Here is a 57671-nt window from a genome sequence, read left to right as displayed (position 1 = left end):
GTTGAGCGTGCGCACCATTGGTGCTAAGCACTAACACAAAAGCAAAGTAGCGTTAGAAAGCATCGAAAATAAGGTTTTATTTATACTTATAGAGCGTTAGTTCATTAGCCATGAATTATCACCAATCTATCATTATGCAAACGATTGCATATAAATTGATATAAATCATGTAAAAGGGTATTGCTTTTTCTAATTAATATTATTATCTTTGAGGCAAAATAACTACCCAACTCTATGAACATACAGTTTCACATAGACTACCAGACCTATTACGGACAAGACCTTGTCTTGAATATTATTACAGGTCAACACAATGGGGCTATAGAGGCCTCACAGTACAGAATGCGCACATCTGACGGCTACCACTGGGAGGTGGAAGTGAAGAAGGATGCAAAGCCGGGAACGCATATCGATTATTTCTACAGCATTCTCTGTGGTAATAATGAACAGCGAAAAGAATGGGGCGTAATCAATCACCGACTGGATTTTGATACAGAACGCAGTTTTAATTATCGTGTTTACGACCATTGGAGTGACATTCCGGACAATGCTTATCTCTATACTTCTGCTATCACCGATTGTGTTGCGGGTAAGAAGTTAGTGAAGGGAAAACTCAATAACTATAACAAAGCTGTCACACTGAAGGTGCGTGCGCCACAGTTAGGTGCAACGGATGAGCTTTATCTCGTAGGTGCTGAGCCTGCATTAGGTGCTTGGAACGTGAAGAAGGCACTGAAGATGGCACAGCATAATATCAACGAGTGGAGCTATACCTTAGATGCTACCAAACTTGTTGGTGACCAGATTGAAGTGAAGTTCTTCATCAAGAGCAATGATAGTAATGAGAATCTCGTTTGGGAATATAGCGACAACCGTACCTTACTATTGCCAACAATGGATGAAGGCGACGTCGTTGTCTATGAGTTGACAGAGGCTTCTTTCCCTCTCCCAGCTGTTCGTGTTGCAGGAACATTGGTACCTGTATTCTCACTTCGTTCGGAGACAAGTTTCGGTATCGGTGACTTTGGCGATTTGAAGAAGATGGTTGACTGGATAAGTAAGACCCACCAGCGTGCGCTGCAGATTCTTCCTATCAACGACACAACAATTACACACACTTGGACAGACTCTTATCCATATAGCTGTATTTCTATCTTTGCCCTCCACCCACAGTATGCTGACCTTACAGCATTACCTGCACTGAAGGACAAGAAGCAGAGTGAGAAGTTCGAGAAACTACGTAAAGAGCTTAACGCACTGCCACAGATTGACTATGAGCGTGTGAACGATGCAAAGACAGAATACCTCCGTCTGCTCTTTGAACAGGAGGGTGGAAAGGTACTCGAAAGCAGTGCTTTCAAGAGATTCTTTGCTGAGACAGAGAGTTGGCTTGTGCCTTACGCACAGTATTCTTATTTGAGAGACAAGTTCGGAACAGCCGATTTCTCTCATTGGCCAGACCATAAACAATGGGATGAGGCTGACCGCAAGGCATTGTCTAACCCTAAGAACAAGGCTTACAAAGAAGTAGCTTTCTTCTATTATGTACAGTTCGTATTGAGTAGTCAGCTGAAAGCGGTACACGAATATGCACAGGCTCATAAGATAATCCTCAAGGGTGACATCCCTATTGGTGTCAACCGCTATGGCTGTGACGTATGGACAGAACCACGTTACTTCAACCTTAACGGGCAGGCGGGTGCTCCACCTGATGACTTCTCAGTGAATGGTCAGAACTGGGGGTTCCCTACTTACAACTGGGACGAGATGATAAAGGATGGTTGTCAGTGGTGGGTAAACCGCTTCCAGAACATGGCACAGTACTTTGATGCTTATCGTATCGACCACGTACTCGGCTTCTTCCGTATCTGGGAGATTCCTATTCATTCAGTACACGGATTGCTCGGTCAGTTCGCTCCATCACTTGGTATGACTCGTGAGGAGATTGAAGGCTACGGTCTACATTGGCAGGAAGAACTCTTCACCGAGCCATTCATTGCTGATTGGGTACTCGACCGCATCTTCCGTGAGCATGCCGATGAGGTAAGACAGAAGTATGTGGAACATGTATGGGGCGACAGATACAAGATGCGTCCAGCGTATGATACACAGCGAAAGGTTGAGAAAGCCTTTGCTGGTAAGAACTCTGATGTTGACATCTGGCTGCGTGACGGACTCTATGCTTTGATTAGTGATGTACTTTTCATTCGTGACCATAAGGATCCAAACCGCTTCCATCCACGTATCTGCGTACAGTTCGACTTCATCTACGAGAGTCTCTACGATAGCGATAAGGCTATATTCAATAAGCTTTACAACGATTACTACTATCGCCGTAACAACCAGTTCTGGTATCAGGAAGCTATGAAGAAACTGCCAAAGTTGGTTAATGCAACTCGTATGCTTGTCTGTGCAGAGGACTTGGGAATGGTTCCTGATTGCGTGGCATGGGTGATGAATGAGCTACGCATCCTCAGTCTTGAGATTCAAAGTATGCCTAAGAACCCTAAAGTTCGCTTTGGTCATCTTAGTGAGAACCCTTACCGCAGCGTTAGCACCATCTCTACTCATGACATGGCTACCCTACGTCAGTGGTGGGATGAAGATTGGGAACGTACGCAAGACTACTTCAATAGCATGTTACATCGTGGTGGTCCTGCTCCTCACCCATTACCAGGTTGGTTGGCAAGAGATATCGTTAGCCGTCACCTTACATCGCCAAGTATGCTCTGTATCCTCGGTATTCAGGACTGGATGAGTATTGACGAGGAATTGCGTTTGGCTGACCCTAATGCCGAGCGCATCAATGTTCCGTCTAATCCAAAGCATTACTGGCGTTACCGTATGCACGTCAGCATTGAAGACTTGATGAAGAATGCATCTTTCAATGAGCAGATAACAGACCTTATCAATCAGGCGGGTCGATAAAAAGAATAGGTGATGATGGCTATTATAAATTATTATAACAACCCATCATCACCTAAAATTCATCACCCAACATCTAACATTCATCACCCAACCCCCAACCCCTACACCCCAATTCATCATCACCCAACATTCAACACCCATCACCCAACACCTACAACCCAATGAAATTAAAATACAACCTTGCAGCATCTGTAGCTGCTTTCATACTCTCGCAGAACGTTGTTGCACAACAGCGATTCAACGAGATGTCTTATTCTCCGAGTGAGACAACCTTCCGTCTCAACGCGCCTTCTAAGCCAACGCTTCGCCTTTATGAGGCAGGACGAGGTGGAAGAGCCTATAAGAAGGTGAAACTTGCACCGAGTGGAGACAATACATGGACGGCTACTGTGAAGGGAGACCTCAAAGGTAAGTTCTATACTTTCGATATCGGACACGGCGAGACACCGGGTGTCTTTGCCAAAGCGGTCGGCTGTAATGGCGGACGCGGTGCCGTTGTTGATATGAAAGAGACCAACCCAACAGGCTGGGAGAGTGATCGTCGTGTACCAACTAAGAGTCCGGCAGACCTCATTATCTATGAGTTGCACCACCGTGACTTCTCTATTGATCCTTCATCGGGCTTGATGCACAAGGGTAAATACCTTGCCTTAACTGAGCAGAAGGCTATTGATCACTTGAAGAAGTTGGGTATTAACGCTGTGCATATCCTCCCTTCGTTCGACTTTGCTTCGATAGATGAATCCAAACCGGACGTACCACAGTATAATTGGGGCTATGATCCATTGAACTATAACGTACCAGAAGGTAGCTACTCATACGATGCTAACCTGCCTACACGCCGTATTATGGAGTTCAAGCAGATGGTACAAGCATTGCACAAGGCGGGTATCAGAGTTATCCTCGACGTTGTTTACAACCATACTTTCGACCTTACAAATAGTAACTTTGAGCGTACTTATCCTAAGGCTTACTACCGATACAAGGCTGATGGTACACCTTCTGATGGCACTGGGTGTGGCAATGAGACGGCAAGTGAGCGCCCTTTGATGCGCGATTATATGCTGGAATCAATGAAGTATTGGGTAAATGAATATCATATTGACGGTTTCCGTGTAGACCTTATGGGTGTGCATGACATTCAAACAATGAATGATATTCGTCATGAACTCAATGCTATCGACCCAGAGATATTTGTCTATGGAGAGGGATGGAGCGCTGGTACATGTGCTTATCCACTTGAGAAGTTAGCGATGAAGGCAGCAGTTCCACAGATGCCGGGCATTGCAGCCTTCTCTGATGACATCCGTGATGCCTTGCGTGGACCCTTCTCTGACGACCATAAGCCCGGTATGCTTGGTGGCGTTACAGGCTTGGAAGAGAGCTTGAAGGCAGGTATTGCGGGTATGATTGAGCACCCACAGGTAGACTACTCAAAGGTAAACTATTCTAAGAAACCTTATGCCATTGAGCCTACTCAGATGATTTCTTATGTCAGTTGTCACGACGACTTGTGCCTTGTTGACCGTCTGAAGGCTTCTATTCCAGAGGCTGAATATGACGAGAATGAACTGATTCGTCTGAATGAACTTGCCCAAACGGCTATCTTCACATCACAGGGTGTACCTTTCATGCTCTCTGGTGAGGAGATGCTTCGCAACAAGAAAGGGGTGCATAACTCGTATAATTCACCTGATAGTATCAATCACCTCGACTGGAATAACCTCAAGACTTATCCGCAGATATTCAACTATTACAGTGGACTCATCAACCTTCGCAAGGCACACCCAGCCTTCCGATTGGGCAAAGCCGACCTCGTTCGCAAGCATCTTGAGTTCCTTCCTGTACAGGACTGCTTGGTTGCTTTCCGCCTAAAAGACCATGCTGGTGGTGATAAGTGGAAGAACATCTACGTCATCCTCAATGCTAACAAGGAACTTCGCACCGTCAACATCCCTAAGGGTCAGTATACGATTGTATGTGCTAATGGTGAAATTAACGAAGCTGGATTAGGCAAAATGGAAGGTGGTGAGGTGATGGTTGACGCCCAGTCAGCCCTTATCTTGCATGATTAAAGTGCTATGCCCTTCCCCACTTTCCTCTTAAGAGGAGGATTGCTGACCATTCAGCAGATTATTAATAGCTGTTAAGGATATTGGGCTTATTGGCCCTATTAGGATAATTAGGCTAATAAGCCCAATACCACAGCAAAACAAATTACCTAAAATGAACCGCAGACAACTAACGAACGAACCTAATCTTTCCCTCTTTCAAAAGACTTGGAAGATTCTTTTATTCTTACTTCTTTTATCATCTCCTATGACCGCTCAGAACAGTACGGCAGCTCAAAAGAAAGCCAATAATCGAACAGCTACACCAAACGTTACCCGCATTGACCCTACCAACTGGTTTGCTGACATGCAGGACCCAACGTTACAGCTGATGGTATATGGCAAGGATATCAAGTTTGCAGACGTTACAACGGACTACCCTAATGTAAAGATTGACTCGCTCGTACGCCTCGACTCACCTAATTATCTCCTTGTTTATCTTAACTTAAAAGGTGCGAAACCGGGTGAGGTGACCCTTACCTTCTCTAATAAGAACGGTAAAAAGACAACTAAGAAGTTCCAACTAAAGGCACGCGAGATGGCAGGAGCAGACCGCAAAGGCTTCGATATCTCGGATGTTCTGTATATGTTGATGCCCGATCGTTTCGCTAATGGTAATCCAAAGAACGATGTAATCAAAGGGATGGAAGACCAACTATGCAACCGCAATGAGCCAAGTCTTCGACACGGTGGCGACCTTGAAGGACTCCGCCAACACCTCGATTACTTCACTGACCTTGGTGTTACTGCCCTCTGGTTGACGCCAGTATTGGAGAATGATCGCCCTGCCGATGGTGGCAAACACAGTACTTATCACGGCTATGCCACAACCGACTACTATCGTGTTGACCCTCGCTTCGGTACAAATGAGGAGTATAAAGCCCTCGTTGACGAATGTCATAAGAAGGGATTAAAGGTGGTTATGGATATGATTTTCAACCATTGCGGAGACTATCATCCATGGGCTAAGCATACACGCATTGATGAAAACGGCAAGACAATCAAAGACTATCCATCAAAGGATTGGTTTAACAGTCCTAACTATGGGCTGCAAACAAGCTACAAGCTTACTCCAGTCCTCGACCCATACGCCAGCAAAGTGGATATGAAAGAGACTGTTGACGGATGGTTTGTACCCTCTATGCCTGACCTCAACCAGCGCAATCCACACGTTATTAAGTATCTGATTCAGAATTCTATTTGGTGGATTGAAACCGTAGGTATCGATGGAATCCGTATGGATACTTATCCCTACGCAGACCGACAAGCCATGGCTGATTGGATGAAAGTCCTCAACAAGGAATATCCTAACTTCAACACCGTTGGCGAAACATGGGTAACAGAACCAGCTTATACGGCAGCTTGGCAGAAAGACAGCAAACTCTCTGACATTAACAGCAATCTAAAAACGGTGATGGACTTCGCCTTCTTCGATCGTCTTTCGCAGGCAAAGAACGAGGAAACAGATGATTGGTGGAAGGGATGGAACCGCATTTACAACTCTCTCTGCTATGATTACCTCTATACTGACCCATCTTCTGTGATGGCATTCATTGAGAATCACGATACTGACCGCTACCTTGGCAATGGTAAGGACTCAACGGCTTTAAAGCAGGCCTACGCTCTCTTGCTGACAATGAAGCGTATTCCACAGCTTTACTATGGTACGGAGATTCTGATGAACGGTACGAAAACGGAAACAGATGGCAATGTGCGACAAGACTTCCCTGGTGGTTTCCCTGGCGATAAGGTCAACAAGTTCACACATGAAGGTCGTACTAAAGCCGAGAATGCTATGTTTGATTGGACCAGCCGCCTACTCCATTGGCGACAGAACAACGATGTAATCATCAACGGTTCTCAGACACAATTCATTCCTCAGCATGGCGTTTATGTACTCGCTCGTCAACATAATGGCAAGACGGTCCTCACCATCCTCAATGGTAAGAAAGCTGACAACCAAGTCGATGTAGCCCGCTATGCCGAAGTAATTGGTTCACATACCACTGCAACCGATGTCCTTACAGGTGCTACTGTAGACCTCACAAAGAACATTCCTTTGGTACAACGACAAGCAATGGTGCTCAGTTTCTAACTTTAAAACGTCGAATAAAAGACAAAACGAATATAAACTTCACACTAAACAACAAAGACTATCGGAGTTCCCGATAGTCTTTGTTGTTTCTATTCACTAAATCAGAACGTAACAGTCAGCCCCACAGAGAGAGCTGTTTTGCCTTGATAGACGCGCCCATGTTCCACATCATCGCCAAAAGTCTTGAAGAGATTCTGTCGCACCTGCCCATAAAGTCCGAATGTCTCACTAAAGTTATAGCGTACACCTGCCTGCAAACCAGCTGTTCGCAAGCCGACGGAAACACCACTATAAATATCCAGTACGGATGGTAGTTTCAGTACTTCAGCCCAATGATAGTTACCCGTCAAGCTGAAATCATACCCCATAAAGGCTCTATCACGTCCTTCGTCATAGTCCTTCACGTTGACATAAGTTAGCTGTCCGCCTACTGAAACGTAGTCGCTAAGCGCATAATCGCTGCCCAACTCTATACCAGACCTCCCTCCAACATTGGCATAACCTGCATAAACTTTAATATCTCCTTCTCCGTCCCACGCCTGTGCCTGTGCACTATGCGGAACACAAAGCAGACAACCAAGCAGTAAAAGCCATTGAAAGAGGCGGAATTTATCTACATTTCTCATCATCTTCATAGCTCAATTATTTTATAGTGTACTTTGTAACAGCAAACACTTTACGGCGTTCACCAGTCTTAGTATTCTTCACCACCTGCGTTCCATAGACGAGGAAGTTATCTCCATACCAGTGCTGAGAGTTAGAATAACGCATCTTCTTAACATCTTCGTCTTCATTATCCGTTTCTATAATCTCCGACGTACGGTCTTGAATCACATTTCCATCCGCATTTCTAAAGAGTTTAGATACCAGTCTGTTCTTATCTGTAAAGAGAAGATTCACATTATTACCCTTCATACTTGCAGAAACAAAACGCTTCACATACATCGGCATGAGGCGTGGCTCCATAGGGAAGCATTCGTCCCAAAGCAGATTACCTGTAACATCAAACTTTGCAAGAACAGCGTGTGTATAGTTATAACCAGCGAAGGTTGTAATCATTGTATTACCAATCCAGGTTGTACGATAAACAGGATAGTAAGCCTCACCAAGATAGAAGTAATCCTTACCATCCGTCATAATACGATGAGAAGCCATCAAATACTTCAGTGAATACTCCTTACCAGCCTTCTCTGCCTTTTCCTTTCTTCGTTCAATCTTTGCTTGCTTACGGTCGCTCATATACTCCGTAAAGTTCTTCAACTTTAAGAAGTTATAGAACTTGATATTATTAAACCTATCGTCTTTCAGCTCTGAGAAGAAAATACCTTCCGCCCCACCTTTCTTCGACTTAGAGTAAGTTCCTGTAACAAAGAACTTATTTCCTGCCTTTGAGACTGATGCCGAGATGATTCGTTCAGCAAGATCAGCCGTAAGATTGTTTGCTCCTAACTGATTACCCTGCATATCCAGACGAAGCAGATAGACGTCGGTCTCTACTCCTACCAACGCATAGATAGTATTGTCTATCACGGTATTTTCAAGCACAAAGATATTCTTATCCTTTACTTTTGGGAAGTGAATATCAGTAAATCGGCAGTTACCTGTCTTCAAATCAATGATACCAATGCGGTCTAATTTCTTCTGTGTAGAACTGAAAACGACTGATCCATTCGCAATAACGAGATTTCTCATCGACCCTTTACGGGTGTATTCACCATCCGTTGTGGTTATTTTATGAGTTACAGGATTGAAAGCAACAATCATAAACGAACCATCCTTCTGACGCAAAACAGTATAAAGCACACCACTCTCAACCACATCTGAATAGAAATACATACCCTTATCAATCAATATTGAATCGGTACTTATCAGCTTCATTGCAGTTGAATAAAATTCTGTCTTGAAGTAACGCTTACCCTCCTTGCTGTCCTTGGCAAACGACTGAATGACCAGTCCCTTGTCATCCACAGGCAACACAACCTGATCTTCATAGTCAGCACGGTGAGGATACTCTATTCTTCCTGTCACCTGAGCAGTCATACTCATCACCTGAGAGCACAACGCAATAACACATAATAGCAGAGTTCTCATAATTACTTTATCGTTAATAGTTAATGATTAAGATTGTCTTTATATTTTAAAAAGCGATCTAAAAGTTCGTTACACTATATAATTTTAGGCTCTCTTCATCCTCCTTTTAGAGTTTTAACTTACTGAACACAAAAGTACATTTTTTATCGGATAATCACAAATAATTCAAAGAAACTTTCACAGCCTACTATTATTTTTATCCAAATTAACCTAATCTATTGAGCATAAAGAGGATGCATAACTCGTATATAGACACAACAATGAGAAAGACCTAACGCTCTTCTCGCTGCTTTTATATATCTTTCTCCCTATTCAGCATCATGCACTTTTAATAGATTCATAAGTTCATTGAACTCGGAAGAGTATTTTACACCTGTTTGTCCCCAGTTATATTCATATCGAACGGTCTTTCCTGGATAGTAAATATAGATGTATAGACCACCCATATCACTGCAATGTTCGTTACCTTTTACCGCCACAATGTCCTTTACAGTACCCTTAACAAACATATCATCAACAAGTTCTTGTACACGACGAGCACTATCATCTTTAAAACGAACAGTTCTGACAGTGTCTTTACCATCGTCAGATACAAATAATGGCCGTGTACATTTCGTTACACTTCCATTCTTATATAACATCCAATAAACCTCCATACGACCGCAACTATAGCCGGGATCACGTCCAATAAGAACGGAGTCATACGCACTGAGTGTATCCTTTTTCTTGATACTACCTCGATTACCTTCTGTACAACTGACGACTGCGAAGGCAATTATACCACATAACCATAAAAACTTATTCATCCTTCTAAAAAATTAAAAAGTCAACCGCTATCAATCTATCCTACTAACTATATCGGAACGTAAGACACTATAAAACAGTGCAACTATCAACTATAACCTTTCCTTTATGTACTTTTCACAAAAGTAAGCATTAATATTCTTGTCTCCAAACATTGGTCAATAAAAGTTCGTCTTACTCATCTCTTCTATACGTGTTAGTGCTTAGCACATAGTGTGCGGAGGGTAAGCACCAATGGTGCGGAGTACTAACACGATAAAAGATGAGGATGAAGTAGAATCAAAAAGAGCTTTTTTCAAGAACTAAGAAAGCACAAGGCTGCCCTCGTTAGGACAGCCTTGTACATCTTATTTAGAACTTAATTGTTGTCCAATCCGTCTATTACTGGAAGACAATATTTACTATTGTCTTGCTCTTTACAGGGCGATCATTCTGCATAGCAGGGTTCCACTTAGGCATATTGTTCGTAAGACGAACTGCCTGCTCTTTGTAATATTCAACACAGTTTTCCAACACACGCTTCTGTTTCTCAGCATCCATCTTCATGAAGTGCTTGCTTGTACCCTTCACGTTCTTTACATCAACGACACGAGCACCAGTAACAGTGCCATCCATCTCGACGTTGAAAACGACAGTCATCTCGGCATGCACCTTTGAACGGAATGACTGAATGCTGCGACGTTGATTCTGTGCAAAATAGTTGTCAATAGCTTCCTGACCGCCTTCAAAGGTTGGGAGAACCTCTGTCTTGCTCACCTGCGGAGTGAGTGGAAGAGACTCTAACTTCGCTTTCAGCTTATTAATCTCCACCGTTCCCATGACAATCTTGCCCTCTGGGTCAACGAGATACATTGAAGGAATCCAATCAATCTTATACAACTTGTCGATAACAGTATTCTTTCTGAACTTCTTTAGTTCGCTCACCTGTGTCCAGTGCATCTGATACTTGCCCCAATAAGTCTGTGCCCAAACCTCGCGATCGGTATCGAAAGAGATACCAACAAACTGCACTCCATAATCGCGGAACTGCTCGTAAAGCGCCTTCATGGCAGGAATGTCACGACGACAGTCTGGACACCAGCTTGCCCAGAAATCCAATACCACGTAACTACCACGATACTGACTCAACTTTATTTCCTTAGCATCGTATGTCTTCAACTTAAACTCAGGCGCACGAGTACCCGGCTTGAGCATGTTCGTGGCATACTTAGCATCTAAATCCTTAGTTGGTTCAACGTTTGTTGTCTGTGCAAAAGCCACTGATGCGGACATAAGAAATACACTGACAACAGCTAAAAGAATTCTTTTCATATCTAATTTTATTCTATATTCTTTATCTTTCTTCCACTAATAAGATTGGAATTTGCAGTTTTTAGCTCTCCTTTCAGTTTTCAGTCATGTTGCAAATATACGACCTTATTTTGAATAACGCAAATACATTATTGTATTTTTTCTATGGTCAACGTCTGGTCGCAATAGTCAACAACAGCTGGACGATGGGTGATAAAAATCACCGTTTTATCGTGATTGGAGAGTATATTCTTCAAGAGGTCGCGCTCTGTCTGTGGGTCAAGGGCTGACGTTGCCTCATCAAATATCATGATACTACGGTCACGCAGTAACGAACGAGCTATGGCAATGCGTTGTGCCTGTCCTTCACTGAGTCCTCCTCCCTGCTCTGAACAGAGCGTATCGAGTCCTAAAGGAAGATGGAAAACAAAGTCAGCACAGCTCTTCTTAAGTACTGCAATCATCTCTTCTTCCGTTGCATCGACCTTACCGAGTAGTAGGTTCTCACGGATTGTACCACTAAGAAGTGTATTACCTTGAGGGACATAGACAAAATTGGTACGCATGAGCGGTGTCAACTCTCTGCTTTCTTTTTCGTTATAAATCTCTACAGAGCCCTTATTAGGCTTCATCAAGGCAAGGAGCATACGTACAAGCGTTGTCTTTCCAGCACCTGTCTCACCAAGAATAGCCGTACAAGAGCCTGGGTAGAAATCGAAGTCAAGATCCTTCAATATCTCTCGTTCGGCATCATCATAACGGTAGTCGACATGATTCAAACGAATACCACAAGGTCCAGCCACCTCTATCGGTTCGCCTTGTTCCTCTAAAGGATTCTCCTCTAACTCCATTAGTCGCTCGGCAGCAGTGAATACTGAGACAAAAGCAGGTACTAATTTCGTTAATTGACGAGCAGGATTCTGAATCTTATTTACCAACTGTAAGAAGGCTGTCATACCGCCAAAAGTCAGCGAATGAGCCGACATGCGGAGGGCTGCCCACGTGAAAGCAACAAGATAACCAAAGGCAAACCCAAAGTTCAAAACAAGGTTTGAGAATACAGAAAACTTCGTTCTTCGCACTACCTTACGACGCAACTCGTGTTGTGTTCCCTCTAACTTTCCAACAATCATCTCGTCACTTTCAAGTGTCTTGATGAGCATTCTGTGCTGAATCGTTTCTTGCAAAACACTCTGAACCTTTGAGTCTGAGTCGCGAACTTCACGTGTCAGTCGTCTCATCTGGCGTACATACACCTTGCTGATGAGGACAAATAGTGGAATCATAACGACAATGATAATGGCAAGACGCCAGTCCATCGACATCAAATAGAAGAAAGCACCGAGGAACATAGCCAATGTTGAGACTGAACTTGGTATCGTCTCGGTGAGGAAACTTACCACATTGGCAACATCAAATTCCAATCGATTAAGTACGTCACCACTGTGATGACGCTCTTTTCCGTGCCACTCCGAACGTAGAATACGGTCGAGCATGCGCTGTTGCATACGGTTCTGCGCCTTGATACCTAACAGGTTCTTTACCCACACAGAGGCTATACTCAACGCGAAATCACAGAGTATCAACGCTCCCATGATGCTCACTGCGGTATAAATACTGCCCTCTATGACATGAGAAGCCACATCAATGGCATGTTGAACAGCCCATACTGTTGCCAAAGAAACGACTACGCTGAGAATACCTATCAAAGCATTCAGTATCGCCTGCTTGCGATTACCACGCCAAGCATTCCACAACCAGCGGAATATCTCCTTGCTTGTGTAACGCGTTTCAGGGATTTGAAAGAGTTTCTTTATCTTGCTTAGCATTATTACCTTTTATTTTTAATTTTATTGAAGGCGTGGGAATGATAGACTTTTCAGCTGGGTTAGCATAGCCAATAAGGATAGTTTGAATAGGAAAACTAAACTGTATGGTAAGCTATTCACTGCCTTTCTCACCAACAATCAGCCTTCCTAAAACTGGCGTGTATCAGCTCCCCACATCAACTTCTCACGTAGTGTTGAGAAGAAACGCTGCCCATAGACCTTCACGATACGCACCTTATGCGGTGCCTTCTTTATCGTTAGCGTTACTCCCTCACTGAGTTTCTCTGACCTTCCGTCCACAGCTGCAAGGAAGTTGTGGCTTCGACTCTTTACTTCCAACTTTATCTCAGCCTCATCACTGATAACGATTGGACGAATATTCAGACTATGTGGTGCTACAGGAGTCATACTTAAAATGCCTGATTGAGGTACGATAATCGGACCACCAACCGACAAAGAGTAAGCTGTTGAGCCTGTTGGCGTACTGATAACAAGTCCGTCTGCCAAATAAGTTACCAAAAATTCGCCATTAACACTTGCCTTTATTGATATCATCGCAGCATTATCACGTTTCAAAATCGCAATATCGTTCAAGGCAAAAGGGCAGTTCTCAAGAGCTTTCCCGTCTGCTTCAAGTTGGATAACAGCACGCTCCTCGATCTCATATCTTCCTTCAAAGACATTATTAAGTACGTCTTTAATTTCTTCTGGAGCAACATTTGCGAGGAAACCTAACCGTCCCATATTCACGCCAATGATAGGTATTTGCTTGGGACCAACCTTACTTGCTGCCTTTAGAAAAGTACCATCGCCACCTAAGGAGATGACATAATCGACATCAAAGTTTACCCCCTCGAATACACCCGCTATAGAAATCGACTTCTTAAGTTCTTTTTGTAGGCTATTATAAAAGTTCTGTTCAATATATACATCAGCTTCATGCTCCCTCAGATAGTCTAAGATTTCTGTTATCTGAAGCGAGTCAAAAGCTTTAGAAGCATTGCCGAAGATAGCAAAACTAAGTTTCTTTTCTGCCATAAAAACATGCCTTTTTTAATTCTTTTAGTCTTACAAGCCACACAATACCATGAATATTTAGTATATTTGCAGACACTATTCATTTGCAAAAGTAAAGATTTTAATTGGATTTATTACGTAAAAATAAAATAATTATGGCTAAGGTATATGAGTTTCTCGCTAATGGCTTTGAAGAAGTTGAGGCTTTGGCGCCTGTTGATATCCTACGACGTGGAGGCGTAGAGGTGAAGATGGTTAGTATTACAGGTAGTAATCTCGTTGAATCATCACATGGTGTAGTGGTTAAAGCCGACCTCCTTTTTGAGAACATAACCGACTTCTCGGACGCAGACTTACTGATGTTGCCTGGCGGTATGCCCGGTTCAAAAAACTTGAACGAGCACGAAGGCGTTCGCAAAGCCCTCAAAGAGCAGTTTGAAAAGGGTAAACGCATTGCTGCTATCTGTGCTGCTCCATTGGTATTGGCATCTGTTGGCTTGTTGAAAGGGAAGAAAGCTACAATCTATCCAGGTATGGAAAGCTACTTAGGTGAGGATGCTGAATACACAGGAGCACTTATTCAGGAAGACGGAAACGTAACAACTGGTGCCGGTCCTGCTGCTTCTTTCCCATACGGATATCAGCTTCTAAGCTATTTCCTACCTGCTGAGAAGGTGGAAGAGATAAAGAAGGGTATGATTTACGACCGTCTTCTCAATTCATAAACCATATTCATAGCATAGAATTGTGACGTCTAAAACATCAAAATATGCCATCATCGTCGCTGGCGGAAAGGGATTGCGAATGGGAGCAGACATACCCAAACAGTTTCTTCCTGTCGGTGGGAAACCTGTCCTCATGCACACGATCAGTCGCTTTCATGCCTACGATAAGGATTTGGAAGTTATCCTCGTCTTACCGAAAGAGCAACAAACATATTGGAAGGAACTATGTGAGCAGTATCATTTCGATGAAGAGTACCAGTTAGCTGATGGTGGTGCAAGTCGCTTTCAGTCATGTAAGAATGGCATTTCGATGATTCCTACAGATGATGTTGGACTTGTTGGTATCCATGATGGGGTGCGTCCTTTCGTCTCTTGTGAGACCATTGCGCGTTGTTTTGATACTGCTCAGACGTCAAAAGCGGTCATTCCTGTATTACCAGTCACTGACACTCTGCGTTTTATCGGTGACTCTCCAAGCGGAAGAAACGTACAGCGTAGCAACTACAAAGCCGTACAAACGCCACAGGTTTTCGACATTCAGCTTATCAAACAGGCATACGAACAAGAAGAAAGTACCGATTTTACCGATGATGCGAGCGTTGTTGAACGACTCGGACAAGTGGTAACAATGGTGGAAGGAAATCGCGAGAACATTAAGATTACAACCCCATTCGACTTGAAAGTGGCTGAAGTTCTTTTATTTCATGAATCATAATTCACAATTCATAATTATGATTACTATTATTAATTCAAAATTCAGAATTCATAATTCATAATTATGATTACTGAGTTTGATGGAGTTATTGAATAAGTTTGATGGAGTTATTGGATAAGAAAGACGAAAGAGTGGAAACGTAAAGATGATGTTTAAGACTGATAAACAGCACAACCAAGATGTGTAAAGCATAGAGATGAAGAATATAAAGGGCGTTATTTCGGAATTATTTTCACGAAAAGAAGAATTTATTTTCATGAAAAAAAATATTTCTTTTCATGAAGAAAAATGTTTCTTTTCATGAGAAAAAATCCTTTAACATTATATAAGTTAGAACGCTATAAGGCCCTTATAATAAGCCCCAAAGCCAAATAAAAGAGCAATAATAAGCAACAAAAAAACAACAGCTAACGTCTTAATGAAAGTTAAATAACAGCATTTTTCACCCCATGCTTGTAACTTTTCCCCATAGATAAGCGTCATTTAAACAGAGAGAAGATGAAAAAAGTCAGTTTCCGTAACGATGTGTTGCCGTTGAAGAATGAACTCTTCCGGCTTGCACTCCGTATCACGCTCAACAGAGCTGAGGCTGAGGACATCGTTCAGGACACACTGATAAAGGTCTGGAACCGCCGATACGAGTGGGAAAACATCGATTCTATCGAAGCATTTAGCCTCACCGTATGTCGAAACCTTTCGCTCGACCGCATCAAAAAGAAGGAAAACAACAATGATTCTTTGGAAGATGTGAAAGTAACTGAGCCTCTCGCTTCATCTAATCCTCAAGACCGAATGATTGAAGAGGACAAAATCAGTCTCGTTAAACAGATTGTAGACGCTCTCCCAGAGAAACAACGAAGCTGCATACAGCTAAGAGATTTTGAAGGAAAGTCATACAAAGAGATTGCAGAAATACTCGAAATCAGCGAAGAGCAAGTGAAGGTAAACATCTTTAGAGCTCGCCAAACGGTCAAACAAAAATACTTGAAATTAGACAATTATGGATTATAAGTACATCGAACAATTACTGGAACGCTACTGGCGTTGCGAGACTTCTCTCCAAGAAGAGGAAATCTTGCGTATGTTCTTCTCGCAGGAGGACATTCCAGCTGCGTTGCTGCCTTATCGTTCTCTGTTCGTTTACGAGCAGAATGAGAAGGAGATGGACGTCTTGGGCGATGACTTTGACCAGAGAGTCCTCGGACTAATACAGGAAGACGAGCCAGTAAAGGCACGTGTAATAACAATGCGCCACCGTCTTATGCCACTCTTCAAGGCAGCTGCTGTGGTAGCAATCTTCCTTACCTTAGGTAATGCAATGCAGGTTGCTTTCTCTGATGCTGATGTACATCAGGTAAGTCCAAACACTGCAGCTGTTAACAAACCTCAGGAGGGTCCATCTGTTGCTAAGGCCGACTCGGTAGTGAGCGACACCTTACAACATAAGATACAGTCACCTGTATCAACCATCACAAAGTAAGACAATTTCTATGCTTTCTCTATAAAATAATCATTTTAAGTAAAACAACTCGAGGCTGTGAAGTCTCAATTCTCTCAAATTTTTCATAACATACTAACGTAGAAGAGCCGATACTCCTAATGAGTGTCGGCTCTTCTTATGCTGGAAAACGAGGAGAATTAATTCAGAATTCATAATTCAAAATTCATAATTATGATTACCGATGACGCGTAAAGACAAAGTTCAAAACTCAAAGTTCAATGTTCAAAGGTTCATAATTATGATTACCGATGACGCGTAAAGACAAAGTTCAAAACTCAAAGTTCAATGTTCAAAGGGTAAAGTTCAATGTTCAAAGGGCTTAATTATGATTACTGATGATGCCTAAAGACAAAGTTCAAAGCTCAAAGTTCAATGTTCAAAGGGTAAAGTTCAATGTCCAAAGGGTAAAGTTCAATGTTCAAAGGGCAAAGTTTAAAGAAGAAAAACGCCGAGACTCTCAACGAGCTTCGGCGTTATTAGTATGTTTAACTAAGAAATCTTTTCAAATGAAAGGGAACCTCACGGTCACCTTTGTCATCCTTGATCAATCGTTAAACTTTTACCTTAATAAAATAACTAAAAACCTAAATCTATTACTACTAACCTAAACAATCTATTAACCTTTTGACAATGCAAAGTTAGAATGTTTTCAAGTATTGTGCAACATTTACATTGACTTTTATATTGAAAACTATCTTTTCTTGATACATATCAACCCTTTGTGTGCGCAAACAATCAATATTTAGTCACTTTTCTTGGCTTTTTATCTGTTTTCTTGTAACTTTGCTGCAAATGATATATCAATGAGAATACTGATTGTAAATACCAGTGAGAAAACAGGTGGTGCTGCTGTTGCAGCCAACCGACTCAAAGATGCTCTGAATAACAATGGAGTGAAGGCAAAGATGTTAGTACGAGATAAACTGACAGATGACATCACTGTGGTCAGTCTTGGGCACGAATGGCGTAACCAATGGAACTTGTTATGGGAGCGTTTCTGCGTATATTGGAACCTTCATTTCTCTCGAAACCATCTCTTTGAGATAGACTTAGCAAACACAGGAACGGACATTACGAAGCTACGCGAGTTCAAAGAGGCTGATATCATACACTTGTCTTGGATTAATCAGGGTATGCTCTCGCTGAAAGGTATCCGTAAGATTCTTGACAGTGGGAAGCCTGTCGTGTGGACAATGCATGATATTTGGCCCGCAACAGGCATTTGTCATATTACATTAAACTGTCTACGCTATCAGTCGGCATGTGGTAATTGCCGCTTGCTACCCAATGGTGGATCTACAAACGACCTATCTCATCGGGTCTTAGAACGTAAGAAGAAGATGCTTGAAGGGCGTAACGTCATGTTTGTTACATGTAGTAAGTGGCTTGAAAAAGAGGCTCACAAGAGTGCTATCCTCACTGGTCAACAGGTGCGTTCTATCCCTAATCCCATTGATACACACGTTTTCCATCCTGCCGACAGCAAGCAGGCACGTATAAAGATAGGACTCCCTTTAAATAAAAAGATAATTCTTTTCGCCTCACAACGAGTAACAAATGTAAATAAGGGTATTTCTTATCTTGTCGAAGCATGCCACCAATTGGCTACGAAATACCCAGAGATGGTGGACAACACTGCCGTGGCTATACTCGGAGGACATGCAGAAGATCTTAGGGAGGAGTTCGATTTTGAAGTCTGTGAGTTAGGTTATGTTAATGACACCCAACAGATAGTTGATGTCTATAATGCTTGTGACGTGTTTGTCTTACCATCCTTGTCAGAGAACCTCCCTAATACTATTATGGAGGCAATGGCATGTGGTGTACCTCCGATAGGCTTTAAGGTTGGAGGAATACCTGAAATGATTGACCATTATAAGAATGGCTATGTAGCGGCAGAACGCAATGCAGACGACCTTGCAAAGGGCATACACTGGGTGCTTGATGAGTCCGACTACACAGCCCTCTCAGAAGCAGCTGTGGGGAAAGTACTACGCTGTTATTCACAACGTAGCGTCGCAATGCAATATCTTGAAGTATATAATGAGGCACTCGCCTATAAGAATTTCCGATTATGATCACATTTTCAGTAGTCACTATAACCTATAATGCAGCTTCGGTTCTGCAACCGACACTTGACAGTGTGCTCATGCAGGACTATCCTCATGTGGAGCATATCATCATTGATGGAGCTTCAACAGACAACACTTTAGAGATTGCTAAAGCCTATCAGCAGCAGTCTGACGAGGCTGAGAATGAGCATATCGTACGTATTCAAAGCGAGCCAGACGAAGGACTTTATGACGCAATGAATAAAGGCTTACAGCAAGCTACTGGCGATTATATTGTCTTCCTGAATGCAGGTGACCGCTTCCCTAATCCCGATACCTTAGACAAGGTGGTACTTGCTGCTGTTGTTGGAGATGGCGAGGAACTCCCTGCCGTCCTCTTTGGTGACACAGACATCATTGATGAAAAGGGCAACTTTATTAGCCACCGCAGGCTAAGTCCTTCAGAACGACTCACATGGCGTTCTTTCCGTTATGGTATGTTGGTATGCCATCAAGCATTTTATGCTCGCTTAGACATCGCTCGCTCACTATTATATGATACGACTTATCGCTATTCAGCAGATGTAGATTGGTGTATACGTGTCATGAAAGAGGGCGAACGTCAGCAACTCCTTTTGCGCAATATCCATGCTGTAGTAGCAAATTATGTACGTGAAGGACAGACAACCCTTCATCACAAAGAGTCACTCCGTGAGCGTTTTGACGTGATGTGTAAGCACTATGGACTGATTCAAACAGTCCTCCTTCATGCATGGTTTGCTGTGCGTAGTTTGATAAAATAGCGCAGTTACCTTTAGTTTAAATGCCCTTAATACGTCCTATTGATTGTTAAGGGCGGCAATTTCTGCGCTATAAAATCGTTTTATTCAGTAAGTTGTATTATTATGGGGATGTTTAGAGCACGTTCATGCTCTGTCCTCTTCACCTAATAAAACGTACGAAAATGGAAAGAATGAGAATTAAAATGTTAGTAGCTTTGTTGTTGCTGTGCCTCTCGGTATCAGCGCAAACAGAGTATAGTGGTATTGCTGGAGCATCACCAGGCATGGTAAGAGCAAATAAGCAGGCTGCAGCGAAGCAAGCCAATCGCAATTCTAAGGCTTCAAATTCTTCTAATGTATCAAAGCCTAAGCCTTCCAACAATGGCAATGCAAATAGTAATAACTCAACCTATGCACCGCTACCAGACAACAATGAATCTGGCGAAACGGAGGTTAGAGACGGCTTTAAGACTTTCTCACGTGGCATGGGTAAGGTGATTAAACGTGAAACCAAGACTATGGGTGAGGTAACCCGTAAGATTGGTGCCGATGGCAAGAAGTTCTTTAAGAAATTAGGTAAAGGAATCTCAGACTCCTTTAAACCAGACACGACAACCTCTAAGTAAGATTTCGTTTCACACTATATATGGCGTGTTCCAAGGCTAAACCCTTTTGCGGTCAATAGTCTTGGAACATTTTTTTTATTTTCTCTTATTCCGTAAACAAGTCCTTCTATCAGTTAGTTCTATTACCATCACGACATATTATGACATGCTGAATGAAGTTTTCTTTCCGCTTTTTATTACTGCGTAATTGCTCCGCACATGATGTGCGGATGCTTCGCACATATCGTGTTAAGGCTTAGCACGTGTGGTGCGGTTGGTAAACACCATTGGTATTAGCCCCTAAATACCCTGCAAAATACGACTATACGAAGTCATATCTACCTACTCTGAAAAGAGAGTTCATGAGTCAATGACTGGCAAGGGCTTAATAAGTCATCTGGAATGTTTTGCCATTAGTAAATAATTGACTACCTTTGCCACTCGAAACAAGATTATTATGAATACCATTGTTCCCTTTAGTCATCCCATGTATATCATGCTGAAGCCAGCTGGTTCACTTTGTAACCTGCGGTGTAAGTATTGTTATTACTTGGAGAAGAGTAAGCTATATGACGATAATAAGAATCATGTTATTACCGATGCGTTACTTGAGAAATTCATCAAGGAGTACATCGAGGCACAGACAACACCACAAGTCCTCTTCACATGGCATGGCGGTGAGACACTGATGCGTCCTATCTCGTTCTATCGTCGTGCGTTGGAACTGCAGCGTTATTACGCTCGTGGCCGTCAGATAGACAATAGTATTCAGACAAACGGTATTCTACTAAACGATGAGTGGTGTCGTTTCTTCAAGGAAAATAACTTCCTTGTGGGTGTCTCTATTGACGGTCCACAAGAGTTCCATGACGAGTATCGCCGCAACGCAATGGGTAAGCCTTCCTTCCATCAGGTGATGAAAGGCATAGACTTATTGAATAAGCATGGGGTTGAATGGAATGCACTCGCCGTTGTCAACGACTTTAATGCAGACTATCCGTTAGACTTTTATCACTTCTTCAAGGAGATTGGCTGCCGTTATATACAGTTTACACCTATCGTGGAGCGTATTGTTAAGCGTACAGATGGGCTGACCTTAGCACCAGGAATGCAGGAAGGTGGTGAGCTAACCGACTTCTCTGTCACGGCTGAACAATGGGGTAATTTCCTCTGTACTATCTTCGATGAGTGGGTACACCATGATGTAGGCGAATATTATATACAGCTCTTTGATGCCACTTTGGCGAATTGGGTTGGCGTTGCACCAGGTATTTGTACCATGGCTAAAGAGTGTGGTCATGCCGGCGTTATGGAGTATAATGGTGACGTCTATTCATGTGATCACTTTGTTTATCCAGAACATAAACTTGGCAACTTGTCGCAGCATACCATCTATGAGATGATGAATAGCGACCGACAGAAGGACTTTTCCAAGATAAAGTATAGACTTCTTCCACAACAGTGTAAGGAGTGCAAGTATCAGTTTGCTTGCCATGGAGAGTGCCCGAAGAATCGTTTTATTCGCGATTGTTACGGCAATCCTGGCCTTAACTATCTCTGTAAGGGGTATCATCAGTTCTTCCAGCATGTAGCGCCTTATATGGACTTTATGAAGAACGAGCTGGAAAATCAGCGCCCACCTGCTAATGTAATGAATCAAGTGTTCGGGAAGTAAGCTCGCTTTGAGTTTACTCCATATCCGACTTAATTCTCTTTCCCTTTGTTCCTATAAACGGAAAAGACTATAAACGAAAACAGCTCCGATAGACTATGTCCATCGGAGCTGTTTGTATGGTGGGTTAAATCTTTACTTCGTAATCGAGAGTAGCTGTCCTTCTGATACTCGCGTCAATCTGCCTATGCGGTTCTGACGGCACAACTGTTCGATACTGATGCCATGTTGTTTGGCTATCGTTTCTAAGGTTTCACCATTAGCAACCTTGTGATAGAAAATCTTTCCATTATCAGCACTTGCCTCATTACGTGGAGTATGACTTGAGAAATCAGTGTTGTAGTTTCTTTCCTGACGTGAACTATGACTTTGGTTGCCTTTGCCCTGAATGTTCTCACGAGAGTAACCAAGGCTTGAAGAAGTACCACGAGCAGCTGTTGCACGCTCTGACTCTTGCGCTACAGTGTTGCGACGGAATACATAGTAGTCGCCAGTAACATCTTGGTTAGCAAAGTCGAAGAAGAGTGCTGGATTCAAAGCCACACCTGCCAAACGAGTTTCGAAGTGAAGGTGAGAACCTGTAGAACGACCAGTATTACCACCTAATCCGATAGGCTGCCCAGCACGAACTGTCTGGTTTGGACTTACTATTTGCTTTGAAAGGTGACCATAAATGGTTTCAAGTCCATTATTATGTCGGATAACAATATACTTACCATATCCGTTTCCATCGTATTTTACTACACGAACCTTACCAGAGAAGGCTGCACGAATAGTATCGCCAATATACACTTTAATATCCAATCCTTGGTGACGACGACCCCAACGGCGTCCGAAGTTACTTGTAATCACACGGCTTGGTGTTGGCATATGGAAGCCACGAAGATCAATCTTGTATACATCCGGGAGGTTACCTCCACGGTGTGCATAATTGTTATCCCAATCATTATAGAGTTCAGATGAAGGCTCTTCGATTTCCTCAGCTTCGCGAAGACGATTAATAACCATTGTGTCTAATGCTTTAGCACGGCGGTCGATTGGTGCTTGACGGGCAAGCAAGTCTTGGGCATTTGCTGAATGGGCTGTCAAAGTTAAGAGAGATGTTAGAGCAAAAGTCCTAACTATTTTCTTAAAAGTCATAATCAAGTTATTTTATTTCGACACTTGGATGCCTTGCGGCACGGGACAGATTTTCATATCCCTTTCTATCGGTTAAGTCGTTGATAAACTTCATAAAAGTACGAAACTTTTTACCGAAAGACTTCGCAAAGATAACGAAAAAATATAGAATAAATTGCACCTTAGCTATTTTTTTAGCCTGTTTAACAAAGGAATAATACGTATTTTTGCCCCCACATGATTTATGTCAAGTCGCTAAAACAGGGCGTTTGAAGCCAATTTTGTGGTGTTATTTTCTATGAAATAGCAGCCCAGTTTATATTAGTCTTTCTTAACGCTTTAAGTCTCTCCCAGAGCATGTTATATTCTATTTTTTGACATGTTGGATCGTCGTCGATAATCTTTTGTGCCTCTTCTCGTGCCATCTGAACAATCTGTCCATCACGAGCTATATCGGCAATTTTAAGGTCGAAGGCTATACCACTTTGCTGCGTACCTTCCAGATCACCAGGTCCACGCAACTTAAGGTCGGCTTCTGCAATTTCAAAACCATCATTTGTATCGCACATAATATCAATACGTTTTCTGGTTTCCTTGGTTAGTTTGTGGTTGGTAACAAGGATACAATAACTCTGTTCAGCACCACGACCAACACGACCACGCAGCTGATGGAGTTGAGAAAGCCCAAAGCGCTGGGCATCGAGAATAACCATTACGCTTGCATTAGGCACGTTTACACCTACCTCTATCACTGTTGTGGCAACGAGTATCTGTGTTTGTCCACTGACAAACTTCTGCATCTCGGCTTCTTTTTCCTTATCCTTCATCTTTCCATGAATCTTACTTAGCTGGAATTCAGGGAAGATATCTTGCATAGCCTCAAAGCCATCCTCAAGGTTTTTGAGGTCCATACGCTCGCTTTCCTTGATAAGTGGATAGACGATATACACTTGGCGTCCTAAGTTGATCTGCTGTCTTATACCACTATAAAGGCTCGCCATTTGGTCATCATACTTGTGAATCGTCTGTATTGGCTTACGTCCTGGTGGCAACTCGTCGATGATAGAGACATCAAGGTCGCCATAGATGGTCATCGCAAGCGTACGTGGTATAGGCGTAGCTGTCATCACCAATACGTGTGGGGGATTCTCACTCTTACTCCATAGCTTAGCGCGTTGCTCCACACCGAAGCGGTGTTGCTCGTCGACAACAGCCATACCGAGGTGCTGGAACTGCACTTTATCCTCTATAATGGCGTGCGTTCCTACAACAATATTAATAGAACCGTCGATGAGTCCATCTAATACTTCTTGTCGTTTCTTACCCTTCACGATACCCGTCAACAGTTCTACACGCAAGTTCATTCCCTTGAGAAATTCCTTAATCGTCTGGAGATGTTGCTCTGCAAGTATCTCCGTAGGTGCCATCATACAAGCCTGATAGCCGTTGTCGATAGCAATAAGCATAGACATCAGAGCTACAAGGGTCTTTCCTGAGCCTACATCGCCCTGTAACAAACGGTTCATCTGTCGTCCGCTTGCCATGTCTGCACGTATCTCATGCATCACTCTTTTCTGCGCCCCAGTAAGTTCAAAAGGCAGGTTATGGGAGTAGAACCAATTAAACTGTGCTCCAATCCTATTGAATATATAGCCTCGGTATTTGCGACGATGGTCGCTGGCATAGCGAAGAATGTTAAGTTGTACGTAGAAGAGTTCTTCAAACTTCAGACGTACACGGGCGCGCTGGGTGTCATCAACCGACTTTGGATAATGAATCTTGCGCATAGCAGCATCCCGTGAGATGAGATGCAAATGGGTTGTAATGAAGGGTGGGAGTGTCTCTTCTAAAGGTTCAGTAAGCTTACTAATCAACATCTTTGTCAGTTTCTCCACGGCACGTGAAGTGATACCAGCCTTCTTCATCTTCTCTGTTGTGACATAGAAGGGTTGCATACCCATGTCATTGAGCTGCAACTGAGAAGCATCATCAATGTCAGGATGCGTAAACTGAAACCTACCATTAAAGAAGGTAGGCTTGCCAAAGATAATATATTCCTTGTTTACTTGATAGTTCTGATAGATATACTTCGTACCATTAAACCATACAATATCACAGATGCCATGTCCATCGGTGAAGTGTGCAACGATACGTTTCTTACGTTTTCCCATCTCAGTTTCCTCAAAGCTGAGGATTCTTCCTTTGATTTGCACAAACGGCATATCTTGCGAAAGCTCTGAAATAAGATATAACTTTGTACGGTCAACATATTTGTAAGGGAAGTATTCCAGTAGGTCACGATAAGTATGGATTCCAAGTTCTTTGCCCAGAATCTCCTTACGATGTGCCCCCACACCTGGTAAATACATTATGTCTTGCGATAGTATATCCATTCGTTTAACTCATAATACATAACTCCAGACTCGTAATTGTGTTTACTTCCTTAACCTACCATTATTCGAAAGGCGTTCTCATCTCTACGTTAGAATTATGATTATTGATTGTTATTGACCTTTACTGCTCTATAAACACTTAACTGATAAGCCCTTAATTCGGCTATTCTTCAACTCTCACAACCCTCTTTAAGGATACTATCATGTGTAAATAAAGCCATTATTTAGTATTCTTTCTCACGTTGAAATCCACTTACTCTGAATTATTTTCATGAAAAGAATTATTTATTATCATGAAGAAAAATATTTATTTTCGTGAAGAAAAATATTTATTTTCATGAAAATAATTCGCTAAAAGCACGCTTCTTTTAGAAAGAACGAGGATAAACAGCAGGGTAGACATACCTTATAACCTACTTAAACACCATATTATGACGCTCTGTATTAATAAACGTAGGGACGCACAGTACATGCGTCCGAAACGAAATGTTCATGGTTGACGCACGAGCTATGCGCCCCTACAGATTGTCAATGATAATTCTATGATATAACTACAGCTACCCTACTCTTCTAAGAGATTTTTAGTTTACTCCAAATAGGTATAACCGTAGAGTCCACTGCGGTAGTTACTGAGGAATTCTTTACCCTCCTCAAGTGAAATCTTACCCTGCTTTACGCTCTTTGTCACCCATATTTCGAGTTGACGAACGAGCTTCTTTGGATTGTACTGAACATACTCCAATACCTCTTCTACCGTCTCACCATCAAAGATCTGATCGATATGATAGCTGCCATCCTTTACTGAAACATGTACGGCATTGGTATCACCAAAGAGGTTGTGCATATCACCTAAAATCTCTTGATAAGCTCCAACAAGGAAGACTCCAAGGTAATAAGGCTCATTCTTCTTCAATGCGTGGATAGGAAGAACGTGACTACTGCGACCCATTGCAACGAAGTTTGAAATCTTACCGTCGCTATCACAGGTGATATCCTGCAATGTAGCGTTACGTGATGGACGCTCATTGAGTCGTTGGATCGGCATTACAGGGAAGAGTTGATCAATCGCCCAACTGTCTGGAAGAGACTGGAAAAGAGAGAAGTTACAGAAATATTTATCTGCAAGAAGCTTATCCATATTGCGCAACTCATCAGGCACATGCTTCATATTCTTTGCCAAATTATTGATTTCATGGCATACACTCCAATACATTGCCTCAATCTCAGCACGTGTCTTTAGGTCTACTAAGCCATGAGAGAACAACTCTAATGCCTCCTCACGAATCTGCTCAGCATCGTGCCAGTCCTCTAACATGTTACGAGAATCAAGATTATCCCAGATATCGTAGAGGTCTTTTACCAACTGATGGTCGGTATCCTTTGCCTCGAAATCCTCTGACATCTCTGGCAGAGAGGCAGTTTCAAGCACATCAATCACGAGGACAGAGTGATGAGCAGAAAGACTTCTACCGCTCTCAGTAATGATGTTTGGATGTGGAATATCATTCTTATTGGCTGCATCAACAAAGGTATAGACGCAGTCGTTGACATATTCTTGAATGCTATAGTTGACAGAACTCTCGCTACTTGCAGAACGAGTACCATCATAGTCGACACCTAAACCACCGCCACAGTCAACGAAATCAACGTTATAACCCATCTTTCTGAGGTTCACATAATACTGTGCAGCCTCGTTGAGAGCTGTCTGAATACGACGAATCTTCGTAATCTGTGAACCGATATGGAAGTGGATAAGATGCAAGCAATCGTGCAATCCCTTGTTGTCGAGAGTCTCTAAAGCCTGCAAGAGTTCAGAAGAAGTAAGACCAAACTTAGAAGCGTCGCCACCACTATCAGCCCACTTACCAGAACCACTTGAAGCAAGTTTGATGCGAATACCAAGGTTTGGCTTTACATTCAACTTCTTTGCAGCACGTGCAATAAGGTCGATTTCATTGAGTTTCTCCACTACAATGAAGATACGCTTACCCATCTTCTGTGCTAACAGAGCCAGTTCAATATAGCTCTGATCCTTATATCCGTTACAGATAATGAGCGAATCGCTCTGACACTGTACGGCAATCACAGCGTGCAACTCAGGCTTTGAGCCTGCTTCCAAGCCCAAGTTGAACTTACGTCCATGGGAGATAATCTCCTCAACTACCGGCTGCATCTGGTTTACCTTAATAGGATAGATGATGAAGTTCTCTGCTTTGAAGTCATATTCCTTCCTTGCTTTCTCAAAGCAAGAGGATGTTTTCTCGATGCGGTTATCGAGAATATCTGGGAAACGGAGCAACACTGGAGGTGTCACATCACGCAGGGCGAGTTCGTCCATAACGTCACGTAAGTCAACTTGTGTATTGTCCTTACAAGGTGTTACATACACATCACCCGATTCGTTAATACCAAAGTAAGATGTACCCCACCCTGAGATGTTGTACAACTCTTGAGAATCTTCAATCGTCCACTTTTTCATTTCTGTTCTTCTGTCCCTATATATAATCTTGAATTAATCAATTATTTGCTTTGAGCATTTGGTTTCTAACTATCTATTAATAGCTATTTTATTTCAGACTGTTGGCTTTATTCAACTTTAATAGTTGGCAAAGTTGATTAACCGAAATCTGTATCTTGTCGTAACTATCCATAAGACTCACGTCAAGAACGTGCTTAGCCTTTGTGTAAAAAGGTTCGCGATGCTTCAATTGTTCACGAATAAACAGGTTTACTTCATCAGCTGTCTTATTGAGTAAGAGGGGGCGTACAGACTTCCCCATCAGCAGATGCTTGTACAGAACATCAGTCTCTGCTTTCAAATAGACCGTCTCAGCCTGTCCATTCATATACTCCATATTATCAAAGAAACATGGAGTTCCACCCCCACAAGAGATAATGACATTCTCAAATTCAGCCACTTCGTGAAGCATTGATTGCTCTATCATACGGAAGCCTTCCTCTCCCCTTTCATCGAAGATTTGCTTCACCGTCTTACGCATTCGGCTCTCTATGTACCAATCTAAGTCGTAGAACGGAATGTTCAACTCCTTTGACAAGGCTCTGCCTACGGTCGTCTTGCCCGCACCCATATAACCAATGAGAATAATGCGAAGCGGTTTATATTCTTCTGTATGCTCTGTCATACTCACGATATATTTATCATCCACCCTATAGTCTGTTATCATCAGACTACGTGGTGGATGTCTTCCTTTCCCTTATAGGTGAGTCTATATTCACTTACTTCTTACGCTTTGGTTCCGGAGCATTCTTTACAATGTCCATACACTGCTCATAAGTAAGCTCGGCAGCCTTATCATGAAGGTTTTTGGGCATACGATAATTCTTACCATCATAAGCGATATAAGGACCGTAACGACCATTCATCACCTCCATCTTAGCATCTTCCTCGAAGGTCTTTAAGTGACGCTGTGCATCCTGTAGACGCTTCTTTTGAATAAGATTGATAGCCGCATCAAGACTGATCGTGAGTGGATCTTCCTCCTTTGGCAGCGATGTATACTTCTTATCATGAAGCACATAAGGACCAAATCGACCAGCTCCAATTACGACATCTGTACCCTCAAACTGTCCAAGGTTACGTGGTAACTTAAACAATTCCAAAGCCTCATCAAGGGTAATGGCTTCCATACTCTTATCAGATGGGAGCTGTGAGAAGCGTGGTTTGTCCTCATCGTCAGCACTACCAATCTGTACCACAGGACCGAAACGACCAATCTTTACGAACACTGGTTTGCCTGTAGCAGGGTCAAGACCAAGTTCGCGTTCACCAGCCTTATGCTCAGAACGAGCATTCATCACCTTCTCCACCTCTGGTTCAAAGCTCTGGTAGAAGGTCTTCATCTCCTTATTCCACTCTGCTTTTCCCTCTGCAATCTTATCAAACTCCTGCTCAATCTTAGCCGTGAAGTTGTAATCCATGATGTCAGGGAAGTTACCCATAAGGAAGTCGTTTACAACAATACCGATATCGGTTGGGATAAGTTTACCCTTATCAGCACCTGCCATCTCCTTCTTTGTCTTAGAGGTAATCTTCAAACCAAGCAATGAGTCAACAGCATACTTACGTTCTTCACCCTTGCGATCTCCCTTCTGCACGTATTCACGCTGCTGAATCGTTGAGATTGTTGGGGCGTAAGTTGAAGGGCGACCAATACCAAGTTCTTCAAGTTTACGCACAAGACTTGCTTCCGTATAGCGGTTTGGTCCCTGTGAATAACGCTCTGTTGACACGATTTCACGACGTTCCAACTCTTCGCCTTCATGCATTACTGGAAGTGCATGTGAGAACTCCTCACTGTTTTCGTCATCGTCAGTTGACTCGTGATATACCTTCAAGAAACCTTCGAAAGCTACTACCTCACCATTCGCAATAAACTGTAAATCGGTGGTATTCTTGCCTTCTTCTGACTCAAGTGATATATTCACTGTGGTCTTTTCTATCTTTGCATCCGCCATCTGTGATGCGATTGTACGTTTCCAAATAAGGTCATACAGACGCTTTTCCTGGCTTGTTCCTTCGATAGAAACATTATCGATATAAGTTGGACGGATAGCCTCGTGTGCTTCTTGAGCACCCTTACTATGCGTCTGATACTTTCTTACTTTACCATAATCTTCGCCATAGAGTCGCTCTATCTCTGTCTTACAGCCCTCGATAGCCAATGCTGAAAGATTCACACTATCAGTACGCATGTAAGTTATACGACCCGCCTCGTACAATCTTTGGGCAACCATCATCGTCTGACTTACGGTAAATCCGAGCTTTCTTGCAGCTTCCTGCTGGAGGGTTGAGGTGGTAAATGGAGGAGCTGGAGTACGCTTCAAAGGCTTCTTAGCTATCGATGAAACCTTGAATTTTGAAGTCTTACACAGTTCAAGGAACGCTAATGCTTCCTCATGTGTCTTAAAACGCTTGCTCAACTCTGCCTTCACTTCATTCTTTGAACCGTCCTCACTGGTCACAGCGAAGACTGCATTCAAGCGGTAGTAAGGCTCTGAATTGAAGTTTTGTATCTCGCGTTCACGCTCAACAATCAATCTAACAGCTACGCTCTGCACACGTCCTGCACTCAAAGCAGGCTTTACTTTGCGCCACAACACTGGTGAAAGACGGAAGCCAACCAAGCGGTCAAGTACACGACGAGCCTGCTGTGCGTTCACAAGATTCATATCCAAACGACGTGGTGACTCGATAGCTTTCAATATAGCTGGCTTGGTAATCTCATGGAAAACAATACGATTCGTTTTATCCTCATCCAATCCCAGCACCTCGCAAAGGTGCCAGCTGATAGCCTCTCCCTCGCGGTCCTCATCGGAAGCTAACCAAACCTTATCGGCAGCTTTTGCACTCTTCTTCAGTTCACTGACTACTTTCTTCTTCTCATCAGGGATTTCGTAGTCAGGATTTAACGTGTCGAGGTCAATGCTAAGTTCCTTTTTCTTCAAGTCACGGATATGTCCATAAGATGACATCACCTTATAATCCTTACCGAGAAACTTCTCTATGGTCTTAGCCTTTGCCGGGCTCTCTACTATTACCAAGTTTTCTTGCATAATCAATCTTGTACATTTTTTCAAGGACGCAAAAGTACTTAAACTTTTTGCTTACACCTTATATAATAGGCAAAATTTCTACTTTTTTAAGTTTTTCGACTCCATTTGCAGGAAATCGTATAGTGCCTGACGAATAGAACGGAGCCCAAACTGCTCTGTGTGAACCTCTGACAAAGGAAGCCACATTGCCTCTTCTACATCGTCAGCAGCCTTTAATACAGTCTCATCTTCTACCTTACAAACAAAAAAGGCATCAAGTGTTGGAACATCAAAATCACTATACCGATACTTATTCGGAAGCGAACAGAAGTAATGTTTTTCCTTGACTGTCAGGTTAGTTTCCTCTCTCACCTCACGTATCAGTGCCTCGCCAATCGTCTCCCCAATATCACAAAAACCACCAGGAAGGTCCAATGTTCCACGTCCGGGCTCAAACTTCCTACGTGTAACAAGCAGTTCTCCTTGCTCATTCAGAATAAATGCTGCGACTGCAGAACTTGGATTTAAGAAATACTCAAAGCCACAGCTCTCGCAGCGTTTGCTTTTTTCATTCTGTTCAACAAAGTGTTTACTTCCACATACGGGGCAATACCGAAATTTATCTAATACATGCATCTTGAGATTGTATATTGTTCTTGAACATTGATGTAACCATTTAAAAAGCTAACTAAAAGGTAGTTGTTAACAGTCATACGAAATTATTAAAATTCGTTTATACTCTATACCTTTTATTATTTCTGCTTGCAAATATACTAAAAACTCTAAACATCTACTATTGAAATCGTATCTTTTTGTTAACTTTGCAACTACATGTTCAAAATCACACGATTTATTCCTCTTCTTGTTACAGTAACGTGTTGTTTTCTGTAAATCAATTATCTACCCAAATATCGTAGAAAAAGAGAGGGGATAAACGAACAAAACAAATAAACTGAGAATAGAATGAATTTTAAAAAACTTTTCCTCGTAATGGGGTTGGCCACTGCCACTATGACAATGTCGGCTCAAAGTGTCTTCGACATTAAACTTTATAATGGACGTCCACCTTACGATAATGGTGATCCAAACGACTCTGCCAAGGTTCGCGTATTCCTTCCTATGGAGAAACAAGCTACTGGTCGTGCCGTAGTTATCTGTCCGGGTGGTGCATACGAGACGCTTTCTATGGAGAAAGAGGGCTACGATTGGGGAGAATTCTTCCAGAACCAAGGTATTGCAGCTATCGTTTTGAAGTATCGTATGCCACATGGTCAGCCAGAAGTTCCAGTGTCTGACGCTGAACAGGCGATGAAACTTGTACGCTTGAATGCAACAAGCTGGAAGATTAATCGTAATGATGTTGGTATCATGGGATTCTCTGCTGGTGGCCACCTCGCTGCAACTATCGCAACAAGAAGTCAGGGTGAGGCAAAGCCTAACTTCCAAATTCTCTTCTATCCAGTTATCTCAATGATGGAAGGTTACGGACACGACAGAAGTCGTCAGAACTTCCTTGGTAAAAATCCAAGCAAGCGTGACGAGAAGAAATACAGTGCTGACATGAACGTAAGCCGTGTGACTCCACGCACTTTCATTGCACTCAGCGACGACGACGATACTGTTCCACCAGCTAATGGTGTAAACTTCTATACCGAGTTGTACCGCAATGACGTTCGTGGTTCGCTCCACGTTTATCCTGGTGGCGGCCACGGTTGGGGCAGCAAGATTGGCTTCCGCTACCATGAGGAAATGATGATGGACTTGAAGGCATGGTTGAAGAGTTTCTAAACCTATTCTAACCTTATCCTTCAATGGGATAACCCCAATTTGATTTATTAGAATTTGATTGAATTATACACAATATAACAAAGGGATACACAGGCTGTGTATCCCTTTTTCTTGTCTTGTCTTTCCTTTCTAAAGGTGATAGATACTCGCTATACTAATGCTCCGCACCATTCGTGTTAGCCCTCCGCACCATTGGTGTTAAGCCTCCGCACCAGTGGTGCGGAGCATTCTCCTCCCCATAATTCACGGCTAAAAAGAAGACTTCCACAGGATAAATACACCTTTATTGTTATAATACAGCAATAAAGACGTTTGCATTTTCTCCTCCAATAGCAACAAATCAAAAAGAGAGTCAAGTCAATCTTTTCCTAAAATCACACTAAGGAAAGAATTGACTTGACCCTCTATCATGCCATTAACACTTATAAGTTCTAAACGAACCAAGCAAAAGGTTATTTAGTATTCATCTATTTTCAGTTCTTTACGATAATCGTTCAAACGCTTCATCAGCAGCTTTGTTACCTTCTCCGTACCCTTCTTTCCGTAGATATTATTCAACTCGTCAGGGTCATTCTGCAGGTCATAAAGCTCGTAATAGCTTACATCAGCATCATCGTTGAAGTAGTGTGTAGCATTCAAATACTTCAGACAGTTATACTCACTCGTACCCGGAATCTTCTGATACTTATTCTCCTCCACGGCACGCATACCGCCCTTACCATAGAAATAGATAAGTTTGTAGCGATCATTACGTACACCATCGTGCTTACGAACAAGGTGATAAGTAGGATAATCGTAGTAGTGATAATATAAATCCTTACGCCAGTTCTTTGGCTTATTACCTGCAAGCAGCGGCTGCAGTGGCTTACCCGTCATCTCCTTTGGCTGTTGTACACCGGCATAAGCAAGGAAAGTCGGTGCAAAGTCGATATTCTGTACCATATCAGTATTCTCTACTCCTTCTTTGATATGACCTGGGTAGCTAATGATAAGTGGGGTATGTAAAGACTCCTCATACATGAATCGCTTATCAAACCATCCATGCTCGCCCATATAGAAACCTTGATCAGAGGTATAGATAACCACGGTATTCTTATCTAAGTCATGTGCTTTAAGATAATCTAACAGCTGACCGACACTCTCATCTACCGAAGCAATGACAGACATATAATCACGAATATAATTCTGATACTTCCACACTGCGAGGTCTTTTCCTGAGAGTTTCGCTTCGATGAAACGGCGGTTTCTTGGCATATAATACTTATCCCATGCCATTCTTTGTGCTGCTGTCATACGACCAAGTTCGCCCATCAAACCTGCATAAGAAGCCATACTCTCCACGTCTGATGTATCAAGAAGCTCTGGAATCTTGAAGTCTAAGATTAACTCCATATCTTTCTCAATATTCATCTTCTGTGTTTTAGCTGCCGAACCGCGATTCTCATAGTTATCCCAGAAGGTTTTTGGCAATGGGAAGTCTACCCCATCATACATTCCGATATGCTTTGGCTCGGCAAACCAACTGCGATGTGGTGCCTTATGATGCACATACAAGCAGAAGGGCTTGTCCTTCTGTCGATGGTCAAGAAACTCTATCGCATGCTGTGTGGTCAGTGTTGTTGCATACCCCATCTCCTGTTTATACTTGCCGTAGTTGCCTGTTGTGCAGAAATTTGGATTATAGTACTTTCCCTGACCATCGAGGATATAATAGTAATCGAAGCCCTTCGGGCGACACATCATGTGCCATTTACCTACGATTCCAGTTTCGTAACCAGCCTTCTGCATCAGCTCTGGGACGAAAGTCTTTGTTGTATCGATACCCTCAGCCAACTGTCTTTGGCCATTCTGGTGGCTGTAGAGTCCTGTCATCAAGCAAGCACGACTTGGCGTTGACAATGAGTTTTCCACGAAACAGTTGCGAAAGAGCATTCCTCGTTGTGCCAAACGATCGATGTTTGGTGTAGGAGCTAACTTCGAGATAGGACTACCATATGCACTAATTGCCTGCATAGCGTGGTCGTCACACATGATGTAAAGGATGTTAGGACGTGCCACATCCTGCGCAAGCATCTTACCGTGGACACACGACAGTGCTGCCAACGGCAAGATTGCCTTTGTAATGTTTTGATTCATATAGAATAGTTTTTAGTTGTTTAAGCCTTATTTTCCCCTTTCCATCGGCATTGTAATCGGGAATAACGGATTGTCAACATGCTCTTGATAGATAATCTTTACCATCTGATCAACAAGCTCTGGATGTTCCTGTGCTACGTCCTTATCTTCGTGAAGGTCTGTTGCAAGGTTGTAAAGATGTGGTACACCACGGATAACAATGAGCTTCCAATCTCCCATACGGACACCAATCTGATTGGTCTCAGCAAACTCCCAATAAAGGTGTGGGTGGCATTTTTGTGCCTTTTCATCGCTCATCAAGGTTGGGAAAATAGAGATTCCATCGAAATAATCGATAGTCTTTTTCTTATTAACATAGCGTTTTGGGAAGTTGCGTACACCTGCCACATCACAGAAAGTTGGCATCAAGTCGTAGAATGCAAACGGCAAGTCATTGGTCACTCCTTCCTTAACACGTCCCTTCCAACGGGCAATAAACGGAATACGAATTCCTCCTTCGTAACACTGGCGTTTAAGTCCTCGCAACTTACCATCACGATTGAAGAAGGTTGGGTCGGCTCCACCCTCCTCATGAGGACCATTGTCACTGGTGAAGATGACGAGTGTATTTTCTGCAAGTCCTTGCTCATCTAAGGTACGAAGGATCTCTCCAACATACGCATCAAGGCGAGTTATCATCGCAGCAAACTGTGCGTGGGTATGCTCTACGGCGTTATAACGTGAACCTTCCTGCCCTCCCCAAGTCTTATCTTCAAAGAACTTCTTTTTATAGAAAGCCACGAGGGAGTCGTTGGGTTGTGTTAGCTCTGCATGAGGAAGCGTATAAGTGAAGATACCAAAGAATGGTTTTTCCTTATTCTGACGCTTCAGCCAACTCAAAGCGTGCTGATGTATGAGGTCGGCTGAGTAGTCTTTACGTTGCGCATACTGCTCACCAAACATCGGATAGTCAATATTGTTCTGCATCACAACACGCTTTACCGCACTGTCTCCACGCTCTCTGCTATATTCATTGAGGAAGTTTGGGTAATAAAGATGTGCTTGGAACTGACAGATATAACCATAAAACTCATCCACCCCACGCTTATCTGGAGTTGACTTAGAGCCTTCATAACCACCAGCCCACTTACCGAACATACCCGTACGGTAGCCATTGTCTTTCATAATTTCAGGTAGGATAACATGTTCTGGGTCGTAAGGATGTTGTCCAACAACGCTGAAATCACGGTTTTTTCCATAATAGATAGGCTTACTTGGTGCCCAATATTCCTTGTTTCCTCTTACTTCCGTATGTCCAGAATGTTGTCCTGTCATAAAACAGGCACGCGATGGAGCACTCACTGGTGCACCCGCATAAGCTTGTGTAAAACGCATACCTTCCTTTGCCATGCGGTCAATATTCGGTGTAAGGATGTACTGCTGACCATAGCATCCAAGGTCGCCATAGCCCATATCATCACACATGATATATATAATGTTAGGCTTTTGTTGTTTTTTAGGAGTCGCAGCATTGCCTTGTACACATCCAAAAGCAGTGAGTGGCAAGAGCGTTTTTACAAATGTTGAAGTCATATTTATAGGTTTTAGGTTTTCGTTATTTTAGGCTAAAAGATACAAAAGTCCAACCTTAGCTGTACTTCTGTATAGTCTTTATTGCGCTATTTTAATCAACTGACAATCTAATGCAGTTTCTATCTTAGCGATAGTTTGCATTGTAAAGTTATGCCTTCCCGTAAGCCATTTAGATATTTCTGACTCACGTTTATGTAGTTGTTTTGCAAGGTCCTTTTGTGTTAATCCTTTCTTAGATAACACTTCATGGATACGTTCTGCAATCCCAAAAGAAAGTTCAAATTGGGCTTTTTGTTCTGCAGGTACTGCTGCAAGACACTGTCTGAATAGCTCATTCTTTACCATAACGACTCTTTATGATCTATTAGAAAAAAAATTTAGCACTCTCCAGAATTGTATTTACTCATAATAGAAAGCCATACAAAGGTAGGTGTTAATAGTTAGATTTTTCACTTTTGAGTAAACTTTTAATAAATTTTTACGCTCTATTTAAACTCTATCGGTTCATTCAAGAACATCTTTTGACGTCATTTCTCTGCTTACGGATTCTATGTAGACTGCGGAAAGATTAGTATTCAGAATTAGAATAAAGGCTTATACAATGTTTTAAGACCATATCACTAATCCCATTTTACCTGATATTTGTAAACTATTTTCACTTAACTCAAAATCAACACATGCTCTTTTGGCTTCCAATTAACGCCCAATTGACTTGCAAAAGGTGCCCTTTAAGACCCTTACTAACGCCCTTTCGAAGTCCAATTAAGCACCTTTTGCGTTACTGTTTTATAACTAACTGATATCCTGTTGATTACAAACCTACCTTTTTCATGTGCTTTCAACTTTATTTATGGGTGTTTTATCAAAAATTATGTAATGAATTTTCAAAGTGTCGTCGTTAATTTATCGAGTATTAAAAAGAAAAAGGTTCCAGGGGAGGAGGATTATTAAAACAAAGCAATGGAAGAAACAGAGGTATCGTCGGTGAGTAGAGCCACGGAGTTTGTTTGCCAAATCTATTAGCAATTTATATACAAAGCATTTACCCAAAAATAGTTTTCAAGTATCTACACTCTATACCTCCGTCGCTCTTTGTGCCGTCGGCATCTCCGTGATATTGCATTACCTCCGTCCCCTCCGTGACTCCGTGTGCCTATTATATAAGCGTTTTAGTTTATCAGTCCATATTTCGGAAGAACCTAAAAAAATCCAAGACAAGCACACAAAAAAGCCCGAATTAATCGAGAAAAGTTATCCTTCACTCAATCAATTCGGACCATGTACTTTATCTAAATGCCACTTATCCCTTGCCTGTTAAGATACGTACGATAAACAAATATTTCCCACACGGAAACAATATCACGTATCAGAGAAAGGAATAAATTACTTAATTCTGTCTAATAGTTCCTTAGGGAGTTTTGGCATAGCACCATTCTGCGTGCAGACATACGCACTAACTTCCACTGCTAACTTATGAGCATCGGTGATTGGCATGCCTGCAAGGATGGCTGAAGTGAAAGCACCCGTAAAGGAATCACCTGCCCCCACGGTATCAGCAACCTCAACCGCTGGCGTTTTTTGGAACGACTTGAGGTTTGGCGCAAAGACATACGAACCGTTGACACCACAAGTCAGCACGAGCATATCAAGGTGATACTTTCCTAAAAGCAGCCAACACTTATTCTCTATATCAAGACCTGGATAACCGAAAAGACGACCAATCAACACAAGTTCCTCATCATTAATCTTGAGGATATTGGCATGCTGAAGCGAATTAGTGATAATCTCCTTTGTATAGAAGTTCTGACGAAGATTGATATCGAATATCTTGAGACAATCCTTTGGCGTTGCTTCGAGGAATTTCTGTATTGTCTGGCGGCTTACACTACTACGCTGTGCAAGTGAGCCAAAGCATACAGCACGACAGTTCTTGGCTGCTTCTTCAACCTCGGGAGTAAACGGTATGTTATCCCAAGCTACTCCCTCCTTGATGTCATAGGTAGGTATACCTTCACTGTCGAGTTCTACCTGCACCGTTCCCGTCTGATAATCCACCTCTGGCATCAAGTACTTTACACCTTTTTTACCGAATTCATCGAGGGTTTCCTTACCCAAGACGTCATTTCCGACAGCACTAATAGCCAACGAATCATACCCAAACTGTCCTGTATGATAAGCAAAGTTTGCAGGTGCGCCACCCAGCTTTCTACCCTCAGGAAGACAATCCCACAATGCCTCTCCGAGGCCAACGATCAACTGTTTCATATCTGTTTTATTTATTATTCATTTTTGGAATATACGAAAAAAGGTAGAGTACACCTATCGCCATTACAATAACTGCTCCCACTTGACCGAACCCATCGCTGGCAAATCCCATCAAGAGAGGGAAGATAGTACCACCGAAAAGTCCCATAATCATCAATCCACTCACTTCGTTCTGCTTATCTGGAACACTCTGTAAAGCACGTGCAAAGACCATTGAGAATACATTACTGTTACCATAACCAACAAGAGCAATCGCCACAAACAGTACAGTCTTTGACGTTCCCACAGCCATTCCACACATAGCAAGTGCCATCATCGTAACCGAAATAATAAAGAAAAACTTATTATTCATCACACGAAGGAAGAACGAACCTGTAAGACATCCAATAGTACGGAAGATAAAGTAGAGAGAAGTTGCAAAGGCTGCATCATTCAATGACATACCTAAACGCTCCATCAGAATCTTTGGCGCCGTGGTATTTGTTCCTACATCAATACCTACGTGGCACATAATACCCAAGAAACTAAGCAACACAATAGGTTTACCCAATAGGCTGAAACATTCTGCAAAAGAGCTTGCTTTGCCTTCAATAGGTTCTTCTTCTATAGGCGTTGAGAAGAGTAACAGCGTAGCAATTGTACCAATTATCAGATAAATTGGGAAGAGAACGCGCCATCCGAGACCAAAGGCTGGAATGCTTGCCTGCGCTCCCCATATAGCAAGATAAGGTGCCATAAAGGATGCGATAGCCTTAACAAACTGTCCGAAAGTAAGTGTTGAAGCTAAATTTCCACCTTTCATCACCGTTGACACCAGTGGATTCAACGATGTTTGCATCAACGCATTGCCTATTCCAAGCAATGAAAACGATACGAGCATTAAGCCGTATGACTCGCCGAAAATTGGCAGGAGAAGAGAGAATAAGGTAACAACAAGGCTGATAAGCACTGTCTTTTTACGTCCAATCTTATTCATCAACATACCTGTTGGTACGGAAAAGATAAGGAACCAGAAGAAAACAAGGGACGGAAAGACATTCGCTGTAGAATCCGACAGCTGCAAGTCGTTCTTTACGTAGTTGGAGGCAATACCTACCAAGTCAACGAAACCCATCGCAAAAAAACAAAGCATTACGGGCAAGAGAGCGAGCTTATTGGTTTTCGACATAATCTTTAAATTTTTAGTTTTGTGTAAAGTGATTGTCTTAATATCGATTACAAAGTTAAGTTTTTACGCAAGAAACACGTTTTAAATTCCGTTCATTGACCGCAACAAATGTTACTATAAGAGTTTATTTTGCGGTAAATGAACGAAATCTTAAATCTTAACTCGTGCTATTATTTATTTCTTCAAGTTATATACCTTTACCTTACAGCCCTTAGCAAGGATCTTTTCATAAGGCTTGTTAGGGAACACAAGATTGGTCATTGACATCTTTCCGTCAGCATCAAAAGCTTCGATGCTACTATTGTCTACGAAAATCTGAAGTTTCTTTATAGTTCCATAGGTAGGTGCTGTGGTTTTTGCTTTGAAGTCATTGCTGAAGTCTGTCAAACCACTTTCTGTTCGATCCATAGAGAACGTTCTGTTCTTTTCATCATAAACCATCGCTACCTTCTCGCCTTTATCATTGCTGAGTACGATAGAAGCATTACTCTTTATATTTGTAACTTCAAGATAAGCAGCAGACTGAAGACTTCCTGTAGGTTTCTGCTCAAAGGCTGCAAATACCTCAGGAGATGGCTTTACGCAAACATAGTCTTCTCCCTCATAAGTGAAGAGACTAAGTTCTCGTGGCAAACCATTGGCAGAACGATACTGTTGTGTAGGCACCTGATTAGCATACTGCCAGTTACTCATCCAAGGAAGAAAAACGATTCTACCGTCTGGAGCATTGCTGAAAGAAACTGTTGCATAATGGTCTTTTCCGTAATCCATCCACTTTGTCACCTCAGGTTTTGATTCGCAAGTAAACTTATGACCATCAAATGAACCAACAAAGTATTGAGTTGCACTTCCACCAAAGGGACCTCCGGGGTTAATGTTACAGATAAGCACCCACTTATCACCCATCTTTAATAGATCAGGACATTCCCACACGCCGCCGTGATTACCATATCCTTCTCCAAAAGAACTCTCATACTTCCAGTCTTTTAAGTTCTTTGAACTATATATATTCATCTGCTGTCCAGCTGCAAGAATAAGATTCCAGTGAGAAGCCTCATCATTCCAAAGAACCTTTGGGTCACGGAAATCAGGAATATTACTTGTCAATATAGGATTATCAGAATACTTCTTGAAAGTCATACCATTGTCGGTACTATATGCCATACTCTGAGTCTGTGATTGACCTGCAGAGGTGTAATAAGAGATGATGGCCCCTTCTCCAAATCCGGCAGTGTTTTTATAATCAACTACAGAAGAACCAGAAAATATTGTACCTAAGGCATCAGGCTCTATTACATCGCCCTGATATGTCCAGTTCACAAGGTCAGTAGACGTGGAATGTCCCCATGTCATATTCTCCCATGTTGAGCCATAAGGGTTATATTGGAAGTAGAGATTCCACACGCCATCCTTATAAAACATACCATTAGGGTCGTTCATCCATCCGTATGTAGGGGTATGATGATATATAGGACGCCAGCGTGTCTCACGATTGGCCGTATCTATCTTATCTGTATAATCAATCTTTGTCCAGCATACATAGTTCTTTATATCACTATGTCTTCTGTTGCGGCCATCCCCAAAGTCTACGTCAATGAGTGCATTCTTACCATTAATTACTGAAATGTCAACAGGCACATAATAGTCCACCTTGTTGACAGCAAGACGAACATTGAATTCCTTGACAATTTTGTTATCATAAATTATCTTTACATGTGCCCCTTCTTCGGCCTCTTCGACAGGCAACATAAGATAATTCTTCTGCCCAGAGATACGCTGCATAGCATGGCGCTCACTAAGAACTTGTACCTGACTCTGGGCTACCGACGAGACGCATCCCATGAGTATAAGCAAAGTTGTTATAAGTATTTGCTTCATAACTTTTGATATAGAATGTTTTGTTAGCGAGTTTTGAGATATTCGATACTATTCTTAGCCAACTTGAGGATTGACTCCTGGTTGACGTTGTTCTTTGGATGGGCACTTACATCTGCAGAGCCATCAGCATTACGCATAGAGAATTCGCAACCACCATTACCGATACAGATTGCTGTACCCTTGAAGTCGCTGTTGCCCTGACGGCATTCCCATACATTGAGTTGTGAAACTGACCTTATTTGCGAATCCCATACGCCAAGAGGATATATGCCGTAAGTCTCTGTTATTGTAGTATAGGCAGAGAGTTTGTCATTAGCTATGCCAGATAGTACAGAAGGGATGTTGAAGTATAGACAGTTATGATCCTCGGTCCATCCAGGTCCCTTCATATCAATGAGTTTGATGCCGTTAGAAATACGTACTGGGATCCCCTTATAGATAGGATGAGTAGTGAAGTCTATGAGACTTCCTTCGATGTTCAAACATGCACCCATACTCCAGTTATCATTATTGATACCACCACGTCCAATACCGATAGTATGGTCATTTCCTCGGAATAGACTTTGCTCAAAGCGACCAAGGTTAGTGAGGTAAGCTGTTGCATGCTGCCAGAGCAGTATATTTCCACCATTTTTATACCATTCTGAGATGTAAGGTGTTGCAGAATTCACAACCGCTGGAAGACTCCATACATCATCCTCTGCACCTTGCTCAAGGTCACGCAACCAAAATGCCACACGATAAGGCTCCATGTCGGTAGCCGACTTAATATTACCGAAATAAACGAACTGTGCGTTAGGATATGTTTTATGAAGCCACAGCCATGCAGACGCTTCGTCATCGTCACCATTAGCAATGAGTTCCTCTGGCGTAGCATATATGCTGAGGAATGCGATAGCCGTCTTACCGATCTTCAGGCTTGACGTTGTTGCCATTGAGGTTCCTTTATCGTTGATAGCACGCAGAGTAACGTTCCATGTGTCGCCATATACTACGTTAGGAATTGTATAGCTATAAACAGAACCTGAGAGGGTCTCATGAATAGTCCGTGTGCCATTGGTAGCTATTAAGTCGATGGATGTGGCATCAGTAGTTTTATTCCATGTGATGGCAGCGTCATATCCACGTCCCTTCTCAACCTGTGACATAGAAAGACCTGTAATCTGTGTTGCACCCTCACGTGTATAATTCTTTACTACACCAGAAGAGACATTCTCACCGTCGCTGACTTTGAAGACATAAACAAAAGGAACGTTGGTCTGAACACTCTTGTGCGTAAAACTGTTGCCTGTCACAGTCTCCGAAGAAAGCAATGTACTTCCTTCATAAACCATAACATACATTGACTGGCCTGGTGTTAGCTGTGGCCATGTCCATGTGTAGTCATCACCTTTAAGATTACCTGTTATCTCTTCAGCATTGATAGCCTGAAGACGCATTGGAGCTCTTTCGATATCCTTGTCCTGACAAGCAGTAAAGATAAGCGCAACCAATACCGTTAATATGATTGATATCTTTTTCATAATTTTTGTCTATTTTACTTCTTTTCTCTAACTTAGTATCCTCTGTTCTGAGAGTAAAGTCCTGGGATGTAATACAACTGTGGATAAGGTACAGGGAAGTACTCGTTCTTGCCTGGCGTGAAATGTGCACCCTTATAATACTGCGCATACTTCTGTCCATTGTATTCATCGTTCTGCTCTTTCTTAAAGTAATTGTTGAGAGTTGTTGAGAGAAGCCCCCAGCGGCGGAGATCAAAGAAACGTTCATGCTCCATACCCATCTCCAGACGACGCTCCCAGCGCAGACACAAACGTGCCTTCTCCTTATTCTGGAAGTATGTATCAGGATAGAGACTTATCTCACACTGATTAGCGGCATAAGAGATATGCTTATTGATGGAGTTGGCTGCACGTTGACGGATATCGTTGATAATCTGGCGTGCCTCAACAAAACGGTCCAATTCGATAAGAGCCTCAGCGCGGTCGAGCATTGACTGGGTATAGCGAATTACATAGTCATTCATTGCGAAAGACTGCCATGGGCTGTTGTATGTCTCTCCCTTTGAACGCTGCGGAACCTCTTTCATTGAGCAATAATAACCATAGGTGTTAGGCGTACGTGAGTTCGCAGTTGTCAGAGTGTAGGCTCCCTCGTACTTATAAGGGAATGAAGGCATACCCACTGTGTGGAACAATCTTGGATCCCATTTTTGAGATGATGGTGCTCCATTTACTGGGTGGGCATTTTCATCCGCATAGTCATTAAACTGTGGAAGTCCGTTGTGAGTTTTGAAAGCATTTACAAAGTTCTGTGATGGCTTATGGAAATCCCATCCGCATGACCAAATACCCCATACACCATTAAGAACATTTGACCAGTTGCCACGTCCGTAAGTTGTGTGGTCATCCTCGTAATTAGAATGTTGTACTGCAAATATACTTTCCTTACTGTTGTGATGCTCTGGAAGGAATATGTCACCATAGTCCTCAAGATAGCCATATTGTGAGCTCTTCACTACATCAGTGTATTCAACAACCTTCTTCATATCCTCCTTATTGACAAAGTTGGCACCAGTGCTACCCTCGTAGCCGTCACCCCATCCTTTCTCAAGATAACATTTTGCAAGATAAGCGGCGGCAGCAATTTTATTGACACGTCCGCCCTGAGACTGCGTTGCTGGAAGAACATCATAAGCCTCCTTAAAGTCAGCAATGATTTTATCCCATAGCTGTTCTGCTGTGTACTCATCATTCTTAATTTGCTCCTGACTGTTATTACGATAAGCATCCTCGTCAATCCAAGGCACTTTATTGAACACCATCTTAAGTTTGAAATAGAAATGAGCACGAAGAAACTTTACCTCAGCAATACGCTGTTTTGTTGTCTCAGCGCCGAGTTTCGCCTCACCATTATCCTGCAGTGCCACGAGAGCACGATTACAACGGCTGACAGCAATATAGAGATGATACCACAACTCGTCAAGATGTCCTAATGTAGGGGTAAGAGTTGTGAACACTTCCACCTGATGATAATCTGTATCTGTGGTTCCTGAACCACCCTTAAGAGCATCATCAGACGCCACATCACCATATGTCCAGAGATTGAAAGGGTATCCATACCAGTCATCACCCAGCATGGCATAGGCACTATTCACCATCTCGTCTGGGTTTTGGAATGCCTGCTGCTCATCGACAACTGCTGTTGGCTTATACTCCAGATAATCGTTACAGCTTGCCAAGGAACCTACCAGGCAAAGAGTCATACAAGCCTTTTTGATATTATTATATATGATTGTTTTCATTGTTATAATCTTTTATGATGAACATATCGTTTTATCTTTAGAATCCTACCTGCAGACCAAATGAAATAGATGTGGCCAATGGATAAGCCCAGCTAGGATTCTCTGGATCTGAACATGTCAGACTGGAACTCTTGAGTGTCAGAAGATTCTGACCTGAGATATATGCTCTGAGGCTGGACATCTTGAGCTTTGAGATAAACTTCTCAGGAACGTTATACCCAAGCTGCAGTGTGCGGAGCTTCAGGTAAGAACCGTTCTCAACATAATACGTAGAAACACGACCTTCGTCAGCAGTATTGTTAGTTGTCAGAGCTGGAATTGAAGAATCAGTATTATCGGATGTCCATGCATTAAGCATACGGTTTCCCTTGTTTGAACCTGCATCAGTTATGCTCCAGAAATCTGTCTGGAATTTCTGATTGTTGTAGATATCCTGATCGGCTACACCTTGCCAAAACATACTGAGATCAAAGTTCTTGTAACTCACCGCAACATTCAGACCATAAGAGAATGCAGGTACGGGATTCATAATCCATGTCTGGTCATCCTGATTGATACGTCCATCCCCATTCAGGTCAGCATATTTCAGACCACCTACACGAGCGTTAGGCTGACCTGACGCATAAACCTCCATATGGTTTTGGAAGAGTCCGTCAACAACATATCCTACAATACTACCATAAGGTTTTTTTGCCTCAACAATATTCTGCTTTGAGGTGTGTGCATAAGCACCTGTTGTTGTCTTTGGAAGAGATGTAACACGATTACGGAAGAGATCAATGTTACTATTAATATCGATGCCTAAGCCATTAGAAAAGTTCTTACGGTAACCTAAGGTAAGTTCCATACCCCAGTCGCGAAGCGATGGGCCGTTCTGCCACTGACTTCCACCCTCTCCCTTTGCTGCAAGGTATCCTGGGTTGATAAGCATGTCTGTAATGTTCTTGATATAGAAATCGGCTGTTCCATAAAGACTGCTGCGGAACAGACTATAGTCAATACCTATATTATATTGTGTGGTTGTCTCCCACTTCAAGTTCTCATTAGCTGTCTGTATAGCACGATAGCCTGATGGGAAGGTGCCACTACCTGCAAGATTGAGGTCGTAGGCTGTTGATGTAGTACGCTCAAGACCATAGTCGGCAACATACAAGCCATAGTGTGCATTATTGTCAATGCCTTGATTGCCGGTCTTACCCCAAGAAAGACGAAGCTTCAGATCGTCAAGCCAGTCTTTTTTAAGTAGCTGTGAGATACGGAAACCCAGTGATGCTGCAGGGAAATTACCCCAACGGTTGTTCTTTCCAAAACGGCTTGAACCATCATGACGTAGTGTGAAAGATGCAAGAAGCAAGTCGTTGTAGTTATAGTCAACCTTACCAAAGAATGAAGCCAGACGGTATCCAACCATTGCACCAGTGTTACGAGCTGTACCAGTTGCTGCATTTGGGTACATATATTCCACTGACTCCAGAGCATATCCCTCAGAAATAGCATGGAAATCAAGATAAGTTTGCTTATTGATTTCTGAACCAAGAAGTACATTGAAATGATGAGCATTCTTTATATCAAAGAGATAGTTCAGAGTGTTAGACCATGTGTAATTAGTATTGTTGGTCTGACCAAGGTCGGTTCTTGCTGTATTGTTATTCACGACATCTGATGCAAAGGTATGAGTCAGTGCATTAATGAATGATGTAGTATAGTCGACTCCGAAATTTGAGCGAAACAACAGCCCCTTGACAGGGGTAATGTCAACATACATATTTCCGAATACATGCCAATAGTCAAGATGATTATCCTTATTATGATACAGTTCGCGCATAGGATTCTGTCGGTCGCTCATACCACCAACAGGACCACCAAATGTAACACCGTTCTTTTCATAGACAGGTACTATTGGGCTTATCTTCAGAGCATTCTCCATAGGAGCACCATCAACCTGTTTGTTGTAGCTTATAGTGAAGTTCTCACCAACTTTGAGGATGTTATTGAGTCTGTACGAGTTATTCAAACGAGCTTGAATACTTGAGAAGTTTGTATACTTCAGGATACCATCATTTTTCTTATAACCCAAAGAGAGCATCGATGTTAACTTATCTGTAGCAGAAGAGATAGATACGCTGTAATTACGGGAGAAACCTGTGCGTGAAATTTCTCTGACCCAATCTGTATCTGAGAACATCATGGTACGCTTAGCATTGATAAAACCGTCATAGAGACCATTTATAGTATAGTTTACATACTGATTTGTTGTAGGATTCCATACCCTGATTCCCACACCTTCTGCAGCATTGAGGTTCAAGCCATAGTTGCTTGCGTACGCTACAGGATCGATACCATCATTAAGTGCAGCTTGAGCCATTGCGGTAGCATAACCCTTAGTATCAAGAAGTTTCATCTTTGACTGCTTTGTATAGAACTGAGCAGTAAGATTAGCTGTAAAGTCTACTTTTATTTTGTCAGCCTTCTTTCCCTGTTTGGTTGTAATGATAATAACGCCATTAGCAGCACGTGAACCATAGATACTTGCAGAAGCAGCATCCTTCAGAACCTGCATGCTCTCGATATCGTTAGAGTTAAGTGTATTGATACCGTTTGTCATTGGCACACCATCTACAATAAAAAGAGGATCCTGAGAAGAGTTGAATGACCCGATGCCACGGATACGAATTGTTGCAGTACTTGACGGCGAACCGGTGTCTGTGATAGTCATACCAGCCACACGTCCTTGAAGTGCCTTCATTGGATCAGCATCTGGAGATGTCTTGACAGCATCAGTCTTCACAACTGATACGGCACCAGTAAGGTCTGCCTTACGCTGAGTTGTATAACCTGTTACGATGACTTCGTTCAATTCATTGGCTTCTTGCTTCAGCTGTATATTCATCTTAGCTGCAGCCTTGGCTTCAATAGTAGAATAACCAATGTAAGAGATTGTGAGAGGTGCACCCTCATTTGTACTTAAACTAAAGTTACCGTCAATGTCACTTACCGTTCCATTGGCTGTACCTTTCTCCATTATTGTGGCACCAACGACAGGAGAACCAGTCTCGTCAACAATTGTACCACTGGCAGTTACCTTGTTCTGAGCATATATAAGCGAACAGAACATAAGCAATACTGCACTCGAAATAATTTTCCTTAGGCTTTCCATTTAGAAAATGATTGATGTTAGTAATTCTGGATTTATAAAAATTCTGCCACAAAATTACTATCAACAAGGAGAAAGCTTATAAAATAATCGTTCCTTACATACAACAAATGTTACCTAAACGAAATCCTTATAGCAAATGAACGATTTACAAGAAAAGGGCCTTTTTTATTCTCTTCAAAGAGAAACTGCACACAAATCACTTCTTGGGACTCTCCCCGAACTCGTCTTTATAGCACTTTGAAAAATAGCTGGGCGTAGAGAAACCAACAGCATAAGCCACCTCTGACACCGTCTTTTCCGTTGTTCGAAGCAAATGGCGGGCACGAGTGAGACGGGCTTTACGAAGCATTTCTACAGGAGAATATCCAGTAAGAGCCTTCACTTTCCGATAAAGCTGCACACGAGAAAGGCCGATTTCATCGCCTATTCGCTCTACATTAAACTCATTATCACTAAGGTGGTCTTGAATTATCTTGCGCAATTGTGCTGCAAAAGTCTTATCTGTTTCATTGGACAACTTTTCAAAAGCATCGTTTTCATCACTATTTGAGAATAACTTACTAAGTTTCTTCCTACTTTGAATAAGATTATCAATACGCGAAAAAAGTAGACGAAGTGAGAATGGTTTGGACAAATAAGCATCCGCACCATGCTCATACCCCTCAGCACGTTGCTCATCAAGACTACGTGCTGTCAGTAAAATGACAGGTATATGACTGATAGCTTTATCCGTTTTCAGCTGTTGACAAAACGCTAATCCGTCCATCACAGGCATCATAATGTCCGACAACACTATATCTGGAACTATTTTCCGTGCAAGTTCCAAACCAACTTTTCCATTAGCGGCTTCACTCACATTATACTTTTCGGATAGTACCGACCTTAAATAAGTGCGAATATCGATATTATCATCAATGATTAATACCTCTGGTTTATCTGTTTGATAAGGCTGTATAAGTTCGTCTATATGACGAGCTTGATTCGGAACTTCTTCTGCGGATGATGGCTCAACCAATTGTTCTATTTTCTCTGTAGGCTGGTTAGTTACCTCTCCTTTCTGTCTAACAGGAATATGAATAGTAAAGGTACTTCCTTTTCCCTCGACACTTGTAGCACTTACTTCTCCGTGATGCAATTCTGTGAAAGCTTTCACAATAGCCAAGCCAATACCCGTACCACGTCCAGCATTCTTTGCTTGATAGAAACGATCAAAAATATAAGGAAGCTCATCACTTGAAATACCACAACCATTATCTGCCACACTAATCATAACACGTCCATTCTCTTCTTTAGCTGTCAGAGTGATTTCTCCACCTTCAGACGTATATTTTAGGGCATTACTAAGAAGATTATAACAGATTCGCTCTATCTTATCTTGATCTGCTCTGAGCATAACCGCATCAGGAGCATTCATACTAATGGCAATATGCTTCTTCTGTGCAGAGGCACTGAAAAGCATAATCCATTGTTTCATACTTTCCGAAAGATTAAAGTCGGAGAGGCGTAGTTCCATCTTACCATTCTGCACCTTACGGAAGTCAAGAATCTCACTGACCAATTGTGTCAGGACAAGCACATTACGTTGTACTATCTGAAGCATACTTCGTTGTTGTGAATTAAGGTTATCATCATGCATGATATAGTTCACAGGATCAGCTATCAACGTAAGTGGTGTACGCAATTCATGACTTATATTTGTGAAAAACTGAAGTTTTGCTTTGTTGGCATCTTCTTCTATTCTTCGCTTCATAAGGATAGTTCGATAGATATAAACCATAATACCTATCAGCAAGAAAAGGATTATACTAAAAAGCACAATATACATCTTTTGATGATTATATTGCACCAAATAAGTATCCACTTTCCCATGAAGTGCATTGAGACGAGCTGTTTGCTTATTCATCTCTTCATTCTGCATAAGTAGAACATTAGCGTTTGCCTTTGTTACCAATGCACCTTTTAGATAGTTGTCACGCTTATAAGGCTTCTTCTCAAGGATATTCAACGCGAGTTGCATAACAGAATCGCCTCGGGTAGGATAGATATAAGAAGCTTCTAAATTACCATCACGAACATTCTCCATACCTCCTCCTGGTACAGGAAGAGCATCTATTCCAACTATTCTTATTCCCTTAACCTTATGCTTCTTTATAGATTGCAAAGCACCTAAAGCCATACGGTCATTTTGTGCAAAGACGTATTGGATAGGCTCTTTTGCTTGTGAGAGTACACTGTCCATAGCCATTACACCACTCTCTTTCACCCAATCTCCATGCTTACGAGCAATCACTTTTATCCCAGAATAATCCTTTAGTGCATCCATAAAACCACGATTGCGTTCTATGGCGGGCGACGATGCTTGTAATCCACAAATCTCAGCTATATTCCCTTTACCATCTAACTGCTGCCCGATGAAATTGCCTATTTCGTATCCAGCCTCATAGTTATCAGCCCCTATAAAGGCTGTGTACTTTTTTGAATCGGTCTTACGATCGAAGAGGATAACAGGGATTCCGGCATCGTATGCTTTATCAATGACCGATGAAATCGTATGAATTTGATTGGGAGAAACAATAAGAAGGTTGACTCCTTCCTTTATAAACTGTTCAATCTGTTGTTTCTGTAACCTGTCATTATCATTAGCTGAAGCAAATTTTAGTGTTACATTATCATGCTGATAGGTACTCATCACAAGTTCGTTGTTGAGCTTATCACGCCAAATATCTTCAGAACACTGAGATACTCCTATAACATATTTTTTTACGTTGTTATCCGAACAAGCTGAAAACAACAAAGTGAAAATTAGTATGTATAACCATTGCTTCATCTGCATAAATATCAAAAAAGATTATGTATAATACAGGTTTATTGCAGCAAAGATACATTCTTTTTTTTGTATTTGCAAGGAATCAAGACGTTATTATGCGAGCAAATAAATAACGACAGATAGTCCTGAAACGTCTTTGTATCTTCCTATGAGATTTTCCGTTAAATGCGTAGACTTTTTACGTATAGCTTTAACGGAAGAACAGCAATGATTCATTAAATAAAAACATAGCCAAGACTATCAAACTATCTATTTTATAATCATTATCTGACATAGGCAACTGTTTCGTTTTACCCCAAATCGCTCATTAGAGCCTAAACATATTTTATTTTATTATCGAGCTGATTGTTTGTTTCTGGAACATAAGCGCAGTGGGTTACATCAAGTTACAAAGACAGACAAGATGCCAATAAGAACATAAAAGATGTTAGGAAACAATACCATAATAATAAGAAATATACATTTTGTGGTCTAATGACCGACTTGGGGTTAATACGATGAAAATTCAGACAACAGCCCGAAAAATCATCACATAATTTCGAATAAAACATCTATAAATAAGGATAAAAACACGCATAAAAAGCAAGTTTGTAACCAACAGAGAATCAAATGATTATAAAGTACCAAGATAAAAGATGCTTACTTGGACTTCAAAAGGGCGTTAGTAAGCCCTCAAAAGAGCATCTTTTGCAACTCAATTAGCCGTCTTTTAGAAGCCAAAAAAGCATTTATTGATTTCAATCTGCTTGAAAATAGTTTACAAACCTCAATCAATAAGGGAATAAACAGTTTGTAGGCAATGGATAGATATAGTATCAATTTGAATTTAACCTTATAGCCTATCCCCTTTATAAAACCATCTAATTTGGGATAGTCATACTAAGGAAGTGTATAAGTCTTATTCTATTTCCAATCTATGCTTTTAACAGAAGAACCTAAAAAAAAAATGTATAAAAAGAAATTTGTTTAAATAAAATTTGTATATTTGAATATCTTTTATTAATTTTGCACCCGCTTTCAGGGTAATAATGCGATATTACCAACAAATCTTTAAATTACAGATTTTAAACACCTTATAAGCTATAACCACCCAAATAATTATAGACACAAAAAATAATTTTATATATATTAAATAAAAATGAAACAAGACAAAGAGAAGAAGGCCTATATAGAGCCTCAAATTTTGACGTTTAGCTTGGCTGGGGATTGCCCAATCTTGGCTGGTAGCCCTCCTGTTAATACAACTCCTGAAGTGATTCCCCCTGTGGAGGATAATACAGACACAGAATTGGTGGGCGAGTAAGTTTTAAATCTTTTTATTATTTGTGATAAAAAAGACATTAACTATAATGAAGATTAATAATTTCAGAAATTGCTTTACGCATAAGTCGGGCGTAAAAACGCTCACATTTGTTTGTCTCAGCGGTTTGACCGCTCTGGGACTTACCGGCTGTTCAGACAACGATTTTGATTCGGTAGTAAATAATCAGGAGAACGGCACAGCTGTTGCTTTCAATGTAGGTGTGGCAGGTGACAATACACAGACTACACGTGCCTTGACCCGTGCTGCCTATGCTGATCAGTTGAGCGATTTTGGCTTGAAGCCAGAGGATCTCGTTGACCAGAAGCTTGCTGTTGAGGGCAATAGCGACTACTGTCTTGTTGAGACAACCTTGCCAGGTATTTACAATGAAGACTTTAAGTCAAATCCTGCAACCCGTGCTGACATCATTACCACTGCAACACTTGGCAAGTTCTCTGCCATTGGTTCTCGTGGTGCATCAGCCTCTGCCCTTAGCTCTTGGTTCCACAATGAGGAGGTAGGTGCTAACGGTACTTTCAAGAACACGTTCTATTGGGCAATGAGCCAGCCTTATGCTAAGTTCTATGCTGTCTATCCACAGATTACAGATGCTTATGACAAGCTGGCTCTTTCTTCACAGGGTACTTCAGTTCCTTACGTGAACGTACAGGTAGAGACTGATGCTACTAATCAGAAGGACCTTATGACAGCTTGCTCTGGTGAGACTCCTGTACAGTACGTAACACAGGGTACAGCACCAGTTGTTCCTATTAAGTTCCAGCACGCAATGACAGCTATCCGCTTCAAGCTCGGCGAGAATGTTGCAGCTGGTCACAATATTACCAAGATTGAGATTGTAGATGCTTTGAGCAAGGGTAAGTTTACATTGCCTTCAGGTGTGCTCCTAACATCTACTGGCGATCTTGACCGTGCGTGGACAGATGTGAAGGATAAGGCAACCTTCAAAGTTGACGGCTTGAACGTAAGCACATCGGGTACGAATAAGATTATCACCGGTAGAGATAATAATGACAACTACACCTTCTATATGATTCCACAAAGTCTTGCTGGTGTGAGAGTTAATATCTACTTTGACAACGCTGGTACTCCAGCTATCACTGCTGCGCTCAGGGGCTCTTGGAAGGCCGGTACAACAAAGACCTATGAGCTTTCTCAGAAAGCTGGTAGCTTTGAGTATGTGCTGAACCCATCATCGCCTGGTATTGCTGCTAAGGATGCTACAACAACAAGTACATATATGGTTCAGTCATACATTACAGAGAATGGTGTGAAGAAGCCTCTGAAGTGGAAGGTTGTTGATTACAAGGTTAATGGTGCTTCTGTAGCGAAGCCTGAATGGCTGACAAACCTTACTCTGGAAGGTGGTAATGGTAGTACAACTTCTGCTGGTGAGACTGGTACAGCAACTATCACACAGAACGTTAAGGACCTTCTCAAGGAGCGTAATGAGGGCTTGCAGAAAGCAACAGCTGTAACAAACTATAACCTCTCTAACAAGACTGGTGCTGACGCAATTGAGAATACCGCTAACAGCTACGTAATCTCTGCGCCAGGTACTTACCGTATTCCTTTGGTATATGGTAATGCTATCAAGGGCGGATCAACTAACGAGTCAGCTTATATCAGTAAAGCTTCAAGTGTATACTTGCCGAAAGATGGCGGTGGTTTTTATGACGAGGACCTTGTTCTGCATAAGTTTGTTGATCATTTGGACAGAGAAATCACAAGTCCTTACATCAATGTGCAGAATCGTTCTTATGCTGCAAAACTTGCAGAGGTTGTATGGACTGATGTGCCAGGTGTTGTAAGCAATCTTGAAGTTAAGCAGAATGGTGGAGATAAGGACTTCCTTACATTCACTGTTAACGAAAATCAGCTTGCTAATGGTAATACCATTGTTGCCGTTACAGATGATTCAGGTAAGGTTCTTTGGTCTTGGCATTTATGGTTTGCTCCTAAGACTGCGCTCGATCCAATCAAGTTTACAAGTGCAGGTACTACTTATAACTTTACAAACGAGACGCTGGGTTGGAAGTACACAAAGTGGATGGCAAAGACGGAAGCACGCAAGGTAACTGTTGTTATCGAGCAGGAAGGCTCAGGAAAGAAGGGTGAGATTGAAATCGAGCAGGCTGGTGATGATGCTGTCCGTGAGGGATACTGCACACTCTACCAGTGGGGTCGTAAGGATGCACTCCCAGGAGTAGATAACATTAGCGGTTACTCTTATGAAAGCAGTTATCAAAAGATTCCAGACCAAGCTGAGCATAATGAGCCATACAGAACTATTATGTTAGGTCGTACAATTGGACGTGGTATTTGCAATCCAGGTGTAATGCTTCCAGAGGTAGGTGCAGGTAAGTTGGGTTGGCAGTACAAGCAGTACATTAACCTGTGGTCAATTAATAGTAATACAATTGATGGTTTGAATTCTGTTGTTGTTAAGACTATTTACGACCCATCTCCAGTAGGTTATCAGATGCCTAATGCATACGTTTTCAAGGACTTCAATACTACGGATGCAACATGGGATAATGGATACACTCTTCGTGCTGATAATAATAAGGAAATCTACTTCCCAGCGTGTGGTGCACGTAGTGCTGGAAAATTAGTTCAGAAGAATGTGGCTGGTTTCTATTGGACTGGTGTTGCAGTAGAGGTTGGCGGTCAGTTAGGTTATGCATGGCGTGCCAAGATGGCAAATGGCTCTTTGTCATTGCCAGTTAAAAATAGTGATGCACGAAATGCTTACAGCTATGCATTCGGCGTTCGCCCAGTAGCAAGTCCTACGAATTAATTCTCAGTCACTTTAAATATTAAGGGCTGCATTAAAATGGTTTCATTTTGATGCAGCCTTTTTGTAAATTAGAATTAAGTGTAGACTTCTTATACTCTGTGAGAAAATAATATATTGGTGTCCGATAAAACTTTTTTAGAGTTATCTGTGTTAGATAAAATAGGCTAAAAATTATGATTTCATTAATTTATCTGGTTGTTATAGGTCTTGCCTTGTCAAAATAAGCACATTTTATAACACTTACAGTTTGAAACTAAAAACCAAGCCCCTGGATAATTAAAACGGCTGCAACACCGATAGATAAAGAGATACAGAGCTTTCAGTTTATTTTTACCAGACAGCAATAAAAATAATAAAAGAGTGAGAGGATTGAAAGGAATAGTAGCAACGTCTTAACTCCATTTCACTCCTTAACTCCTTTAACTCCTAAAAACAGCAAAGGAGCGAAAGAAAAAAGACTAATGTCTTAACTCCATTTCACTCCTTAACTCCTTAACTCCTAAAAACAGCAAAAGAGCGAAAGGAAAAAGACTAATGTCTTAACTCCCTTCAACTCCTTAACTCCTTTAACTCCTCTTGAAATCTCCTTAACTCCCAAAAGAGCCTTATTCCGGATAGAACTTCACGCAAACAGGGTGGCTGAGGACAATATCCTGATGAGTATTCTTAAGCAAGCCCGTATCCTTATCACGTGAGTAAACCTGTATAGAGTTATCATCACGACAAGCAACGAGCAGGAAGTTGCCATTTGGGGTGATAGCAAAGTTGCGTGGATGTTTACCAGTAAGTTGCGCACCCACACGAGTCAAGGTACCCTTATTGCCTACACGGAAGATAGTGATACCATCACCCTTCAGACGTGTGCTTGTATAAACAAACATACCATCAGGACTGACATGGATATCAGCACCCCCACGTGCGTTAGCGTTATCAGCAGCGATAGACTGAAGTTCCTTTAACTTACCGTCACTATAACTATAAACAATCACCTTACCAGACAACTCGTTCATAAGGTAAGCATATCTACCATTAGGAGAGAAAACAAGATGACGTGGACCAGAACCTGGTTTTACATTAGCCGCAATACCATGATCCTCTAACTTCTTATCACGCTTGTTATAAGAGAAACAAAGAATACGGTCGCCACTAAAGTCGGTTGTAAGGATATAACCATCAGGCGCAAAGATAGCACAATGTGCATGAGGTGTGTTCTGACGTGAACGGTTAGGACCACTCTTCACACTACCCAACTGCAACAAAGACTTATCGAGTGTTCCATTCTTAAGAATTGGGAAGACAGAGATAGTACCCCCAGAGTAGTTAGCAGTAAGTGCAATCTTGCCATCTGTAGACACATAACAAGGATCGCCACCATGCGTTAGCTGTGAGTTTTTAAAAGCGAAAGTACCGTTTACAGGGTCGTAACCAATGCTATTAAGAACAGCTGTCGCATTATTCTTCTCGCTAACAGCATAGATATTACGACCATCCTTGCTGAAAGTAAAATAAGAAGGATTGTCAACCTTTAACGAAGTGATACCCGATGCCTTACCAGTAGACTGGTCGAAAGAGAATGAATACAACCCCTGACTGCCAGCATCAGTATAGGTTCCGACAACCATCTTGATATTACTGTCGGCAAAACCGAACACAGGACTAACGGCCAAAGCCGCACCTAATAAAATAGATTTAAAATTCATCTTTGTTTAATCTGCTATATTTGTTTATATTTTATGTTTCACCTATTATAATATAATAAGCCCCTCACTTATTCCCTTCTTTCAAGATATAAGAAGTAGCTTTATAGCGCTACAAAAATAAATAAAACTATGATAAACCTCTATCTTTTTTACCATTTTTGACTTCCCCGCTTTGTTTTTAAGTTTTTAAAAACATTCGCAGAGAGATAAGACTAATATTTTGACTGTTTAGTAAGGCAGAAGTTCAAACATCAAAGACAACGAATATTATAAGGTAAGATGTAAGAACAACATTAAACAAAACCTTGGAGAAACACAATAACAGACTCAAACGAGCGAACATTTTAGTTAAATAATCATAAACTACATATAATCTTACTATCCAAAACAATTATATAAGGTTGAAAATAAGTACCTTTGCAGTCCGATTATTAAGGGGGATTTTCTTAGAACCCCATACGATACGTGTTAATA

The 57671-nt window shown here is 41.9% G+C and carries 37 protein-coding genes; 14 read left to right on the top strand and 23 right to left on the bottom strand.

Annotation, left to right across the window (positions count from 1 at the left end; translation table 11 throughout):
• Positions 1-234: 234 nt before the first annotated feature.
• The 3 genes from HMPREF0659_RS00790 to HMPREF0659_RS00780 all read left to right on the top strand — a co-directional run bounded on the left by HMPREF0659_RS00790 (position 235) and on the right by HMPREF0659_RS00780 (position 7134).
• Positions 235-2928: a 4-alpha-glucanotransferase gene (locus HMPREF0659_RS00790; protein WP_013264365.1), complete on the top strand. Its 2694-nt coding sequence runs from the start codon at positions 235-237 to the stop codon at positions 2926-2928.
• A gap of 161 nt (positions 2929-3089) precedes the next feature.
• Positions 3090-5003: a type I pullulanase gene (gene pulA, locus HMPREF0659_RS00785; RefSeq protein ID WP_013264044.1), complete on the top strand. Its 1914-nt coding sequence runs from the start codon at positions 3090-3092 to the stop codon at positions 5001-5003.
• 151 nt (positions 5004-5154) lie between these two features.
• Positions 5155-7134 carry a glycoside hydrolase family 13 protein gene (locus HMPREF0659_RS00780; RefSeq protein ID WP_013264641.1) on the top strand — a complete coding sequence of 660 codons (1980 nt, stop codon included), beginning with the start codon at positions 5155-5157 and terminating at the stop codon, positions 7132-7134.
• Between the two features lie 101 nt (positions 7135-7235).
• Here HMPREF0659_RS00780 and HMPREF0659_RS00775 read toward each other — a convergent pair whose 3' ends face one another.
• The 6 genes from HMPREF0659_RS00775 to HMPREF0659_RS00750 form a co-directional block, all read right to left on the bottom strand.
• Positions 7236-7769 carry a DUF6646 family protein gene (locus tag HMPREF0659_RS00775; RefSeq protein ID WP_174254471.1) on the bottom strand — a complete coding sequence of 178 codons (534 nt, stop codon included), beginning with the start codon at positions 7767-7769 and terminating at the stop codon, positions 7236-7238.
• A gap of 7 nt (positions 7770-7776) precedes the next feature.
• Complete coding sequence (locus HMPREF0659_RS00770) at positions 7777-9225, bottom strand: hypothetical protein (protein ID WP_013264711.1); 1449 nt, start codon at positions 9223-9225, stop codon at positions 7777-7779.
• A gap of 308 nt (positions 9226-9533) precedes the next feature.
• On the bottom strand, positions 9534-10031 hold the full coding sequence (locus HMPREF0659_RS00765) for a hypothetical protein (protein WP_013264157.1): 498 nt from the start codon (positions 10029-10031) through the stop codon (positions 9534-9536).
• A gap of 379 nt (positions 10032-10410) precedes the next feature.
• A complete protein-coding gene (locus HMPREF0659_RS00760) occupies positions 10411-11340 on the bottom strand; it encodes a redoxin domain-containing protein (protein ID WP_013264193.1) in 930 nt (309 codons plus the stop codon).
• A 128-nt stretch (positions 11341-11468) separates the two neighbouring features.
• A complete protein-coding gene (locus HMPREF0659_RS00755; RefSeq protein ID WP_013264892.1) occupies positions 11469-13148 on the bottom strand; it encodes an ABC transporter ATP-binding protein in 1680 nt (559 codons plus the stop codon).
• A gap of 147 nt (positions 13149-13295) precedes the next feature.
• Complete coding sequence (locus tag HMPREF0659_RS00750; RefSeq protein WP_013264842.1) at positions 13296-14186, bottom strand: NAD kinase; 891 nt, start codon at positions 14184-14186, stop codon at positions 13296-13298.
• Positions 14187-14320: 134 nt separating this feature from the next.
• On the opposite strand from HMPREF0659_RS00750, the gene HMPREF0659_RS00745 reads away from it, so the two are divergent.
• The 8 genes from HMPREF0659_RS00745 to HMPREF0659_RS00705 all read left to right on the top strand — a co-directional run bounded on the left by HMPREF0659_RS00745 (position 14321) and on the right by HMPREF0659_RS00705 (position 22219).
• Positions 14321-14890: a DJ-1 family glyoxalase III gene (locus HMPREF0659_RS00745; protein ID WP_044045798.1), complete on the top strand. Its 570-nt coding sequence runs from the start codon at positions 14321-14323 to the stop codon at positions 14888-14890.
• Between the two features lie 22 nt (positions 14891-14912).
• Positions 14913-15605 carry a 2-C-methyl-D-erythritol 4-phosphate cytidylyltransferase gene (locus HMPREF0659_RS00740; protein ID WP_013263954.1) on the top strand — a complete coding sequence of 231 codons (693 nt, stop codon included), beginning with the start codon at positions 14913-14915 and terminating at the stop codon, positions 15603-15605.
• 498 nt (positions 15606-16103) lie between these two features.
• On the top strand, positions 16104-16616 hold the full coding sequence (locus HMPREF0659_RS00735) for an RNA polymerase sigma factor (protein WP_013264916.1): 513 nt from the start codon (positions 16104-16106) through the stop codon (positions 16614-16616).
• Positions 16606-17085: a hypothetical protein gene (locus HMPREF0659_RS00730; RefSeq protein WP_013264247.1), complete on the top strand. Its 480-nt coding sequence runs from the start codon at positions 16606-16608 to the stop codon at positions 17083-17085. The genes HMPREF0659_RS00735 and HMPREF0659_RS00730 overlap by 11 nt, the downstream gene beginning before the upstream one ends.
• Positions 17086-17909: 824 nt before the next feature.
• The gene (locus tag HMPREF0659_RS00720) at positions 17910-19184 is read left to right on the top strand and encodes a glycosyltransferase family 4 protein (RefSeq protein ID WP_013264974.1); all 1275 of its coding nucleotides are present in this window, start codon (positions 17910-17912) and stop codon (positions 19182-19184) included.
• Positions 19181-19960, top strand: coding sequence for a glycosyltransferase family 2 protein (locus tag HMPREF0659_RS00715; protein WP_013264546.1), 780 nt, complete (start codon positions 19181-19183; stop codon positions 19958-19960). The genes HMPREF0659_RS00720 and HMPREF0659_RS00715 overlap by 4 nt, the downstream gene beginning before the upstream one ends.
• A gap of 161 nt (positions 19961-20121) precedes the next feature.
• Positions 20122-20565 carry a hypothetical protein gene (locus tag HMPREF0659_RS00710; protein ID WP_044045796.1) on the top strand — a complete coding sequence of 148 codons (444 nt, stop codon included), beginning with the start codon at positions 20122-20124 and terminating at the stop codon, positions 20563-20565.
• A 436-nt stretch (positions 20566-21001) separates the two neighbouring features.
• Positions 21002-22219 carry an anaerobic sulfatase-maturation protein gene (locus tag HMPREF0659_RS00705; RefSeq protein ID WP_013263972.1) on the top strand — a complete coding sequence of 406 codons (1218 nt, stop codon included), beginning with the start codon at positions 21002-21004 and terminating at the stop codon, positions 22217-22219.
• 132 nt (positions 22220-22351) lie between these two features.
• Here HMPREF0659_RS00705 and HMPREF0659_RS00700 read toward each other — a convergent pair whose 3' ends face one another.
• From HMPREF0659_RS00700 to HMPREF0659_RS00675, 6 genes are all read right to left on the bottom strand, one after another.
• The gene (locus HMPREF0659_RS00700; RefSeq protein WP_013264851.1) at positions 22352-23356 is read right to left on the bottom strand and encodes a peptidoglycan DD-metalloendopeptidase family protein; all 1005 of its coding nucleotides are present in this window, start codon (positions 23354-23356) and stop codon (positions 22352-22354) included.
• A 275-nt stretch (positions 23357-23631) separates the two neighbouring features.
• The gene (recG, locus tag HMPREF0659_RS00695) at positions 23632-25728 is read right to left on the bottom strand and encodes an ATP-dependent DNA helicase RecG (RefSeq protein WP_013264541.1); all 2097 of its coding nucleotides are present in this window, start codon (positions 25726-25728) and stop codon (positions 23632-23634) included.
• Between the two features lie 586 nt (positions 25729-26314).
• Entirely contained in the window at positions 26315-28207 is a 1893-nt protein-coding gene (gene speA, locus HMPREF0659_RS00690; protein WP_004358770.1) for a biosynthetic arginine decarboxylase, read from the bottom strand.
• Between the two features lie 88 nt (positions 28208-28295).
• Complete coding sequence (locus tag HMPREF0659_RS00685) at positions 28296-28871, bottom strand: shikimate kinase (RefSeq protein WP_036921970.1); 576 nt, start codon at positions 28869-28871, stop codon at positions 28296-28298.
• A 94-nt stretch (positions 28872-28965) separates the two neighbouring features.
• A complete protein-coding gene (gene topA / locus HMPREF0659_RS00680; RefSeq protein WP_013264520.1) occupies positions 28966-31302 on the bottom strand; it encodes a type I DNA topoisomerase in 2337 nt (778 codons plus the stop codon).
• A 78-nt stretch (positions 31303-31380) separates the two neighbouring features.
• The gene (locus HMPREF0659_RS00675) at positions 31381-31917 is read right to left on the bottom strand and encodes an NUDIX domain-containing protein (protein WP_013265001.1); all 537 of its coding nucleotides are present in this window, start codon (positions 31915-31917) and stop codon (positions 31381-31383) included.
• A 327-nt stretch (positions 31918-32244) separates the two neighbouring features.
• Here HMPREF0659_RS00675 and HMPREF0659_RS00670 point away from each other — a divergent pair, with 327 nt between their 5' ends.
• The gene (locus HMPREF0659_RS00670) at positions 32245-33069 is read left to right on the top strand and encodes an alpha/beta hydrolase (protein WP_036921713.1); all 825 of its coding nucleotides are present in this window, start codon (positions 32245-32247) and stop codon (positions 33067-33069) included.
• A gap of 456 nt (positions 33070-33525) precedes the next feature.
• Here the strand turns inward: HMPREF0659_RS00670 and HMPREF0659_RS00665 are convergent, their stop codons facing one another.
• From HMPREF0659_RS00665 to HMPREF0659_RS00620, 10 genes are all read right to left on the bottom strand, one after another.
• Positions 33526-35205, bottom strand: a complete 1680-nt coding sequence (locus tag HMPREF0659_RS00665; RefSeq protein WP_013263887.1) for a sulfatase family protein — start codon at positions 35203-35205, stop codon at positions 33526-33528.
• Between the two features lie 27 nt (positions 35206-35232).
• On the bottom strand, positions 35233-36777 hold the full coding sequence (locus HMPREF0659_RS00660) for an arylsulfatase (protein WP_013264941.1): 1545 nt from the start codon (positions 36775-36777) through the stop codon (positions 35233-35235).
• A 78-nt stretch (positions 36778-36855) separates the two neighbouring features.
• Entirely contained in the window at positions 36856-37122 is a 267-nt protein-coding gene (locus tag HMPREF0659_RS00655) for a helix-turn-helix domain-containing protein (RefSeq protein ID WP_013264739.1), read from the bottom strand.
• Positions 37123-38160: 1038 nt separating this feature from the next.
• Complete coding sequence (locus HMPREF0659_RS00650) at positions 38161-39042, bottom strand: carbohydrate kinase family protein (RefSeq protein WP_013264463.1); 882 nt, start codon at positions 39040-39042, stop codon at positions 38161-38163.
• Between the two features lie 7 nt (positions 39043-39049).
• Positions 39050-40210 carry an MFS transporter gene (locus tag HMPREF0659_RS00645; RefSeq protein ID WP_013264424.1) on the bottom strand — a complete coding sequence of 387 codons (1161 nt, stop codon included), beginning with the start codon at positions 40208-40210 and terminating at the stop codon, positions 39050-39052.
• A gap of 174 nt (positions 40211-40384) precedes the next feature.
• Entirely contained in the window at positions 40385-42088 is a 1704-nt protein-coding gene (locus tag HMPREF0659_RS00640) for a DUF4980 domain-containing protein (RefSeq protein WP_052299122.1), read from the bottom strand.
• A 23-nt stretch (positions 42089-42111) separates the two neighbouring features.
• The gene (locus HMPREF0659_RS00635; RefSeq protein ID WP_013264300.1) at positions 42112-43611 is read right to left on the bottom strand and encodes a DUF4960 domain-containing protein; all 1500 of its coding nucleotides are present in this window, start codon (positions 43609-43611) and stop codon (positions 42112-42114) included.
• Positions 43612-43643: 32 nt separating this feature from the next.
• Positions 43644-45392, bottom strand: coding sequence for a RagB/SusD family nutrient uptake outer membrane protein (locus tag HMPREF0659_RS00630; protein ID WP_013264274.1), 1749 nt, complete (start codon positions 45390-45392; stop codon positions 43644-43646).
• Positions 45393-45429: 37 nt separating this feature from the next.
• On the bottom strand, positions 45430-48549 hold the full coding sequence (locus tag HMPREF0659_RS00625) for a SusC/RagA family TonB-linked outer membrane protein (RefSeq protein ID WP_044045795.1): 3120 nt from the start codon (positions 48547-48549) through the stop codon (positions 45430-45432).
• Positions 48550-48745: 196 nt separating this feature from the next.
• Positions 48746-51382 (bottom strand): substrate-binding domain-containing protein, encoded by a 2637-nt coding sequence (locus HMPREF0659_RS00620; RefSeq protein WP_013264569.1) that lies wholly within the window; start codon positions 51380-51382, stop codon positions 48746-48748.
• Between the two features lie 1132 nt (positions 51383-52514).
• On the opposite strand from HMPREF0659_RS00620, the gene HMPREF0659_RS12705 reads away from it, so the two are divergent.
• Positions 52515-52679: a hypothetical protein gene (locus HMPREF0659_RS12705; RefSeq protein ID WP_013264437.1), complete on the top strand. Its 165-nt coding sequence runs from the start codon at positions 52515-52517 to the stop codon at positions 52677-52679.
• Positions 52680-52725: 46 nt separating this feature from the next.
• Complete coding sequence (locus tag HMPREF0659_RS00615; protein WP_013264933.1) at positions 52726-55497, top strand: fimbrillin family protein; 2772 nt, start codon at positions 52726-52728, stop codon at positions 55495-55497.
• Positions 55498-56102: 605 nt separating this feature from the next.
• On the opposite strand, the gene HMPREF0659_RS00610 is transcribed toward HMPREF0659_RS00615, so the two are convergent.
• A complete protein-coding gene (locus HMPREF0659_RS00610; RefSeq protein ID WP_013264143.1) occupies positions 56103-57197 on the bottom strand; it encodes a lactonase family protein in 1095 nt (364 codons plus the stop codon).
• Positions 57198-57671: the final 474 nt, after the last annotated feature.

The sequence above is a fragment of the Prevotella melaninogenica ATCC 25845 genome (assembly GCF_000144405.1).
Taxonomy (GTDB): Bacteria; Bacteroidota; Bacteroidia; order Bacteroidales; family Bacteroidaceae; genus Prevotella; species Prevotella melaninogenica.
This window is presented reverse-complemented; position numbering and strand designations above follow the sequence as displayed.

Bases quoted from the DNA above. Each gene is read 5' to 3' on its own strand.
- HMPREF0659_RS00620 (WP_013264569.1), bottom strand. From the start codon at position 51,382: ATGCAGATGAAGCAATGGTTATACATACTAATTTTCACTTTGTTGTTT.
- HMPREF0659_RS00790 (WP_013264365.1), top strand. From the start codon at position 235: ATGAACATACAGTTTCACATAGACTACCAGACCTATTACGGACAAGAC.
- HMPREF0659_RS00730 (WP_013264247.1), top strand. From the start codon at position 16,606: ATGGATTATAAGTACATCGAACAATTACTGGAACGCTACTGGCGTTGC.
- HMPREF0659_RS00765 (WP_013264157.1), bottom strand. From the start codon at position 10,031: ATGAATAAGTTTTTATGGTTATGTGGTATAATTGCCTTCGCAGTCGTC.
- HMPREF0659_RS00705 (WP_013263972.1), top strand. From the start codon at position 21,002: ATGAATACCATTGTTCCCTTTAGTCATCCCATGTATATCATGCTGAAG.
- HMPREF0659_RS00665 (WP_013263887.1), bottom strand. From the start codon at position 35,205: ATGAATCAAAACATTACAAAGGCAATCTTGCCGTTGGCAGCACTGTCG.
- HMPREF0659_RS00720 (WP_013264974.1), top strand. From the start codon at position 17,910: ATGAGAATACTGATTGTAAATACCAGTGAGAAAACAGGTGGTGCTGCT.
- HMPREF0659_RS00655 (WP_013264739.1), bottom strand. From the start codon at position 37,122: ATGGTAAAGAATGAGCTATTCAGACAGTGTCTTGCAGCAGTACCTGCA.
- topA (WP_013264520.1), bottom strand. From the start codon at position 31,302: ATGCAAGAAAACTTGGTAATAGTAGAGAGCCCGGCAAAGGCTAAGACC.
- HMPREF0659_RS00760 (WP_013264193.1), bottom strand. From the start codon at position 11,340: ATGAAAAGAATTCTTTTAGCTGTTGTCAGTGTATTTCTTATGTCCGCA.
- HMPREF0659_RS12705 (WP_013264437.1), top strand. From the start codon at position 52,515: ATGAAACAAGACAAAGAGAAGAAGGCCTATATAGAGCCTCAAATTTTG.
- HMPREF0659_RS00650 (WP_013264463.1), bottom strand. From the start codon at position 39,042: ATGAAACAGTTGATCGTTGGCCTCGGAGAGGCATTGTGGGATTGTCTT.
- HMPREF0659_RS00780 (WP_013264641.1), top strand. From the start codon at position 5,155: ATGAACCGCAGACAACTAACGAACGAACCTAATCTTTCCCTCTTTCAA.
- recG (WP_013264541.1), bottom strand. From the start codon at position 25,728: ATGGATATACTATCGCAAGACATAATGTATTTACCAGGTGTGGGGGCA.
- HMPREF0659_RS00645 (WP_013264424.1), bottom strand. From the start codon at position 40,210: ATGTCGAAAACCAATAAGCTCGCTCTCTTGCCCGTAATGCTTTGTTTT.
- HMPREF0659_RS00710 (WP_044045796.1), top strand. From the start codon at position 20,122: ATGGAAAGAATGAGAATTAAAATGTTAGTAGCTTTGTTGTTGCTGTGC.
- HMPREF0659_RS00610 (WP_013264143.1), bottom strand. From the start codon at position 57,197: ATGAATTTTAAATCTATTTTATTAGGTGCGGCTTTGGCCGTTAGTCCT.
- HMPREF0659_RS00715 (WP_013264546.1), top strand. From the start codon at position 19,181: ATGATCACATTTTCAGTAGTCACTATAACCTATAATGCAGCTTCGGTT.
- speA (WP_004358770.1), bottom strand. From the start codon at position 28,207: ATGAAAAAGTGGACGATTGAAGATTCTCAAGAGTTGTACAACATCTCA.
- HMPREF0659_RS00700 (WP_013264851.1), bottom strand. From the start codon at position 23,356: ATGACTTTTAAGAAAATAGTTAGGACTTTTGCTCTAACATCTCTCTTA.
- HMPREF0659_RS00660 (WP_013264941.1), bottom strand. From the start codon at position 36,777: ATGACTTCAACATTTGTAAAAACGCTCTTGCCACTCACTGCTTTTGGA.
- pulA (WP_013264044.1), top strand. From the start codon at position 3,090: ATGAAATTAAAATACAACCTTGCAGCATCTGTAGCTGCTTTCATACTC.
- HMPREF0659_RS00640 (WP_052299122.1), bottom strand. From the start codon at position 42,088: ATGAAGCAAATACTTATAACAACTTTGCTTATACTCATGGGATGCGTC.
- HMPREF0659_RS00685 (WP_036921970.1), bottom strand. From the start codon at position 28,871: ATGACAGAGCATACAGAAGAATATAAACCGCTTCGCATTATTCTCATT.
- HMPREF0659_RS00750 (WP_013264842.1), bottom strand. From the start codon at position 14,186: ATGGCAGAAAAGAAACTTAGTTTTGCTATCTTCGGCAATGCTTCTAAA.
- HMPREF0659_RS00735 (WP_013264916.1), top strand. From the start codon at position 16,104: ATGAAAAAAGTCAGTTTCCGTAACGATGTGTTGCCGTTGAAGAATGAA.
- HMPREF0659_RS00615 (WP_013264933.1), top strand. From the start codon at position 52,726: ATGAAGATTAATAATTTCAGAAATTGCTTTACGCATAAGTCGGGCGTA.
- HMPREF0659_RS00670 (WP_036921713.1), top strand. From the start codon at position 32,245: ATGAATTTTAAAAAACTTTTCCTCGTAATGGGGTTGGCCACTGCCACT.
- HMPREF0659_RS00635 (WP_013264300.1), bottom strand. From the start codon at position 43,611: ATGAAAAAGATATCAATCATATTAACGGTATTGGTTGCGCTTATCTTT.
- HMPREF0659_RS00745 (WP_044045798.1), top strand. From the start codon at position 14,321: ATGGCTAAGGTATATGAGTTTCTCGCTAATGGCTTTGAAGAAGTTGAG.
- HMPREF0659_RS00625 (WP_044045795.1), bottom strand. From the start codon at position 48,549: ATGGAAAGCCTAAGGAAAATTATTTCGAGTGCAGTATTGCTTATGTTC.
- HMPREF0659_RS00770 (WP_013264711.1), bottom strand. From the start codon at position 9,225: ATGAGAACTCTGCTATTATGTGTTATTGCGTTGTGCTCTCAGGTGATG.
- HMPREF0659_RS00630 (WP_013264274.1), bottom strand. From the start codon at position 45,392: ATGAAAACAATCATATATAATAATATCAAAAAGGCTTGTATGACTCTT.
- HMPREF0659_RS00675 (WP_013265001.1), bottom strand. From the start codon at position 31,917: ATGCATGTATTAGATAAATTTCGGTATTGCCCCGTATGTGGAAGTAAA.
- HMPREF0659_RS00755 (WP_013264892.1), bottom strand. From the start codon at position 13,148: ATGCTAAGCAAGATAAAGAAACTCTTTCAAATCCCTGAAACGCGTTAC.
- HMPREF0659_RS00775 (WP_174254471.1), bottom strand. From the start codon at position 7,769: ATGAAGATGATGAGAAATGTAGATAAATTCCGCCTCTTTCAATGGCTT.